The sequence below is a fragment of the Pantoea sp. Taur genome (assembly GCF_009830025.1).
In the GTDB taxonomy this organism is placed as follows: domain Bacteria; phylum Pseudomonadota; class Gammaproteobacteria; order Enterobacterales; family Enterobacteriaceae; genus Pantoea; species Pantoea communis.
In genome coordinates this window covers 1-54062 of record NZ_SZZZ01000025.1, presented here as the reverse complement: position 1 = coordinate 54062, position 54062 = coordinate 1, and the positions used below count along the sequence as shown (strand labels likewise).

Here is a 54062-nt window from a genome sequence, read left to right as displayed (position 1 = left end):
TGCCGCGCGCCTACGAGCTCGCCCGCTCGATGGGCATGGCCCCGGTGGAGAGCCTGCTGAAGGACGTGGCCACGCTCCTGCCGCTGCGCCTGCGCCCGTCGCCCGGCGAGCTGCTCTACACCGTTGCCACCGGGCGATTCGCCGTCCTGACGCGCGACGACAGCCACATGAGTGCGGACTGGGTCGCGGGGCGCCTGGAGGGGATCAGCGCCGACCTGGGCGACGGCATCGCCGTGGCGCTCAGCACCCACGCCGGGGAGGTCACCTTTACCACCGGCGACGTGACGGCGCAGGAGGCGCTGCGCCGCGCGGTCAGCGCGCTGCACGAAGCCATCGGCCGGGGCGTGCCCGCCATGCGCTTCAGCGAGGCCAGCGACGCGCGCCACACCCGGGACTTTACGCTGATGAACGACCTGGCCGCCGCGCTGCGGGAAAATAAAGGGCTCTGGCTCGCCTTCCAGCCCAAGATCTGCCTGCACAGCGGCCTGCCGGTGGGGCTGGAGGCGCTGGTCCGCTGGCGCCATCCGGTCCGGGGCGAGCTCTCACCCGCGCTGTTCCTGCCGCTGGCCGAGCAGACGTCACTGCTGAGCGAACTGACGGCCTGGGTCACGGACCGCGCCATCGGCCGCCTGACGCGTCTGCGCAACAGCTGCATTCAGCTTCCCGTCACCATAAACGCCAGCAGCCGGGACTTTGCGCGCGAGGGCTTTGCCGACGCGCTGGAGGGGAAGATGATAAAAGCGAAATTATCCCCTTCCCTGCTGGGCATTGAGTGCCTGGAGACGGAGCGGATTATTGAAAACCCGGCGGCGATGCGCGGGCTGGAGATGCTGAAGCTGCGCGGGTTCGGGATTTCGCTGGACGACTTCGGCACCGGCTACAGCAACATCAGCTACCTGCGGCGCATGCCGCTGGACGTCATCAAGCTGGACCGCACGCTCATCAGCGAAATCTCCTCCGATACCGCCTCGCGCATCATTGCCCGCAGCATTATCGCCATGCTGAAGGACCTGGACTACACGGTGCTGGCCGAAGGCGTTGAGGATGCCGATACGGTTACCGCGCTCACGGAGTACGGCTGCGACCAGGCGCAGGGCTTCTTCTATTCCCGGCCGCTGCCGGAGCCGGAGCTTGACGAGTGGCTGTCGTGGAAGCTGCGCGGCCAGTGCTGACCCGCCGCCCCCCGGTTGACAGCCCTCAGGCGGGCGTCCTGTAGCGTCTGAATCCCTCCGGCCCGGCGACGATGACCGCGTCACGGCCGGCGCCTTTGGCTTCATAAAGGGCCTCGTCGGCGCGACGCAGAAGCGCTTCCCGGCTGCCACAGTCGGCCAGGGACGCCACGCCGGCCGACACCGTCATGGCCCCGACGAACGGGAACATCGTGGTGCTCACCACTTCGCGGATGCGCTCCGCCGTCCGGGCCGCATCCTCCAGCGCCGTCTGCGGCAGCAGGAGAATAAACTCCTCGCCGCCGAAGCGGCTGACCACGTCTCCCGTGCGGCAGGCCTGCCGCAGCAGGCCCGCCAGGCTGACCAGCACCGCATCGCCCGCATCGTGGCCGTACCAGTCGTTAATTTTCTTAAAGTGGTCGATATCAAGTGCAATCACGCACTGCGAGGCATCTTCGCGGCTCCTGTCCGCCAGCAGGGTAAAGCCACGCCGGTTGCAGAGCCCGGTCAGCGGGTCGGTCATGGCCTCGTCGCTGAGCGCGGCCATGTGGCCTGCCACGGCGTGGCGGTACTCCTCCACGGCCTGCTTCAGGCGGTCGGCCTCAAAGTACCAGGCCTTCACCGACGCCAGCGACGCATCATTTCCTCCATCCCGCACCATGCCCGCCAGCGTCTCCAGGGGAGAGGCAATGCGCCCGGCCAGCAGGGTCACCACGGCGACCGTCAGGATAACGATGACCAGCAGGAACCACAGGGCGTTTTCTGCCGTGCGCACCATGATATGCCGGACCGTCTCAGAGGTCCCGGCGATAAAAATGTTCCAGTCCGTTTTATGCAGGCTGGCGTAGCCGGTCAGGAACTGCTGCCCGTCCGCCACCGAGCTGAACCGCCCGCTGTCCGTGGTGGCCAGCCGCTTGCGCAGCGCGGAGTTCAGCGCCATTTTTGTTCCCACGCGGGACGGATCGTGGCTGAAGATGATGAGGCCGTCATTGCTGACGATGCTGACGGTGGAGCCGCGGGCGTAGAAATGCTGGCTCAGGATGTCGCTCAGCATGCTCTGCTTTTTGAGGTAGATGGTGCCGCCAATGTAGCCCAGGTAACTGCCGTCCGGCGTGAAGAGCGGCTGCGACAGGAACACCACGTAGTTGCCCGTCGCCGAGGTAAAGGGCGACGAAATAAACGGCTTCTGCGTGGCAATAGCCTGCCGGCTCGCGTCGGAATGCAGCTTTACGCCAATCAGGCTCAGGCTCTCCGGCGAGGTCGCCGCGATGATGGCGTCACGGTTAACCACCACCACGGTATTAAAAAAGCCGGACTGCAGCCGCAGGCGATCGGTCTCGCCCCGCAGCAGCCCCGGATCGGTCAGGCCCTTAATCTGGCCGGCGCTCCAGGCGAGCTCGCGCTGCGCCGTGGCGAGATAACGATCGGTGGTGTCGGCCAGCTTGCGCGCGTAGGCGATGTTGCCCTCAAGCAGGCTGTCCTCAATGTTGCCCTTCTGAAAAATCAGCAGCGAACCGAGCAGCAGGCAGGCGGTCAGGATCACCCCGCCGACGGAGAGTGAGATGAGAAGCGTGCGGAGGCGGAATTTTTTCAGCGGCATGGCGTCAGGGGCCCGGTTAAGGTGTCATCAGAGTGTAACGCCTGCGGCCCCGGTCAAAAGGCAGAACAGCGCACCTTTTCTGTACCGCACGGCGGGATGGCGGGAGCCGGCACGTCCGCGCCAGCTTAGCGCACTTCCTCCTTCCTAATGCAACTTAATCTGATAATTCCCTGTTTAACGTGATATTCATGGATTAATGTCACGGAAAATGATTAATAAAGCGGTGCCGTCTCACCACGGCACAAATCAACGATTAGCCCGTGAAGGCTTGCGGGCATTTTTTTTATCGTGCCGGACGTTTTATTTCATGAAGGCGGGCCGGTGCCACACAGATAAAAGGGATATACTCCCCGCGCTGCACACACAACGCGTCTGCACAGCAAACGAAGAAAGCTGACGTCTCCGCCTTCCGGACCTGACTCAGGTCCGGACGGCCGGAGGCGTATTGTCCGGTATTTACGGAACGTCCTGACCGCGCACCCGCGCGGTTTTTTTTCGCCGGCGGCGCACAGGCGAACTTATGCACCCGTGCGGTGGATAACCCTGTGGGCAGGGTGCATACACCATCGGCCAGGGAGCGCACCATGCCCGACGGCGGGTGGCGTACAAATTTCATACAGGTGGGCCGTTCATGAACAAGATGCTGCTGCTGTTAGTGCTCATGGCGCCCCCCTTATGGGCGCAGCCGGCAGCCTGCACTCCCGGCTCCGGCACCTGCATCACGGCTTCGGAGGATAAAAACGTGTTTCTGCACGCTACCTGCGATGACGACGGAGCGCTTCTGATTTCGCTGGAGGCGCCGCACGGCAGCCTTTCGGATGCTGACATACATAACCGCGCAGGGCAGGACGGCGGCGGATGGACGTGTGCCAGCGGGGCCCTGCGGGGCCACTGCAACATTCTCTACGCCCGGGTGCCCGGCGCCATGCTGGACATGCTGTCCGGGAGTGCGGGCCGCGAAGTCCGGCTGTCCGGCGCCCTGCCGGAAGGACGCCCCCTGCATTTTTCTGCCGCCAGCCTGCGCCTCTGGGCTGGCGCCCTGCCCGCGCGCTGCCACTGAGCCCTGCCCCCCGGTGATCGCGGCCCGCACTGCCAGGAATCCTCTTATTCACGCGCGCCCGGTTGCCTTAACGGCAGCGGCGGTCTTTGCTTAAACCACTGCGGGTATACAGCAGGTTAAGCGGAGAAGAAACGCCATGGGTCCCGTACGCTGCCGGCGCTGCTGTGCACCTCTGACCACGGAGGATCGTTATTATTTTATCAGCCACTGTGAGACCTGCGACACGGACATCCGGCATCAGGCGGGTGAGGCACACACACCCGTAAAGTCCCCGATGTACGTGATGAGGGGCGTCTTTTTCTTATTGCGCCGTTACCGCCATATCCGGACGGCCGGGCGCTGACCTCTCGGCGGAGAAGTGACTTCTGCCAGGAGGTGGCTTTTCAGAGGAACCGAAACGATTCGGATATTAAGAAAATACGCATCCCTGCGTGATTTTATTTATTTCCGGATTGTTAACAAAAGGTAGGTTACAGGAACCCCCGCATCATTTTAATATAAGACCAGCTTGTCATTCTTTTAATAAACTTTTTCGGGCAGGTGAATTTCCTGCCCTCCCAGTCAAGATTAAACCACTGAAAATCATCATCCTTTATCTTATCTATCATACTTAAAGCCTGCTCTGGCGTCCGGAAAGCATAAGCCTTCATCACGCCTTCACGGGTGCACAAATCAATGTGAACCATATAACCCCCGGGTGAAAAAATATTGTGATTTCATATTATTTTAATAACACGGTCATAATAGACCTGTTTTCTCACGGTGCGTTATTTATTTTCGTTATGATTGCGTAAAAAAGGCGCTCCTGAAAAGTTGCATAAAATACCTGATTATATTTGTGTTAAATAAACAGGAATTCTGATGGCAAAATTCCTGGTCATAAATTAAATGGATCTAATCACGTTAAATCAGATTAACGCATAAGATCATGCTGCATGCTCATCAGACATATGCCTGCACATCCGGATAACCTACCCGCTGCGGCGCATGAGTTCTTTCAGGACTCCGGCCCAGCTCACGTCCTCCGCGTTCTTGCGGTTGTGGTGCAGAAATTCGGCGTGATGAAGCAACTGCTCGCCCATTTCAGCAAGTCACCCCCTTGATTAAGGATAGCGTTGCATCGAGCCATTGAACTCACAGCCAGGAGCGGACGTCAGTATCAGGCGCCGGAAAAAGGGCATACCGGCGCTTTAAGTAAGAGGCCAAAAGTTTGAGTAAGGCACACATGTCTTTAACTCAGACAATGGAAAGCGTCTTTTGAAAAACTTTCCGTTATTGACCCAACCATATAAAGCCATGCCATTTTCACATTCGAGCACAACCATTGTAATTCTTCTTTTTCGACGCCGAACAATTGTGCCCACTTCCATCGTGTTGATGCCTGTCTGGAGAGGCCTTTCCCATCTTCATGTCTGTTTGAGAGTACCGATCTGACAATAAATTCGTTACTCTTTTTTAGTTCGTCAATTTCGGGCTGAATTTTCCCAAAAATCGCATCCCTTCCAGGATCATGAAAATGCTTATTGCCATTGTTCGTGGGCTTTCATCGCACCGAAAAAGCTGCTGCGTCTGACCTCTGCATAATATTCTTTCCAACTGATTGATTATTTTGTTGAATTTATGATGAACCTTACTTTTTACTTCTGCATCACCCGGTAGAAGTTCACTGGCCGCGGCAATGGTAAAACAACCTTTTTCTCCATCAGGAGAAGATGATAAAAGCGCTACAAATTCTAACGTTTCGCGCAATGCCATTTCTGGAGAAAACTCCGCATCGCGTTCTGCTGCTCTGGAAGCACCTTCATCCATGTATTGCTGTAAGGCCGCGAGATAGATTGTGCGTTTATCAGGGTAAAGCTGCTTATAAATACTGGCACTTGCAAGGCCAGAGGCTTTCATTAGGTCTGACATTGATGTTGCCCGATCTCCGCGAACCTGACGCGTAAATGACGCGCGTACCAGCTGCGTCACCACGTCGTCCCAGCTCCATTCCTTATCATCCGGGACTGGCAGCTCGACGCAGCTCGCGTCCGCACCGATGATCCGGTTCCCGTGGTGATAAAACGCTTCGTCGTCGTTATCGAGACGGATAAAAGTGTATTGGCCCAACACGCGGATGATGTCGTTCTGCATCACGGGTGCCAGCGCGAAAGGTAAGTTAAGGGGGTTTGCGATGCTCATGGCTGCACCTCCAGCTGCTGGCATACGGCACGCATAAAATGCGGCCATTTGCTGAACTTCATTTTTGGAACGCGCACGCCACACCCGCTGTTAAAGCCTTTTACAAATGCCTGTGCCTATGCCTGTGCGACGATTTGCGGGTCAAAATTCATAACTTCTCCTTAGTGCAGATTTTGATGAGGCAGCCAGTTGGGCCGGCCGCCGTGAACGAAGCAGGGGCTACCCTGCTTTTTTTACGCCTGAACAGCAGCTGTTGCTGCCGCGCTATCCTTCTTCAGCTCTTCGGCCAGCCACTGGCTGGCGTTCATCTACGCTTTCTCGCCGTGCTTTCCAAAATGGTTCAGTGCCAGATGACCGGCTTTTGTCAAGACCTCCAGAATGGAGGCAGGCAGGTTAGATTCAGGCACATTCATCGCCTGAACCCTTACGGTTTTTGCCATGTCATGCAGCTCAACCCAGAAAAATTCACGGCGCACGCTCAGTGCCAGCGTCTTATCGTTCAGGCCGGTCAGAGGTTCCAGACGGTCATGCAGCGTCTTACTCACACCGCTGCGGTTGATATCAGTACGAAGCCCGCGGGCTGCTTCATCTTCAAAGTTAAAAGCGCGGCAGATAAGGCAGCCTGACGGCTCGCGGCCCGGCTTGCCGGGGAGCCGAAGGGGGCCATGTTTTTGCTGTTGCTGTTAAAGCATATTTTTATGCGGCGGGAAGTCCGAACTGACAGGAGAAAGACTAAAGCTAAACCGGGCCGATAGATTATGGCCATACACATCCGGGCGGAGAGGACCGGTGCGCCAGCACCGGTTTTCCCGGCCCTCAGGGCGGCAGTATTGCCATTCGGGGCTGGCAGAAAGCACAAAGTAAAACCGCGCCAGGCGGCGCGGTGTAGGGTGATCTTTCGCAGGGTTACTTGCCGGGCCGATCTTGTGCGGAAGCGGCCAGCACGCCCGGATGCAGGTGCACGCCGGAAACGTCTGTGGTGGCACGCGCTTTGTGCAGATCGCAGGCGGCCTGCATGGATAACCAGAGGCGAGCCGCAATACCCAGCCCCGCCTCCAGTCGCACCGCCATTTCCGGGCTGACTGATGCCTTACCGCTGGCGACCTTACTCAGCGCCGCTGCTGATACGCCCAGCTCTTTCGCCAGCACGCGCAGGCCGATGTTATTATCTTCAATGTACTCGGTGATCAGGCCGCCCGGATGCGGGGGATTGAACATGGCCATCAGTGGTAGTCCTCCAGGTTGAGAATATAGGCATCACCGTCCGTGAATTCGAAGGTGATGCGCCAGTTAGCCCTGACCGTGATGGAAAACAGGTTTTTCCTGTCGCCCTTCAGGGGGTGAAAACGAAAGCCCGGATAGTTTCTGAATTCATCCGTGGAAAGCGCCTCATCGATGACCAGCAGGCGAAGCCGGATGCGTTCCGCGTCCTTTGCCTGTACGCCGCTGATATCACCTTTCTCAAACAGCTTCTGTAATCCTTTGTGCTTCCAGCTTTTAATCACTTTTCGGCTCCGCGTTTCCTGTTAAGAAACAGTATATCATATGTTTCGTCACGAGAAACACTCTGTGTTTTTATTTTTCATCGCCCTGAGAAAGGATGCTCCTGGGCGTCAGCTTGTTTGGCACCAGCCAACGGTTCATGCCCTTCTGCGCGCTGTCCATGTGCAGCGATCGCAGGTGAATTTCTCCTGCCACTTCGCAGACAACGTCTCCTGCATACGGCTGCAGGGTTTCCAGACCGTTCAGCGACGGAAAGCGCTGCGCCCACGCGGCGATCATGTTCTTCATATCGTTTTCCGGCACGCTGTCACACCAGGCGGCTATCCACAGGTGCACCACGCAGGGCGTGCCGGGGTAAAAGCGCAGCAGCTGTTCGGCCCAGCTGGCAAGCGGTGAGAGGTTGATTCACGATTACTCCGGTCTACAGGTTGCACGGCATCAGCGCCGTGACGTCACGGCAGCCGGGCTATGGCGCAGGACGCAGGGTCGAAGGACGAAACCGCACGCGCCGCCTGAGCGGACTGAATGTCCCGCGAATGGCGGGGAACGGGTGAGTCATGAGGCGAAGCCTGCCTTGCGGACGAAGCGGCCCGGCTAAGGTGAAGTCACGGCGCAGCCCGACAGGCGGAGGGAGGTTGCATGTATTTTTTGTATGTTTTAATACGAATATGACTGCGCTCATGAAAATCGGCCGGCAGCCGAAGATAAGATGTACACAACAGACAACTGCGAGTCACTACTCATGGCCAGAGCCCTGCCCCCGACCTATCTTCCTGTTTCCCCTTCCTGCCTGGCAGAAAAGCTCCGCGAAATTGCGGACATGCTGGAAGTCCGCAGCCCGTTTATCCGCGCGGCAGAACGGCACTGCGCCACGGGAAGCCGCGGCGAGCCTTTAACGATTATCCGCATCGAGATTCAGGAGCAACCTGAATAAGTCAGATATTTACGGTTAAACTAAGGCGGATGACTGGCTCACGCAACTCTGTGCGCAGGGCCATATCAGTGCGGCCCCTTCCCGGGGCTTAAATTATTTTATGCACCGGGCACTTAAATATAAACTCGTACGACTCGCCTCTACCGATTAACTGAATGTCAGGTGACATCGTATATACAGGACGCCAGGTCCGGGAAGCGCCGCTTCGAACAAAAAGATTTATATTTAAGCACAGCGTCAGTGTGAAAGTGGCAGCATATTTTCGCTTCGGCAATCAGTCAGTCATTGGAGACGGAAAAAATAAATGAGAGAGTTAATGAACATATTCTCTGCAGGAAGCTCGTTATTGAGAAAAACCATTGCGTAGATCCTCTGGCTTTACTGCACCTGAACAGGATTTAGCAGTCTGCCTGCGGGTGCGCCCTTTCGGAATCGGATGCGCATTACATGCACCGTGCTTCTGACAGTACGAGTTACCTGCTCTGACCCGGGTGCAGGCCAGAGTGAGAGATATTTTCTCAGGATAGAATTCACAACATCAATATATCAGAAAAATATCAGCCACTTATAATAAAATGAAAAGATTCAATTTATTTACCCTTATTAATCCATAGCCGATAACTATGCATCTTATTTAAATTCCGCTACGCCATTTGCTATAATAAAGAGGTAGTTAAAATTGTTCTCATCCTTTTTTAAGCGAGGTATAACCGTGTTGTACAGCAAAGACATGACCGGTCACGCAGTTATTGGTGAAGCAGCAGTCAATCTTGCCGTGCGTGAAGAGGAAATATCCGTTGATGCTCTCCTGACTGAGCTGAACATTATGCTTAAAGCAGAGAAAATCAGCACCCGCAGCCGGCGCATCAGCGATGCCATCAGCTGGCTGCGCGACTTCCGGACCGTCGGTGCGCGCGGGAGTGCCGATAAGGAGTGGATGCTCTCTGATGCAGACAGCCACAGTGCCGGCGGCGAGGCCACCATTCGCCTGCAGGCTGATGATGAAGATGAAATGAGATAACCACAAGCTTCAGGAGCGGGCGCTTAGCGTCCGCCTTCACCTGACTTTGTAAGATGACCGCCTGCGCGCGCCATCATTAACGAAGCGCACCCCAGCCGCCTTTTAACCTATAATTTCTCTGTCATCGGGTACGTTCTGCAGATGCAGGGCTCCCGGCCACACAATAACAATCCGCCACACCACTTTTACCGCCGTCATCCGCTCAGGATGCTCCGGCAGGGACCTTCACAGCATGAAAAATACCAACTCAGTGACCACAATCCGCGCCCGCCTGCAGAACAGCGGCGACGCGCTGGCGGCTGAAAGTCAGGAGCTTGAAGAGGCAATACAGTCGATTCTGGCCTCAGGCGGACAGCTGACCAATAAAACGCTCATCATCCACGTCATTCGCGACCTTGAGCAGGAGCGTGACGCGCAGAGACAGGCGGTGCTGCGCAGCGTGCTGGAGCTTATCGTCAGTCACACGCCGGACGACGCCGGCGGGCAGGCCTTATAACGCCTGCGCGACAGGGCTAATTCAGTTAAGTTTGGCGGCAAAAATCCGGATGGCCCGGCTGCAGGCCTCGCGCATGGCCATATCGGTACCGGACTCCTTCAGGCGCCACAGCGTGCCGATAAGTTCGTGCGGGCTGACTGTCCCGCCCCTGTGCAGTACCTGCCTGATGGCCAGCCCGATGGCTTCGTGCATCAGTTCCTGTATTTCATTTTCGGTTTTCAGATGCGCTCCGCTTATTGGGGATATACACAGTGTATCGCGATAAGCGGCGCGCAGATATAAGCACCAGAAAAAACCGCCCGGAGGCGGTTAAATCAGCGGGGTGGCGCCCCGGTCGGGCGGAATGTCCCTGTCGCCGCCCGGCACCTCGTCTTCATGACCGGGCGCCGGCCCGTGGTCCGGCAGCGGGGTCGCATCGTCAGGCATCGGCTGGTCAGACATGCTATTTTCCACCCTTCTGCTTCATGGTATCGCTGTCCCTGGTGTCTTTTTTGTTGCCCGCGGGCAGCTTGCTGTGGTCGGCGTCTTTGCCTTCCTTCACATTTTTATCGTTACGGTCAGCCATGGTTACCTCCGTCACCCGGTATCGGGTAACGTTAAGTTTAGTCGCGTGACGGTACCGGAAGGTGAACAAATATCCGGTCTGTGACTTAAGCGTAAAAACCGCTCATTACGCGGGCGGTGAAAGCGAGGCGTCCCGCGCTTCAGTCATGCTGTCGTCCACGCACAGGCGGCAGATGCAGGCCCGCATCTTCAGCTGCTGTGACGCAATCTGATACGCGTGCCGGTAGCTCACGGCCGAGCCCAGGAACTGACGCTCCGGGTGGCCCTCCAGGCACACGCAGCCCTTCACGTGCAGCTGGTCCTGCTGCTCCATTCTGAGCAGATAATAAAACTGCCACATAAGCGGCCTCCTTCCATGATAAAAGGAGCAATGTATGCCTGAATATATAACGGTGGAATTAATTTCTGATGCGATTTAAGCGCGGGATATGCGGAGAGCGTCGTCCCTGACAGGTTCTCCGGCCGGTACACGCCTGAGCGCGACCGCTGAGGTCATCTTCATCGTCGTCTTCCGGCCAGAGCCGGACTACGTCCTCTGGCGTCAGTTCTTCTCGTCGTTCAGGCCGGCAAGGGTCTGCAGGTACGGCACCAGCCGGACGGCCTGCTCCGGCTCGTGGAAGCTCTTCAGCCAGCTTCTGGCTTCGGATATTTCAGTGAGCCGGTTATCGCTGCCGCCGGCCTCCGCCATGTGTCCGAGCTCGGCAATAAGCGATTGCACGCTTATTTCCTTTTCGCCCAGCGCCAGGCTCAGTGCCGCCTCGCCAATAATGACGTGCCCTTTCCCGTCGTGTTGAATAGACAAATTTACTACCTCCATTTCACGTTGATGACAGCCTCACGTCACACTGTAGTCGCGGAGGGTGAAAGCGCCCGGAGGATGTTCTGAAAACCCCTGTTCCGTAATAATTTATTTCATCAAATGTGATTACAGGGTTCCGCGCGCGGCGAAGATTCTTGTTGCAGGCAAGCCCTGCTATTCATTCCGCATCACACTGTGCCCGTTACCGGTCCGGTTTGAGAAAGTGCGGCCGGCTGCTATGGTGCCCGTGACAATCTGCGGCAATACGGAGCCTGTAATGCTTACAACCATAATTTACCGGAGCCACCTCGCCGATGACGTGCCCGTCAGCATTCTGCCGGGTATGGTGGAGAAGGCAACGCTGCTCAACGCCCGCCATCAGGTGACGGGCATCCTGCTGTTTAACGGCACGCACTTCTTCCAGATCCTGGAGGGCCCGGAACAGGGCGTGCTGGACATCTACGGCCGCATCTGCGCCGACCGGCGTCACCACAACGTGGTTGAGCTGATGCGCGACTACTCGCCGTCGCGGCGCTTCGGCAACCACGGCATGGAGCTGTTCGATCTGCGCCATCACCCCCGCGGCAGCGTGCTGCAGGCGGTGCTTGACCGCGGCACCTCTAAGTACCGCCTGACCTATGACGATCGCGGCCTGCAGTTTCTGCGAACCTTCGTGGAGGCCCGGGAGAAAGAAAACTACTTTGAGGTTCTGCCCGCCGACTACTGGGACTTTGTGCCGGATGAGAACGGGTCACCGGCCCCCGCCGCGGGCGTGACCTTCCGCCCGGTGGTCGACCCGCTCGGCCGCGAGGTCACGGCCCTTGAGGCCATACCCGATGATGCGCCGGAGGGGCTCTCCGGCGATGCGATGTACGTATATAATCTCGCTGCGGTCACCGGGGCGCTGCACAGAGCCGGCAGGTCATGCCCTGACGACATGATGCTCTACCTCAGCATTCTGCCCGGGACGCTGGTATCCGTTCCGGATGCCGTTGGCCGGATTGTCCGCGCCATCGACAGCGCTGAACTGGTGCCGCAGCAAATCATACTGGGCGTCAGCGAGACGGAGGTGATTTCTCAGCTGGAAGCATTTTCCGCAGCGGTGCGGCAGCTGAAGCAGGCCGGCATCAGCCTCTCTGTCGATAACTTCGGTGACGGCTCCGCCGGGCTGTCTCTGCTGGCGCACGTCCAGCCGGACCGCGTACGCATCGGGGCCGCGATCGTGCGCAATATTCACCGCAGCGGACCCCGCCAGGCGGTGGTGCACGCGGTGCTGCGCTGCTGTTCTGCGCTGGAGATTAACGTCATCGCGGCGGGCATCGAGCAGCCGGAAGAGTGGATGTGGCTGGAGGCGGCAGGGGTCACTGATTTCCAGGGCGCGCTGTTCACCGCAGAGGGGGCGGCCGTGGCCTGGCCGGAAACCCGCGAGGCCGTCTGAGGCGCAGGAACAGAACAGGGGCCCCCGGGCCCCGTATGATTAACAGGACGCGGCACGGTGAGGCGGAAGCTGCGTGGCCATAACGGCCGCGGGCACATCAGCCTTTTCCTGCCGCAGGGTTCTGCCGCGGTTGGCCTTTTCAAGCCAGGTGCGGAAATGCGTCATCATGGCCGCCGCATGCTGCGCGTCCGGCGTGCGGTAAATCAGCAGCCGGCTTTTGGTCTGGTTTGAGAAGTCGAGGGCATAAATCTCGATGACGGCCTCGCGCTGCTCGCTTTCAATTGCTGTGAAATGCATGTCGGGCCAGCGGTTCACCTTCAGCATAAACTCACTTAAAATCATTTTTTTTCCTCTTATTGTTTTTAAAATCGGTACTCTTTTCACTGGTCCGCCCAGTGTAGAATGGGTTGCGGACTCTGCAAGCCGTCAGCGAGTTATTAAGCGTAAAGGTTTCGTAATCTCCCTGTTTTCAGCACCGGAGATAACTGCAGCATGCGCCAGCAGGAGATATCCGGCAATCTGCCGGTGGGCTATCAGTGCAACAGGCAATAACACACAGGAGAGGCAACCATGCTCAGCGAAAACAGGCTCCGTCACATCGCCGGCGATCCGGACAGCCATGACGCGGAGGCCGTCGCGATGGCGCAGGAGATCCTGCAGCTGCGCCGCACGCTGGGCGCGCCCTGGGCCGTGGTACAGCCGCTGGGCGAGCTGTATGTGGAGGACGGGAACGCGGCCATGATCTGGCCGGCGAGTCTGGCGGAGCGCGGCGACGTCTGCCTGTACCGCCTGGAGAAGCCTTCTCCGGTGGCGGAAACCGCCCCGCCCGCAGCAAAGCAGCGCGGCCGCAGAAAGAAATTACCGGCGCCGGAGTAAGGTATTTTCAGGACAGCATGCCTCTGCCGGACAGCGCTGACGCTGCAGCGCAAAAGTTTTCTACAGGTTCTTCTCCCCCGTTAATGTCCGGACCCGCTGCGCTGTGGTAAGCTCTGCGCCCGAAACCTGCTGCCGGAAAACCCCATGAAAAATGACTTTGAAGAAAAAATGGCCGACATCATGATTGGCGAGGCCGTCACCGCGCTGCTGGAAGAGGACATCGCCATCAGCTGGGCCGTCCTGACGGACCGCCTGCGGGCGGTTATTGAGCATGAAACGGATGAAGACCGCGTTCGCGCAGGGCTGCGCGCCATTGAAGAGGTGCGGCGGGAAATGCAGATTCGCGCCTCTGAAAAGACCGGGGTGCACGGCACTGACGGTATGTCAGCGCAGAAGCTTCACTGAAGTCACCCGGGGCGCTGCCGTATCCCCGGGGTCGCCTTTCTGATATACTGTATACTTATCCACCTTACGGACGGAGGTCATATGAACGATGACACCACCGCCGAAGATATCTACGCCGTTATCGGAACGGTCGTGGCGCGCCTTCTTAAGCCGGACCAGCACCTCACCCTTCACGAAATCACCAGCGCCCTGCACAGCATGGGCGAAGCGGCAGGCGCTGCCGGGATGCGCGAAAGCTGCGAACGCGCCGTCAGGCTGCTGGCTCAGCAGATGCACTGACCTTCAGATTCCTCCCGTTCTGACGATCACTCCTCGCGCAATGACGGTGACGTGCCACACTGATAAATGTGAAATCGTTTAAACCGGGAGATGCCTGTGAAAGTCTGGATTGCCGTAACCCTCGCCGCCGCCGTCAGCTGCTCCGTGTGGGCTTCACAGGGAGGGTTTGACTCACCGGCTGCGCTGTCTGCCGCGCACGTCACACAGCAGAAGTAGCCTCAGAAGCCTTCGTCGTCGGGCGTTTTGCCCACTACGATTTCCAGCGCGCTGCGCAGCACGTCAAGCTGGACCACGTCTGAGGTGCTCTCGAGTTCGGCGATCAGATAAAGAATGATCGCTTTGCTGGTGACCTTTTTGCCGTGAATAACGATGTCGCGGATGACGGCGTCCAGCACGGCGGTCTCGGCGGCCAGCGCGTCGCCGCCGCTGCGGAAGTGCTGGATGATGTCGGCTTCGGTGGTGGTGTGATGTTCGTTAAGCTGCATGATGTTATCCGTCAGGCCCTGCGGGCAAAAGTGGCCAGGCTCAGTGCCTTAAATAAAAACGGCCACCCTCCGGTAGCCGCGTCCTGCGGGCGTCCTGCCACTCTCCGCACTGGTCGGAGATACGTTCTTCAGTTTAATTATTATTACCGCCATCAGGGCCGGTCAGGGCACCGAATGCCAGCACGTCAGCGTCGCGGCTCTCACGCGACTGTACAAACTCACTCTGCACCTCGCCCAGCGCCAGGGCAATGGCTGCACGCCTTTCCGGATTCGTCTCGCCGCCGTTCATAGCGCGAAGCTGGCGTGCCACGCCGTCTGCGCTGATATCATCTTCGCTGCTCATCAGCGCGACCACCGCCTCGCCCAGCACAACGTCGGCCAGACGAGTTAAATCTTTATTATTCATACCCGCATCTTCCGGTTCGTGCCTTCCGGGCAGGATGGCAGGACGGCCATTCCGGGCGGTCCTGAATGCATGCTGCGGGTCCCGCCTCATAACACCGGGGTAACTCAGCGTTCAAACAGCATGCCGATTAGCGTCTGGTAATGACGCTCTTCTTCCTGATTCGCTGCCACTTCAAGGCGGCGCAGCAGTTTGGTGCAGATGGCCATACGGTTAAGGTTCTTGCCTGCGCGCAGGATTTCAACGACAATCTGCCCCAGCGTTTCCTGCTGGGTCGGCGCCGATGCCTTGCTGAAGTAATGCGCAATGTCGCTGGCGGAATCCGGGAATCTCGTATTGCTCTGACGCATGGTGAACCTCTCAATGGTTAAAATGTAGTCGGCTCTGTCTGACCGTAAAGTTATACAACTAAATCAAACTTGTACAGCAATTGTGTTGTTGTACAGCTTATCTTTTTGTGCAAAAAGTGCTAGATGTTACTAAACAGTAACTTATGTGAGTATCAGCGCGCGAATGATGAGCGGGTTAACGAAGGGGTTGTACAACAGTCAGAACAGCATGCTCAGCTCAGGGGCCGGGGTACAGGGAAGAAGCCTGCCCGGTATCATCCGAACAGGCGGGGGATGCCTTCAGTGCGCTGAGCCGCGGCCTGATGCGGTAATCCATCTCAGCTCGTCCCGGTTGCCCGGTAATGACTCAAACCTGCGGAGCCAGCGTTTCGCCCCTCTTATCTGCACGCAGCGCGCAGGATTTTCCTCTGCAGCGGCCATCTCAGCCAGCTCGCGGATAAGCGAGCCAACGGTAATGTCCGCATTATTCATCGCCAGATGAACTGCCGCTTCGCCAATAATCATCTGGTTCTGGTCATGGTCATTATCAGGCATGCTTTACTCTCCCTCCGCTTTATTACGGTATCTCAGTGTAGTCACTTAACGGACTGAAAACCGGTTCCGTTTAAATACTTTCCGCGCATTATCCCGTCAGTCAGAATTACGCTCAGCCGCACAGCAATAAAAAACACCCTGAATTCAGATGCATGACAGATTATCAGAGGTAAATATCGGAAAATACTGAATAAAACTTATGTGTAGTCTGAAATCGTTTTCATCCGGAGATGCAGCCTGAGCATGTGAATGTTTCGGGATTTAATCTCAGAAGAGGATTTAACATGGCCTGAAAAATATGGATGATAAGCATGCAGGTTACTGGCTATTAATATGCGCCACATATCAGAAAAATCAGGGGGTAAGCCCTGTTGATTATTCTCCTTTAACCTCAGAGATAATTAGGAAATAAAGATTCCCTAATTAAGCGCGCCGGGATAAAATTTACTTCCGGCGCGCGTCCGTGTGGTTTTATTTAAACTTCAGGTTTTGGGCTCCGCCGGCTGATAAGTCCGCCTTTACGACCGGCCTCGCGCGCGCGATCGGGACAGTTTTTGAAGTTACCGCCGCTGACGGCGCCGCCTTTGCTGCCCGCTTCAGAGGCGCGTGCCGGGTCGGCCGCGAAGTTTCCGGCTCCCCCGCGTCTTGCTGTTGTCATGATGTCTTCCTCAGTTAAAAGATGTCCTGTATTTCAGACGGTTATATTGTGGCACGTCGGTACAGGACTGCCCGCGTTCGGCACACTTTTTTTCAGGGGTATGACGGCGGACACGCATTACTGGGTGGCTGAACCTGAAATGCGGGCCCGCTGGCCCCTCACGCTTGCGACTTGAGCAATATGCGCCAGGCTGTGTGTGCGGAACGGCGCGTGACACCCCTCCGGTGGAGAGTTGTTCTGCAGGCGCGCCGTGCCGCATTCGTATTACTTCTGCGCAGCGTTCAGGGGGTGCGTGCTGATGACAACCCGTCGCCGCAGATGGCTTTCAGGCTCCGCGCCCCAGCAGAAGGCGGCCCAGTGGCCGCAGAACGCCAGCCAGCTGCGCACCGGGTGCAGACAGCCCGATTCACCTGTGCCGTCCCACACGTACACGTAGTGCTCCGGGTCGCGCAGCGCCCAGGCCACCATTCCCTCCCACATCACTTTTGCCGCGTTGGTCTGCGCGCTGTCGGTAATGATGATCGACCAGCGATGCAGAAAATGGCAGAAAAAACGCCGCGCCAGGCCGTGCACCGCCCCCTCATGCTGAGGCTGGCGGGTGCGCCATACCATAACCTGTATGCAGGCGCGCTCCGGCGAGGTGAAGTCTTCGGTTTCCTCCAGCCGCACCGCATAAACGGTCTCCGGATCACGCTCCTGCGTGATCAGCCTGAACTGTCGCTCTGCTCTGTTCTCCCAGAGGGTGTAGCCGAACGGCGTCACAAACCCGGGCAACGTAAAAGGCTCTGCGTCGCGGGCAAGAAAGGCGCGGGTATCGGCCCGGTTGGTGTCTTCCGGATTCAGCACCTGGCTGAAGCTGGTATCGGGCAGGGTAATGGGCATGCTGTCGTCCGCCGTTACTTTTCTGTTCACTTAGCCTCCCTGATAACCGGAGCGTTAATTTATACCGCTGAATTGTCTGCAATAACGGGTGGTGCTGTTTAAAAGATAGAGCACCGCAGGATTACTGCTGTACACGCGCCTGTGCATCGGTTACTTTGCGCCCGACCTCATTCACTACGCACGGGTATTTGATGCGACAGGACGGACTACCGCCGGAAAAAGAAGCCGGATTGACCGGCTATTTCAGCCAGGTCACTCACCCCTGCCAGATTGAGCTGCTGGGCCGCATCACCGTTGAAATCCTGCGTCAGGAGCGGCGGCTGACGCGCACCGCCTTGTGCCTGAAACTGATAGGGCGCCTCGACGGTGCCGACGATGAGGCCGAGAGAGAACACCTGAAGGTTCTTCTCAGAATGCTGTTTAATCGCTGAGCCTGAGGGGTAACACCGGGAGTTCACCGGTCACGAAACGTTCGTCCAGGGAAGAGAGCGTCAAACGGAATGCCGTGCAGTCATGGCGCATAACAACGGTTCGCAGATGCCGGTTACAGATCAACCAGACCTCGTCGCGGTCGTTGGAAAGAATGAAATACGCGTCAGACGTTTCCGAAGGATTAAAGCATCCCAGCGCCCTGTAGGCCGTCGTGAGGCTGAACCCGCTCAGCAGCGGCAGCGGCCGCGGGCCGCCCGGCAGTTCTTCCACCCTGAGATACAGCCCCTGTTCCATCCAGAGCATTGCCACCTTCGTAGCGCTTCTTCATTCTTCAGTAAAAGTTACGGTGCCGGGTGCCTCCCGGTGATTCAGAAAGGCTACCACCTGAATCGCGCTTTTGTTCCTGCTGTACCTGTGTAGCCTGGCCCCGTCGCATAGAGGGATTCACCGTGTTCAGAGCATAGCAGCCAGTCAGCTTTGTTTTCTGACATCACAAAAAATAGTGAAGCAGGACGTTATCTACTGCTGCACCCATTGAATCAAAAAACATGAATTTATTTTTCATAAAACTACCGGATACATTTGGGAGAATGTGATTCTGGTTAACAATGCTCGCCAATTGACTGACAAAGAGAAGGAATTAACTGAAATGATTATGCTGAGAAAAAGCCCGATGGCGGCCAGGTTGTTCTGATTAGTCAGGTCAATGGGGGGAAGCGGAAAACCAGCCCATTTTGGACCAGTAAGCACTTGTTCTGAAGCCAGATAATATCACCTCGACACTACCAGTGTTCCGCACTGGCCCCTGCTTCCGGACAGCTGCGAAGCGAAAAAATCAGGACAAATCGCCAGGTCTGGAAAAAAATCCCGGGACGGTACCCGGGAAAAAGATTCAGTTTCCATTACACCCAAATCCGGAGGAGTTCCGGACCGGAAATAACTATAGACAGAATAGAAGGCGTGTCAAAATTTTTCGATAAATCATGTTTTTGGCAAATGCGCATGGGATATTTTCTTTCAACATGCAGCAGGCTTACCCGGCCTTATGTATCTAAGCAATACATTCTTTTTTAAAACTTCGAACCCTGTACGCAATATCCTGAACGAATAGCACCGAGAGCCAACCACAATAAGCAGTCCCGCCCGGCAGACTTTGTGCGCAGACTACATGACTCACCGTCGCAATGAGCTGTTTTATTCACATCCATACAATCAGGCAGTACGTTACTCGTGGTCGGACCTTAGCTGTGAATACCTGACCCTGCCAGAATTTTTTTCACCGGGCTGTCATGATCCCCTCAGGCGACTACACTCAGATGCGCCTCACCGCCCTTACTCACCTGCAGGCACTTACCGGAGGCATCACCCTGCCCCGCCGCCGGTATGGAAGGTATATCCTGTGCATTGCATTAAGGTGTGAATGTGAATTCTCAGCCTGAAACCCTTCTGTCGCAGAAAAGACTGGCAGCGATAAGCTCCGGATTGTCAGTCTCAGTCCACGCCGGATTAATTAAATGTGTACTTCACGCTACCGCTATACCGGACGTGCTGACGCTCTGGAAAAATTATGCAAAGAGTTACCGCCCTGACGTTACTGAGATATAAGCACTGGATGGATGCCGGGATGCTCAGCGCCATTGCCGAAACGGACGCGCGCCGTTTCCGCGCTGAACACCGGGAAATGCTCAGGCTCATGTACCACATGCACGCCACTGACATGCTCATTCGTGCCAACCTGAAGGGGGAAGCGCCATCCCGGCCGAATATCAGACCGCGCAGGCCGCCTGAGCAGGCAGTCCTGGTGCCGTGCATGCTGGCCTGCTCCGGCTGGTTCATTGAATATGCGGCCGGCATGACGGCGGAAGCCTGGGATCGCCCCATCATTTATCAGCGCAGAGACGAAAAGATGGCGCAGACAAGCCCCCTCAGCCTTATCGAGCAGGTGATACTGCATGGTACGCGACACCGCGGCGCGGTGAGCTGGCTTATCAAAGCGTGTGGCATTCAGCCCCCTCAGGACGTGGTGTCACATTTTCTGCGTAAACAGCTGACGTCTTTCGACACAAGGGGCTGAAGGAATGGCGATAATCCCAAAGTTTTGCCGCAAATCCGGCCGTATCGGCAAAATCGGGCGAAATAAGGCATGAGGCCTGCTAATCAATTGCTGATGAAATTTCAGCAGAAAAGTTATCGGACTTACATCCGGGGGTTTCCGGATGAGAACATTCCGAAAAAAAGCGGCCTAATCTTAAATAACAATCTATGTAAATTATAGGGTTACGGATTAGGCAATGCGATGTTAGATTGGTGTGCGACATTAGCAGTGCTTAACCCCACCTCTGCGAGAGAGCGTTGTTCCGGCGTGAACAAACAGGCCCACTGATACTCATTAAGTGGGCTTTTTTTTGATAAAAATTTTTGCTCATTACGGTCAGTCATTTCAATTTTAATCCCCTCAGTTTCAGTGCCATTCTTCGTCTGCGTCACACAGCAAATAAGCCGTTTTGTCCTTAATCCGGGGTTTGGATGAGTTACATTTTTCACCGCCGCGAGCCGGAAGATAAAAAGATCATTGTGATAAATGAACAATGGCAGATTACATACTGGATGCTCACTTTACAGACTACGCAGGATAAGCTGGTGAAAGCTCTTAAAACGGTGGGCACAGACCCGGAAACCGTTAAGCGCTATCTCCTACACTGAGCTTTCTGACTTACCCACCTCCCGGTGGGTTTTTTATTTATATCGGGCCGCCCGGGAGTGCAGCGTGACTGAACCCGGACAGTTCCGGTGACACGCTCTTCGTAGTAAGTCAGGCTCGCTGGCTGGCTGTAAGGGCATTAGCCGGAAGTTGGATCAGAAACAGAGAACTCTGAGAAAACAGTTTAACCACAACGCTACTTCCTCTTTGTGCTCAACCCTGCAGGCCAGAATGGTGGGCACCCTCAACTCAGGTTTCAGTCGACTCTGTAATTTCTTGCGGCCATCCTGCCGCTTTTTCACTCACGGCGTTATGTTCACAACGAAAGCCTTTTTATTCCCGCCTGGCATGTCATACGTCGAAATCAGCATTCTTCCGAAAGCAAATGCATTTCTAAGGATTCAGAGTACACCGCCAGGACAACCATACCTGCAGACATGGCAGCTAACTGTAATTGATTACGTTTCGATAAAAGCAATCTCAATCGTCAGCCTGATTCAGGTCTTTTCGGGCAGGCTGACAGCCGTCGTATCAATGGCTGGAACCGGGACACAATATCAGCTGTTTTTTGCGGAAAAAATAACCCTACCGACTATGTTGATGAGAGAAGCCACAGGTGCAGCGCTGAGGGGATACGACCGCGTCGCATATCATGCGTGAACATACCCCCTGTCTCTGAGTTCGGGTAACGCGGTTATTTTATTCGGGCTAAGAAGAATCCCCCCTGCTGCTGAAAGCGCTCTGCCTGAGTGCCGTCATAGCGGGAATGTCCGGCACGCTTCTCCCACGCATACTTCGCACATGACAGTTCATACAGGGTTTTCCGGACGGTCATCGGGACAGTGAAACACCATAGTTGGGGGATAATAGAAAAGTGCAGTAATTGCACTTTTTCAGGTTTTTTCAAGAGGAGAGCACATGACAGGATGGCATCTGAGGCTGTGGCGCAGGAGTATGCTCTGGAGCCGGGAGCGCGCGGCGGCAGAGCTCGGCGTGAGCCTGCGTACGTACAAAAGCTATGAAAATGCAGAAGAGATTAAACGCTCGGTGGCACTGGCAACGGTGACGCTTTCGCTTACCGGTATGATGCCCGCACTCAGAACTCAGCAGCTGAGCGCAGAACGTCTGCTACAGCTCCTCGGCGAGATGACGGAAAGCGTCAGTACGGAAATCTGACCGGGCCAGCGTGAACTGACCGTGAACGAAGAACAGGAAACAGCGAATAAAAAAATCCCGGGCGGCTGGCCCGGGAGCAACAGGAGTAAGCACTTCCGGTCTGAGGCCGGTGATGTTGGATCCTGAGAGCATGTCAGATATTGCAATACGTCACACTGGTGTTGGCACGAGGAATAACACACGCGATAAGAATAGCGCCCGACGCGTTTTTATTTGCCAGGAAGCGTCTGATTTAACAGGGCGAGGTGCCGGTACGGTTACAGTTTATTAATCGCCCTGGTGAAATCGGGGTGAGAAATTCCGTACCGGCACTGGAAAATTTAGCATACTCACCGCGTTCAGGTATCGCGGTCTCCGGGTAGCGAAACGCCTTCCCGCCACAGCTGCCACATGGCCTGCCTGATGCTCCAGAATCCGGGCGAGTAAAACACGCGCCCAAGTTTCTCTGCGATGGCCGGCGTCACCGGCTTACTATCGCACAGCAGTGACCAGACATCCCGCTGTGCCAGACCGGATTTCAGACAAAGTGATTTTACCGTCATGTCATGTTCAGCGAGCAGGTAGGCCAGAAAGCGGCCGGGCGAGGTGCGGCCATCCATAGAGCCCAGGGGTCCGTGAGGGTGATAGCCCGAGCATAAGAGGACATCGGCAGCTGCACAAGATCTGTACCACAGATTGTGAGAAATCCGCTGCAAAACTCACACCGGGGGACAGAGGTGAGATTAAGGTGTGGCGAAGGTGGGATAGCAGGCTGCAGAAACAGAAAGGCCCGGAATAAATCCGGGCCATCTGGAACCAGTGTGGTGTCATCCTGACACCGAGCTTGCCGTGTCATTATAGCGGGCTTTAACAGAGTAATATGTCAGGACATAGAAAAGTTTGTCTTCCGGTAAGGTTTTAGAATGTCTTATACGCTTACCAGGGCAGATTTGGACCGCGTTATTCAGGCAGGGCCTGCCGTTTTAATGGTTCTTCCTGACCTAGAAGACGCCGGTTGGAACTCTGTTACTGGCATGAAGGTAAAGGGGATGAGTACGGGATATGTTTTTGAAAAAGCCCGGGGCGGACCCGGGAATAATTCAACGATTCACCTAACCATTACTGGATCTAAAGACACAGTGCAATAATCATGGCCTGTACGTACCGGCTGTCAAATAAATCCGCAAAATAAATCCGACATTTCATCCCTTAATGACCGTTACTCTGCGCTTTTACACCCCGCGTTTTCCATGCAAAAAAGTCCCTTCAGATACCCGGCCGGATGTTTCAATTTGTTAGTTTTAAAAATAATGCAGATAAATAACCTACAGTTTGTAGTGTGTATCCGTCAGGTTGGCGGGTAAAACTCACTAAGAGCAGACGAAACTAAGGATTAACTATGGTTGATAAATCAGAAGTTCTGGACCATGCCCAGGTAGTGGACGTTAACGGTGAGCACGTGGGTATCGTTGACCATTTTGAAGGCGATGACAAAATCAAACTGGCAAAAAGTGACCCGGAAGCCGGTGGCCAGCACCACATCATTCCTTTCAGCTGGGTGAAGGAAGTGGATGACAATAAAGTGATTCTTTCCAAATCCAAGGATGAAGTCGAGAGCGAGTGGCAGGCCGTCTAAGCAAACCGCCGCGGCAGAACGCCGCGGCAAACTTTAACGCTTTATAGTTATTACTGCAAAATCCCCTGGTACTGAACACATCATTTTTTCTCACGCATTTATATTCTGATGTACTCCCGTAAAATCCGCCATCTGAAACCAATATTTTATTTTTTGTCCATATGACAGATTTTTCTTCTGGTGAATGCACCAGTTGCGTCTACAGTGAATCCTGAGGTTGTTATTTTCCCGAAAAGGAGGATTTGCTGTGTTTTATCACGACGATGAGAAAGGCCATATCATTATCGGAGAGGCAGCGGTCAGCCTGGCGGTCGCCGGCCAGGACATTTCGGTGGAGTCCCTTATAAAGGAGCTCTCCGTAATGGCTGAAGGTGACGTCAGCGACGCGAAGCTTGCGGAAATCTTTGACGCCAGACGCTGGCTCCAGGGTTTTCGAAAGTACAGCAGTCGTGAGCAGGCCGAGCTGCACTGGATGACGATGACGGGCCAGGAAAACGACGGATAACACAACCAGGAACGTAGACCGGCTCCGGCCGTGACACGACGATGAAAGACCAGCCTCGTATCGGGCGCGCTCTGCGCGTGCCGGCCGGAGAAACTGTCAGGGACGACACCTCCGCACCACTTCAGCTACGCATCCCGTCCTATACCCCTCTGTTTTATAAGCATAAGCATTTTTTGCAAAAAAAAAGCATCACATCCTGCAACATATATCTGTACAGCTTTTATTTTTTTGTATAACTTTCCGCGCATCAGCACCCGAACACATTTTAACCGTCCCTTTTACGAGAGAATAATCATGCGCCAGAACAGCCTTAAACCTGAAACTGCGGGAGACATTGCCCGTTACTTTACCGAAGCAAAGCTTCCCTCGCAGCAGGAAACGCTGGGGCAGATTGTGGTTGAAATTCTTCGCAGCGGCGCCGCCCTGAACCGGCCGGCCATCTGCGCGAAACTGGTTCGCCGGCTGGAGCTGGCGGGCGGAGCGGAAGAAGAGCAGCACTACCGTACGCTAATCGGCCTGCTTTTTGGCCGCGAGCAGGCGGTCTGAAGCCCATCTGCTGCAGTGACCGCAGGTTTCATTTCATTGTGGATATCAAATCCGGTGCGGCCTGACCGGATTGAACATCAGCCAGCCGCGTAAGCGGCGGCCGGTACAGGAAGGTGCCCCTCTACTGACACCCGGAAAGCGGTATGTACAGAAATAAAAGCGAAAAAATAATGGATATTGCTATTGGTGAGGCTGTGGCCGGATTGCTCAGCGAGAACGCGCCGGTGTCCGGTACAACGCTGGCGGTCAGGCTGATGGAGATGGCGGCCGGCGAGACGCGCCCGGAAAGGGCTGAAGCACTCCGGATGGCGCTGGATGAAGTTATTGCCGCATTGCCGGCGACGCGCCTGCTGCTGAATCCCGAACTGCTGTTCCTGACCGAAGACAGGCCGCCTCCGGGCACCCGTCAGCACTGAATACCAGCATTCTCCGTCAGGCCGCGGAGGCAGGATGGAGCCTGCAGAAACGGGTCGTCACTGGCGACCTCAACCTTGTTTATCCCGGACGATGGGTTATGCAACAGAACACAACAGAACAAGACATCCTGCGGGCGCTCAGTGAACGTGGCGACCAGCTGGCCCCTGAAACAGAAGTTATCTGCGCCGTACTCGAAGGCCTCAGAGCCCGGGGTGGACGCGTGCTGCGAAAAGACATCATCCTAGCCCTTATAGCGGAGCTGGAGATTACTTCAGACGTAGTCAGGCTTGACGTCCTGCGCGGTGCGCTTGAGATCGTGGTGGGCTATCCGCACGACATTGATGATGAATAGTTAACCCTGCCGCATTTAACGCCCGAAACGCTTCAACCGTCTGACAACAGCCTGCTCTGCAGGCTTTTTTTCGTCTGGTGCCAGAGTGCTCAGGCGAACGTGAGCAGAATGAACGGGGTGAATGCGAAGCGCACTGCTTCGTACCAGGCCGGGCCCGAACGATCCCCCTTCATCACCGAGGCTTAAATCAGTGGATTCAGCCGCTGTGGGAGGCTGGCGATGAACTTAAACCGGCAGTGCGGCAGAATGAAGCCCGGCGGCGGAACGCCGGGCTGTCTGTGTACAGTCAGGAGGCGCCTCCCCGCGGCACCTGACCCGATATCATCATAAGCCCTGTGAAGGGATCCTGCCTGAAATAATATTTTTGCTGCCGCCTCAGCCAGATAAACGCTTTTCCTGACAGCGCGTCAGGCTTTCTCTTGCCAGATAAATGCCGCCCAATAATACTGTACACATAACCAGCATTATAGAGAGGAGGATTTATGCGCAATTTACATAGAGCATTCACACATTGCTACAGCCTTGCTAAGAGAGCACGGTTGTGAAACCTGCGGAATATGCACCCGGCCTGACGCTACTCTGGCTCCCCGTGTTCACACCGCGCATACGCGTACCACTCTATGCCGAGCCGTGTGCGGCGGGATTTCCCTCCCCCGCCGCCGATTATGTCGAAAAAGAGCTGGATCTGAACGAGCTCTGCATCCGCCGGCGCGCCTACACGTTCTTCGTGCGCGCAAGCGGCAGCAGCATGGAAGGCCTTGGGCTTTATGACGGCGACGTCATGGTGGTTGACCGGGCGGAGGAGGCGGCGCACGGTGATATTGTGATGGCTGAGGTGGAAGGTGATTTTACGGTTAAACGCCTGCATCTGCTCGGCGTGGCCACCTGGGGCGTTAACAGCACGCGCGCGGCGGAGGTAACGATGCCTATGTTTGGCCTAGTGAACTCGTTTTACGCCAGCTGTGAGGTACTGTTTCGTCTGGGCCTGCGCGATAAACCGGTTGTGGTGATGCCGAATAACGACGGCTGCGTGATCGTACGCAGCGCCGGTTATGTGGAATCGAAAATCAAATGACTCAGGCGATCAATTATTAATAACACATGAGTGAAAACTCAGATAAGCATTGTTTCCTGCATATCTGTGACATTTGTCTTAGCTGAAGCTTAATTGTTGTAGGGAACTGGGAATCCAATACGAACAACGTTCTTCCCGAACGGCCCCATTTGAATTATCCCGCATGCGGCGCTGAGGCTATAAGGGGGCTACAGGTGGTAGCCATTATATGTATAGTCCCTTTAGGGAAGCTCACAAATACTATGGGTATTTAAACAGGAGGCGCTAGTGATTCAATTGCCATTCTCATAGCAAGATGTTCCTCTCCGGTAAGTTCCCTGAATCTGTCCGCTAGTTTGTTAATCTCCGCAACAAGAAGAGGGCGGCTTGTTTCTTCTCCCCTGGCTGCTTTCTGAATAGCCACCTGTCCAATTATCTGGCACGCATCATCGAAGTTTTGTTCCAGTTGTTGGCTCAATACTGACACATTCACCTCTCTTAGTAGGGCGGCACAAGGTCATAACATATTAGAGATTGAATTATAATGTGTAGAAATCCAATTAGAAAAAAATGAAAAGATTATGAAAAATTGTGGCATTGTAAAAATTAGGGGGCTAAGCTGGAAGTGTTAAGAAATCCATCGCTTTTCTTATATTTTCCCTCGCCATCCTCCGACGAGGGATTTTTTTATAGATTAATTTTTCACAGCATCACTGAAAGCGGCTAACAAAACTTTCACAAGGGCATCTTCTTTCCTCTTTTTCCTGCATTAGTATCACATGTATCCAGGCACTTTAAATGGTGCCATATAAAATGATTTAAGCAGGAAGCCGTCGGTAGACGTTGCCCTGAAGGATAAGTCGCTGCAGTACGCACAGTGCGTTGAGTTCAGAGGCAGGTCAGGGCGTAAACTGCTGCAAACCATCAGATGGGTTAAAAATCTAAGTCGCCGGAATCAATAACCGGAATTATTAGAAAACAAACGAGGCATACCCTCTTCAGAATCGCCAGTATGTATCGCGGTCAATTCCAAATAACATAGACGCTATAAAGCTCGGCATTAAAATGGGCGCACCGTTGTTTCAGATAAAGATGCAGGATTTTGCAGAATGCGCTCACATCTTTAGCAGTAATTATGCGCTAAAGTGATATGAGTATCCATGTGATGTCATATATGAAAAAATGGTGCCGCGACTAAGGTATATTTAGTAAATGAAGTTTTTTTGATTTTCCTCTTTGGAATTAGAAAACGTCCCAATAAGAATTTTTGAATAGGATCCGCGCGCATGTAAAGGCCTGCACCAGCGCCAGGTTTGGGCTAGGTTCTACACGACTGTACCGTTAACTATGTTAGCGCTGTGGGCTAAAAGAATATTACAAGTTCAGAGCATAACGGGCACTGACAAAGGGCAGTTATGAACGCATTTAAATATTGTTAACCCACCAGCCCGAGGACGAACTTTGTGGGTAGTTTTTCAAAATGAAAAAAGGCTGCAGCTTCACGGTGTGTTAACCGCGTTAAGGCACGCAGGACTAACGTAACATAATTGAAGATGGAACCAAGTTGCTGAAATTAATATGGCTCTTGAGATGCTAATACGCTAAAGCAGGCATCGTGCTGAGCGAGCTGTGCCTTGGTAAGGCTTGTAGTTGAAAATGTGGTCTATTTGTACAGAGACCGGCATTATCAATGCCGGTGTCCAAAGTAAAAGCGGTTCGCTAAACTAACAGGCGTATTAAATACCCCGGGTGGAATTCCACCCGGAAATTGAACGATAGCGCACTCACCTTATAGGATTTCTCTTCACGCCTTACTTTTCCTGGTGCTCACCAGACTGGACTCATTTTTCCGATGAAATATCGGATACGCGATACTCGTCACCACGAAACTGATAATCCATGAAATATCGACACCCGGAATTAAATTCGCATAGGGACCGGAAAAGAATGCATTTTCAACAAAGGGCACTTGCACTAAGATTCCAGCGAAATAGACCAGCAATGCCTGGGTATTGAGCAATCCATAACGTCCGCCGTCTGCACGAAATATCGCTTCAACGTCATACTTCTGCTTATTGACATAATAAAAATCCAGTAGATTAATCACAATCCATGGAATCAATACCGCAATCAACGCCAGAATCAAATTGATAAAGAAGGAAACAAAGTTCTGTGATGCTGCCAGCGCGACTAACACGCTTCCCACTAATACCAGTGATGAGACCACTAAACGCACTGCGGCACCCGGCGTCCAGTGTGGACGGAACGTCTGCACAGCGGTGATCAGTGATAATACCGCGCCATACAGATTCATTGAGTTGTGGCAGATAATATTGACCAGGAACAGCACCATCAGAATAGGGCCGAGCCAGCCAGTGGCGTGGCGCACTGACATCATCGCATCGCTTGTCGGTGCGATATTGACGGCCATCATACCGAAGATAAAGGCCAGAATGGTACCGCCGCAGGCGCCTAAGTAAGTGGCTATAAACGGGCGTGCAATACCGACATTGGCGGGCAGATAGCGCGAGTAGTCAGAGGTATAGGGAGAGAAACTGATTTGCCATACCGCACCTATGCAGAAAGTGCCAAACCACCCTGCTGCACTCATGCTGCCGCGAGACCAAAAGTCTGCGGGTAAGGGTTGTGACACCATCAGCGCCAGGCCCAAAATCAGCGCCGCACCCATGATCCATGCACCAACTTTATTGATGCGATGGATAAAATGATAACCGACGATACCAATGGCGGTGGCAAGAATAGCGCCAATGACCGTGGCACTGCTTACCGGCATCGACGGAAAGACGTTGTTGATGACTTTACCGGATAGCGAAATATTCGAGATAAAGAACCCGAGATAAATCACCGTCGTAAAGCTAATCACCAGCAGCGAACCGTAGCGACCAAATTGCGTGCGGCTCTGCACCATTTGGGGAATGCCGACTTTGGGCCCTTGCGCAGAAGTTAACGCAAGGAAGATCCCGCCAAACAGATGACCGGCAATAATCGCGGTTAATGCGGAAATAACATTCAGATGAAACGTTTCGGTGGCAATCGCACCGCTGACTACCGCCAACGGTGCAATGTTGGTACAGAACCACAAGGTAAATAAACTGTGCGATTTACCGTGGCGTTCCGATTCCGGGACATAATCCACTGACTTATTTTCTATAATTTGACTCTGACGTGGTTGTGTATTCACCATACCCTCCAATTCTCAAAATGGGATTGTTTTTTAATGTGGGTAAGACCTTCCTCGCGAAAAAAAGCCACAGCCATCCCGACGAATGGTTTTTCGTCTTCTTATTAAAGAATTGGCGATAAGACTCCCGGTGCTATTTAATGCTTAACAACTGTACCTGTGACGCTCGTCATAAATAACGACGCTGAAAATTCCAACGTTATTTCTGGCAGAGCGCGCATTGATATATGCAAACCAGATTCCCGCAAGGTGCGCATGTCAGCGCACCTTAGCCCCTCAGCGCATAATAAAGGGATCGCTAATCGGCTCATCGCTGGTGCGCAGCCAGATTGTTTTCGTGGTGGTGTATTCCAACGCCGCTTCAATGCCGCCTTCTCGACCAAAGCCAGACTTACCGTAGCCGCCAAATGGCGCCAGCGGTGAAACCACGCGATAAGTATTTAGCCAGACCACGCCGCTGCGCAACTTACGCGTGACGCGATGGGCGCGAGTCAGGTTCTGGGTGAATACGCCTGCCGCCAGACCATACTCTGTGCCGTTGGCTAAACGAATCGCGTCGGCTTCATCTTTAAACGTCAGCACCGACAACACCGGACCAAACAACTCCTGCACCACGCTTTCTGCATTCGGTACGGCGCTGCAATCGAGAATGGTGGGCGGATAATAGAAACCAGGGCGATCAACCGGCTGATTGCCGATCACCAGACGCGCGCCCTGCTCGATGCTGCGACTCACTACCTGCTCGATATTGCTTTTCTGCCGCTCGGTACAAAGTGGACCAAACTGCGTCTCCTGCTGTTGCGGGCAGCCAATCACAATCCCGCGCACTTTGCTGGTGAGCTTTTCAATAAAGGCATCTTTTATCTGCTCATCCAGCAACAGACGCGATCCCGCCACACAGCTCTGTCCTGAGGCAGAGAAGATGGCCGCCACCTGCGCATTGGCTGCACTGTCTAAATCGGCATCGGCAAACACGATAAACGGGGATTTCCCGCCTAATTCCAGGGAGGTACTCGCCAGGTTTTCCGCGCTGTTGCGAATGATGTGACGTGCCGTATCTGCGCCACCAGTAAAGGCAATGTGATCAACCAGCGGATGCTGTGTCAGCACCGTGCCACATCCTTCAGCAAATCCGGTGATCACGTTGATCACGCCAGCCGGAAAACCAGCCTCATGCACCAACTCAGCAAAAGCCAGCAGTGGCGTCGGGGCAACTTCTGCCGCTTTCACCACCACCGTACAGCCGGCCGCGATGGCAGGCCCGATTTTCACCGCGGAGAGAAACAGCTGACTGTTCCAGGGAATAATGGCCGCAACCACCCCCACCGGTTCGCGTTTGATCCAGGTTTCCATATCGGCTTTGTCGATGCTGAGCGTGGCGCCGTCCATCTTGTCGGCCAGTCCGGCATAGAAGCGATAGTATTCCGCCACGTAGGCTATCTGCGCCTGAGTTTCACGGATGATTTTGCCGGTATCGATCGTTTCCAGGCGTGCCAGTTTTGGCGCGTCACGTTCAATCAAATCCGCCAGCTTCAACAGCAATTTGCCGCGCGCACCGGCGGTTAATCCACGCCACGCGTCAGATTCAAACGCACGCGCCGCCGCCTGCACTGCGCGGTCGGTTTGCTCGCCGCGCGCTTCGGCTATATTGGCCCACGGCTCGGCGGTGGCCGGGTTCAGCGAGGTGAACGTCGCTGTACCCGCGTCAAATTGGCCATCGATATAGAGTTTGAAGGATTCCATGACGTCTCCGCTTAGTGAAATGCAGGTGCAACGTATTGAATAAAGCGTTCCAGCGAGGCTTTTTTGCGCTCGAAGGTCATACCGCTGTCCAGCCACAAGGCGTACTCATCGTAGCCCATCGCCTCATAGTTTTTCAGGCGCGCGATCACCTGGTCAGGATTACCGATCGCCAGGTTTTTCCGCATGCCTTCCACGCTGTAATAGGTGTTCGCCGCGATCTCTTCTTCCGTCAGCGGCTTAATCAGGCCTTGCTCCACCGGGCGCTCGTTCTTAAACCAGGCGCCGAAGTAGTTATAAAAACGATTGAGCTCAACAGCGGCTTGCTGCGCATCTGCCTCATCCTCCGCGATGAATCCATGCTGCAGCAGCATGATTTTCAGCGGCTGATCGGGTGCGTATTCACGGCAGGCATCTTTAAAGGTGGTGATCAGGCGCGTGATCTCCTCTTCCCCCTGATGCAACGGCGTACACTGCACGTTGCAACCGTTCTTCACCGCAAACTCATGACTGTTCGGATCGCGGGCGGCGACCCAGATCGGCGGATGCGGCTGCTGTTTAGGCTGTGGCGATGAAGTCGTAGACGGGAAATTCCAGAACTCACCCTTGTGTTCGTAATCCCCTTTCCACAACGCTTTCACTGCCGGAACCAGCTCTCGCATACGCTGGCCCGCTTCCCAGGCATCCATTCCCGGCATCAGACGCTCGTATTCATAGGAGTACGCACCGCGTGCAATCCCGAGGTCCAGACGCCCTTTGGTGATCAAGTCCGTCATTGCCGCTTCGCCCGCCAGGCGGATCGGATGGGTGAATGGCGCAATGATGGTGCCAGTGCCCAGACGCACGTTTTGCGTGCGGCTGGCGATATCCACCAGATTGATAAATGGGTTCGGCGCAATGGTGAAGTTCATACCATGGTGTTCGCCGGTCCAGATAGCGTGCAAACCGCCTTTATCCGCGATTTCACACAGTTCCATCATTTCATCGTACAGCTGGTCCTGTGCGTCATCCGCTGACACGCGTTCCATGTGCAGGAACAGGGAAAGTTTCATACCACCTCCTGATGAGACGGAGTAAAGAAGTGGCGCACTGAGCCTTCAACTTCATCGCCGTAATAAAGGCCGTAATTACCGACGGCATTTTCGCGGATAAACCGATCGACCAGCGATTTCCACGCGCTGTCCGGTACCGGCAGTTGCGCCAGCGCGTGGACATCCACCCATTCGCCCTGCTGTACCGCTGGCAAGGTGCTGCCGGTCGGTTGCGCGCAGAGGAACACGATATGCTGCTGTTTCTTCTGGCGGTCTTCCCAGATGGAGTAGACAAAACCCGGGCTGGCTTCGATGTTGAGTCCATCGAACACCTGTTTCAGGGTTTCACTGACGCTGCGGTTATTCACCGTTTGCGACGGCAGGCCATAACCACTCTCTTTTTTCACCACCAGCGCCTGGCCCGCCGATTCAATCAACGCACTGACCACCACATTAGGCCCGGCAATCAGAGACTCGGCATTCTGATAAGGCGTGAAGTAGGCGCCGCGATAGTAGCCCAGCCCCGGGGTGCCACAGGACTCGAACTGCTCAACTTTGCCGATCAGGATCGCGTGATCACCAGCATCCACCACCTGATGCATCGCGCATTCAAACCAGGCGGAGCTGTCATCCAGCAGCGGTGTGCTGAACTCCCCTTTGCGCCACTTTACCAATGAGAAGCGATCGGCAATCTTCTGCGCGAAGATGTTCGACGTCTCTTTCTGCTGCTCAGCCAGGATGTTGATGGCGAAGTGCGGGCACTGAGTGAAATTGTCGAAATTCGCGGAGCGCTTATCGATGCTCACCAGCAGCAGCGCGGGATCGAGCGATACCGAAGAAAACGAATTGGCGGTAAAACCAATCGGCTGCCCCTGCGCATCGTTGGTGGTGACCACAGTGACACCGGTCATGAAGGCGCCAAAGGCGTCGCGTAACTGTCTGCGTTTATCTGCGTCCATAAGTTAATCCTTTACAGGCTCTTTTTGCGTGACGGCGGCCGCAACCGTATTGAGGAACGATAAAATCTCTTCGTTCACACGGTCGGCATCCGTCAGATTCAACATGTGTTTAGCGTTAGCGACCACCACCGCCTGCCCCTGGCGCGCGGCCTGGGCCATCTGGCGCGTCATGTCTGGATTCGAATTGGCATCCAGTTCACCGGTCATCACCAACACCGGACATTGCATTTCGTTCCAGCGTTCTGAATAAAAGCGATCTCCGGCCGCAAACGCCTGATAGGCGCGGGCATAGCCGTCGAGATTCACCTGCTGCAACCACGCGCCCACTTTTTTACGCAGGGGCTGTTCGTGGTGATCGTCACTGAACCAGCGATCCAGCGGGGCATCGAGCCGCACATTGCCGCTGGCCAGCTCTTGTGCCCGCTGCAACACGGCGTTGCGTGCCGTGTCGTTACGTTTGAACACGCCGCTCATCACAATCGCGTGATTCACCAACTGGGGATAATCGATGGCAATCCCTGCAGTAATCAACGCCCCCATTGAGTGTCCGGCCACGGCAAAGCTGGATTCCGGTTGTGTCTTCAGGAACAGGGCCAGCCACTGCACGTAATCTTTCAGGGTGGCGGGATGGCGAAAGCCGCTGCTTTCGCCATGGCCCGGCATATCCACTGCGATCACGCGGAAATAGCGACTCAGCACGTCCATTTGCGGGAACCAGGCGTCAGCGTTCATGCCGACGCCGTGGATCAACACCAGCGGCGTGCCCTGTCCAGCCTCCAGGTAACTCACCTGGAGACCTAACTCAGATAGCTGCTGGGTTTTTCTGGTCATGGCCTAACTCTTTCAGGTCAAGATAACGGTTGCCGATACGATGATGCGGACGGCCGCCCAGTGCCGCGCCCAACGCGATCACAATCTCATCGCTGAATGGCGCATCATTGATGTTGAACTGCATGGTGAGGTAGTGCTCGCGAGTCCCTTCATCATCGGTGCCCATCATCGGCACCAGAATGGGCGTATTGGCTGGACCGCGGGTGTTGTTAAAGGCCAGATAGGTTTTACCCTTTACCGCTGAGCGGTAATGGTTGCCGAAATGCAGGGTGTGAATCAGCGCTGACGCGTGCTCCAGTTCGCCGTTCAGACCGACGACGGCGCTTTTGCCATAAGCCACAACCTTGTCGCCGCCGCCCGCTTCTTTCACGATTAACCCGGTCAGTAACTCGCCCAACACGGGCGCCATTTCACGAATCTTAGGCGCGAGATCTTCCACGAAACCCTCACCTGCCCACGGATTTTTCACCACGGCAGCCGCCGCAATCATCACCAGCGGTGTCGTCGCCGCTTTGCCGCCGTCGGAGTAAATGGTCTCGGTGGTAACGAACGTCTTGCGTATATCTGGATGCATGGTCAGAACCTCATTCAAGTTAACGGTTTGTTAATCTGGTGTGTCGGGAAGTGATATAACACTGAGATTTCTGGCATGTCAAAAGTTGGTATACCATCATACGGTATTAAATTTTTCCGGCGTTTTTGCTATGCTTAAGCGATGCAAAACCCCGCCATGACTGGGGAGATGAGGATCAAAAAGGCAATGTGTCACCGGCGGTTTGAGCAGCGAGATGAGTGTGATTGAGGTCATAAAAATCACACGAATTATCCGGGCAGTCGTTTCATAACGGCATGAATTCACGAGATTTTGATTATTCCTCAAGGATATTTTTATTTCGTGCTCAGACCGCATGATGAAACTGTGAGCTAACGCTGATTTCAACGGGCGGGCCGGTGAGAAGTCGATAGGCGGTGGTAGCAAAGAGAGTAAAGGCGGCGTTGCTTTCAGAACGGAAACAGTGCTAATAGTTAAAACGCTTGCAGGACATGACATTGACTTCAGGCTGAATTTTTAAATTTCAACGAAGAGACGATTATGGATGCGAGTCATTCCCTAAAAATTGAAAATACGCCGGTGACGTTACGTGAACTGGCGTTGGCTAAAGTTCGTCAGGCCATTATCTCGGGATACTTTAAAGCTGGCGACCGTTTGGTTGAGCGCTCACTGTGTGATGAATTAGGTGTAAGCCGTACCGTGGTGCGCGAAGTGATTCGCTATCTGGAAGCGGAAGGTTTAATTGAAAACCTGCCGAAAAAAGGCCCGATTGTGGCGATATTAACCTGGGAAGTGGCCGAGCAGATTTACGATATTCGTATCCTGCTGGAATCCGAAGCGGCGAAGGATTGCGCAAAATTAGCCACCAGCAGTGATAAAAAGAATCTGCACAAGAAACTCCTGCGCATTGCTAAAGCCTCGCACGATCATGATGATATTGAACGCGTTGAAGCGTCTCAGGCCTTTTATGAAGCACTCTTTTCCATTGCAAAACATCATATTGCGTGGGAAATCGTCCAGCGTCTTAATAGCCGTATCAGTCGACTGCGCGCACTGACCCTGCGCAGTCCGGAGCGCCAGGTGGCGGGTTTTGAACGTATGTCGCGAATTTATGAAGCGATTGAAGAGAACAATGCCGAACACGCGAAAGAGGCCGTCAAACAGCATCTTTCAGAAGCGGCCACGCTGGCTAAATCTATTCTGACTGCCGAGGAAAAATAATGTCTGCTTATTGGATCGCCCACGTCAATATTGAGGATGCACAGCAGTACCAGAATTATATTGAGCTGGCACCGCTTGCGTTTAAAAAATATCAGGCGAAATTTATCGCTCGCGGTGAAAATGCCACCTCACTTGAGGGCGATGAATTTAAGAAACATGTGATCATTGAATTCCCCGATTATCAAACGGCGCTGGACTGCTATCATTCTGACGAGTATCAGTTAGCCAAAAAGCAGCGTGAGAACGTGGCAACGGCCATGATTACCATTGTGGATGGGCTGGCGTAGGTTTTTGGGTAGCAATATTACTCAAGTAGCAGCAATGATGAGAAGCATAGAGGACGGGTATGAGGGTATCTCGACTACTTGCTCACCATCCTTGTGAAAGAATTGGATGGCTGCATTTAGGTGGGTGGCCTGATTCAGGCCATTATCCTTGCGCGCACCCTCACCTTTTACAGCCCAAAATCGCTTTAACTCTCCAGATTGCCAATCACCCCATAATCTGAACACATATCACAAAATCGGCACGCATAATTTTGTAATCGATTACTTTAAACTAATTTGTAATCGATTACTTTCTATAAGGAGCTGAATAAAAATGAAAAAACTGATGGTTTTGGCTGGGATGTTGTCCATGTTAAGTGCTGTGCCCTCACAGGCGTCAGCAGCAGGCGTTGAAGATGAAATTGGACTGCAGATGTACACCTTACGTAACGTTGGCACCCCGGCAGAACAGTTTGCCATGGCCCATAAAGCGGGCTTCGAGCACGTTGAGCTGGTAGGCACCCATGGTTTGGAAGCCAAAGAGCTAAAATCCTTATTGGATAAAAATCAACTGACCGTCACCTCATCCCATTTGCAATTAACGGCACTGGAGAGCGACTACGCGCAGACCGTGGCGTTCAACAAAGCGGTGGGTAATCACACCATCGTGGTTCCGTGGATCAAACCGGAAGATCGCCCGGACAGCACCAAAGCATGGATCAACTACGCACAACGCCTGGATAAACTCGGCGCGAAACTGCGTAAAGACGGCATGCAGCTCGCCTATCACAACCATAATTTCGAGATGAAAAAGTACGATGGCGTGACCGCACTGGAGATCATCTTCAATCATTCACGGGCAGAAAATCTAAAACTGGAGATGGACGCGGCGTGGGTTTCACGCGGCGGTCAGGATCCGGCGCGCCTTTTGAAAGAGTATCCGGGACGAATCTATGCGATTCACGCCAAGGATAATGCGTCGATTGGTATCCGCGACGATGAGATGAATTTTGCGCCGCTGGGCGAAGGCTTGCTGGACTGGAAAACCATTCTGCCTGCCGCCAAAGCCAGCGGCGTGAAGTGGTTTATCATTGAGCACGACAAGCCGAAGGATGCCTGGAGCATCATCACCACTTCACATCAGAATCTGCGTGCGGCGCTGGAAAAACTGCCGCATTAAGCGATCAGGCACTGGCGCGCACGATCAGGCGCCAGTCCATCATGACGCGCTCAGTTGGCGATTGCGGGTCGTCAATCTTCTGCAGCAGTAGGCTGAACGCGGTCCGCCCGATATCGCGTGATGGCTGCGCGATGGTGGTCAGAGGCGGAGAGATCATTTCAGCCAGTTCCGACCCGTCAAAGCCTGCAACGGCGATATCTTGTGGCACCTGATGTCCCGCGGCTTGGATAGCGGCCATCGCCCCGGCAGCCAGTGTGTCGGAGACGGCAAATACCGCATCAGGCTGTGTATCTGCGCTGAGTAACGCTTCCATCGCGCGCTTGCCAGCGTTAAAACTCAGCTCACTCGCGTAACTCACCGCCTGCCAGGACAGACCGCGCTGTTCCAGTTCCTGCTGATAACCCTGCTGACGCAGTTGGGCGTACTTATAGCTCAAATCATGATTGATCAGGGCAATGCGTTTGCGTCCGCTGGCCACCAGATGCGCCACCAGCTGGCGCGAAGCATGGACATCATCAATGCCCACACAGGAGATGTCACCGGCATCGGCGTATTCGGCACACTGCACCCAGGGCATGTTGCCGATCAGCTGTGTTAGTTCAGTCAGGGTGGTGAAAGCATCCATGGTGATCACCCCATCAACCATTTTGCCTGCCAGCAGCTGCAGGCTTGAGCGGGAGCGATTGATGTCCGATCCGGAGTTACACAACAGAATGCGATAACCATTTTTCTCGGCCTGCTCTTCGATACCTTTCACAATTTCAGCGCAAAACGGGTTGGAGATATCAGAAACCAGCACCAGCACCATGGAGCTCCGCGCCGTGCGCAGCTGACGGGCTAACAGATTTGGCTGGTAGTTGCTGGCTTTAATGGCTTCCAGCACCTTATCCCGGTTTTTATCCTTTACGGTGTCACTGTTATTAAGCACGCGTGACACCGTGGCCACGGAAACACCGGCCAGCTTCGCGATTTTCTGAATGGACATGATGACTCAACTTCCTGCGTCAATTTCTGAATTGCAGGCTAGCATAAATCAACGCGTGACAATAAGTTAGGCGGGGTGGCTTATGCGGAAGATCAGGCGCGTCGGAACGCGCCTGTGTATCAAATGCTGACGTCGACCCAGCGTTGATCGCGATGGCTTTTTACGATCGCCTCAACGATGGCCATCACCTGCGCGCCGTCGCTGAAGTCAGCAAAGTGTCGTTCATCTTGCGCCGGCATCTCTCCCTTCTCCACCGCCTGATAAAACTGCTGCATCATGGCGCGAAATGCATCTGGCCAGCCTTCGATGTGCCCGCCAGGAAAACGGGCACGGGCGGCAACATCGCGGTTCAACAATGACGCATCGTCCGTCAGGGTTTGATTGGCCTGATGACGATGACCGACCCACAACTGTTGTGGCACTTCCTGATCCCACGCCAGCGAGGCCTGGCTGCCGCTCACCTCCAGATAGAGGCGATTTTTGCGCCCCGCCGCCACTTGTGACACGCTCAGACAGCCTTTACTGCCATCATCGAAACGCAGCAGCACAAAGCCCAGATCTTCCGTATTCACCGGACAATCCTGATACTCAGCCTGCTGTGTCTGCGCGCTGAAGGTGGCCTGACCCGCCAGATTGGCTTTGCGTTTGGGCCAGACGATGGCGAGGTTAGCCATCACCGCCACTATCTTGCGGCCAGTGACAAACTGTACAGTGTCGCACCAGTGAGAACCGATATCCGCTACTGCACGCGATGCACCGCCCTTGTCGGCCTCCACACGCCAGTTGTAATCCGTCTCTTCCAGCATCCAGTCTTGTAAGTAGCTGCCCTGAACGGCAAAGGTGCGGCCCGTTTCACCACTGCGCACCATGCTCGCGGCTTGCTGGACCATGGCAAACTGTCGGTACACGAAGCTGATCCCGTTGACCACGCCTGCCTGTTCTGCCAGTGCCACTAATTCACGCGCTTCGCCCATCGTCATGCAAAGTGGTTTTTCCGAGAACAGGTGCTTGCCGGCGAGTAAAACCTGCTTATTGATGGCGGCATGGAGGTGATTGGGCGTGCAATTGTGCACAGCATGCAGCTCTGGATGCTGTAAAAAGGTGACAATGTCACCATAGGCGTGCGGCACGTGCAATTGCGCCGCCTGTGCTTGTGCTTTCTCCAGCGATGAATCACATAGCGCTACAACATTGATGTTGCCCAGACGCCGCATTGCCTCAATGTGCGCGGGACCGATAAATCCGCTGCCGATAATCCCGACATTAATCATTTACGGCTCCTCCTTAAGTCCGAGTTGCGCACGGATACTGCCGTTGTCATCTTGCGCGGCAAAATCATCGAAGGCGCGGCTGGCGACCGGAATGATATGGCGCTGGATGAATTCAGCTCCTTCCCGTGCGCCGGTTTCCGCATCTTTCAGGCAGCATTCCCACTCCAGCACCGCCCAGCCATTGAAATCGTACTGCGCCAGTTTGCTGAAGATGCTTTTGAAATCAATCTGCCCGTCGCCTGGCGAACGGAAACGCCCGGCGCGATCGATCCAGTTTTGATAGCCGCCATACACCCCGCTGCGGCCATTGCACTGATACTCCGCATCTTTGACGTGGAAGGCTTTGATACGCGAATGGAAGATATCGATGAACTGCAGGTAATCAATGTGCTGAAGATGCAGATGGCTGGGATCAAACAGAATATTGCAACGAGGATGGTGGTTCACCTGTTCAAGGAAACGCTCAAAGGTTGCGCCATCGTGCAGGTCCTCGCCTGGGTGTAATTCGTAACACACATCCACGCCATGCTGATCATAAACATCCAGCACTGGCTGCCAGCGACGGGCGAGTTCCTTAAAGGCCTCATCCAGCAACTGCGGGTTGTGCGGCGGCCACGGGTAGACATAGGGCCAGGCGAGCGATCCAGAGAAAGTGGCATGGGCAGTCAGTCCCAGCTTGCTGGAGGCGGCAGCGGCATGTTTAACCTGCTCGATCGCCCAGGCCGTGCGCGCTTCCCGCTTGCCGCGCAGGTGTTCCGGTGCAAAATTATCAAAGGCAGCGTCATGCGCAGGATGCACGGCAACCAACTGCCCTTCCAGATGCGTCGACAACTCGCTGATGCTGAGGCCATACTGCTTCAGTAATCCCAGCACTTCATCGCAGTAAGTCTGGCTGGTGGCTGCGCGTTGCAGATCAAATATCGCCGGGTGATTGCACGGGATCTGCAATGCCTGAAATCCCAAAGCGGATGCCCATTTCGCCAGTCCGTCCAGTGAATTGAACGGGGCATCAGCGCCGATAAACTGTGAAAGGAAAATGCCCGGACCTTTTAACGTTTTCAAAAAACCACCTCCAGTAACAACAAAAACTCAATCGCGATACTTAAATGTGAACATAAACAACAGGGCAATCACGGCAGCCGCGATCGCCGGAATCCACCAGAACATGCCCCAACTGGCGGCCGATACCTGACCCGCGACCAGATGGTTATACAGTGCGCCAGAAATCTGCGATCCCAGCAGCATGCCGATGCCGTAGGTGAACATCACAATCATGCTCTGCGCTTGTCCTTTGACTTTGTCTCCCGCAATGCGATCGGTGTAGATGAAGCCGACGACAAAGAAGAAGTCGTAACAGACGCCGTGCAGCAGAATCCCCAGCCAAATCAGCGCGCGTCCCTCTTCGCCCATGCCCATGGCAAACAGCGCATAACGCACAAACCAGGCGCACATGCCGACCAGCAGCATGTATTTCACGCCCAGTCGGCGAAACAGCAGCGGAATCACCAGCATGAAGAAGATTTCAGACATCTGGCCGAAGGACATCAGTGAGCTGACGTTTTCAACACCGGCGTCGGCCAGCCAGGAAGCGGTGTAGGCGTAGTAAGTGCCCAGCGGAATGGAAATCAGCGTGGCGCAGAGCGAAAAAATGAAGAAGTGACGGATTTTCAGCAGGGCAAACGCATCAGCACAGAACAGATCGCGCGGTCTGAATGGCATACCTTTAGCAGGTGCGGGCGTATGCGGCAGCGTGAGGCTATAGAGCGCCAGCACCATGGAACAAATCGCCGCCACCGTGAAGACGCTGACACTGGAGGCGATCCCCGTGAACCCGATGAACAGGCCAGCGACAATCCAGCCAATGGTGCCGAACACGCGCACTACCGGGAAACTCTTCTCGCTGCTGGCAAGGCTGTGGAAGGCAATATTATTGGTCAGTGCCAGCGTGGGCATGTAGCACAGCGTGTAGCCGAACAGTAAGCCGATTAGCAGCGCACCGTTCTCGGCAATCATCGCCTGGGGTACGAACCACAAAATCACTGCACCGGCCAGATGCATCACTGCCAGGACTTTTTGCGAGGGGAAAAATCTGTCCACCAGCATGCCGAGAACAAACGGCGAAAGAATGGAGGCAATCGGGCCCGCCGAGAAAGCATCGCCAATCAGCAAGGACATGTTGTGCTGCGTCATCACCAATCCCAGCGTGACCGACCAACTGCCCCAGATAAAGAACTGAAGAAACATCATCAGTGACAGCCGTGGGACCAGCATGCGCTGTATTGCCTGGTCTTGCGCGGTGCCTTGTGTTGCAGCAACCATTTCCAACCCCCAAAAAGTAATCGATTACAAAATGCGAGAAAACAAAAGTAATCGATTACAAAATAGAAATCATCGTGGTTGATCACAAATTTTTACTTATGAGGAAAGAGAGGATTGATGGCTGATGAGTGGGAGATGGCGTAGACCCTATTAGGACTGAGCCGCTTAACGATGAGTTTTTTGGTTTTTTAAAACAATCGAGCAACTCCAGGCGCAAAACAGGTCAGGGTTTGATCTGAGCAGTTTATGCCTTAACTCGTTTTTTTGTGTAGCTGAAGAGTAGCGGGCTACTTTAATAGTGACTTTAAACACCCTTAAACAAGGTTTTAGCCATTAAAAGACTTTATAAACACCTTTAACCAACTCGCGCTACAATTTTTACTTTAAAAGCATTATAATGAGCTCATAATCTTATTTTATGACGCCAGGAGGTTTTAAAATGTCTCTTAACCTCTTCTCTGAATCTGAGATGATTGCTGAACTTGGGCTGCGTCTCAAAGCATATCGCCTTAAGCGCAATATGCTGCAGAAAGAATTGGCTGATAACGCCGGGATTTCAGTTTCCGCACTGAAAAAGCTGGAAAATAACGGTAAAGTGACGCTTGAAAACTTTATGAAGGTCGTGTTTGCACTTCGTCTTGAAAGAGAAATGATGAATTTGTTTACGCCACCCGCATTAAGCATTGCGCAGGTTGAAGCGCTCAACGCCCCAGGCCGGCAAAGAGCAACGAAGCGTAGTTCAAAAAAATCAACCCTTTCATCTTCCAAACAAGGACCCCTTAACCATGAATCCTAGTTTTTCGGCTCTTCAGCGCCTGGAAGTCATGTATGAAGGCTGGGGAGAACAATGGAGCATGGGCGTGCTGGCGGCAGGCAGGCAGCGTGGCGAGTGGCTGTTCGAATATTCCGAGCAAAGTCTTCAGCATGGCATTGAGTTTTCGCCGCTGCTACATCCACTTGCTAACACAACATACGCAAATTTTGAACGTCATCAGGAAGGCATACCGGGCTTTATCGCGGATTCGCTCCCCGACGGTTGGGGACGTTTATTGATGGATCGCCTGTTACGCCGTAACAGTATCGAACCCGCACGTTTGTCCATACTTGATCGGCTGGCAATGCTGGGCAGCAACATCATGGGTGGATTGACCTACCGTCCGGTATTAGATATGCCAGGCCAGCAAGGAAATGCGCAAAATATTGATGATTTGATTGTTCTTGCGCGGGAAATTCAGGTGGAAGTGGCTGGTCTGGATTCCGATATATTACCCGAACTGGTACGTCTGGGCGGTTCACCACATGGAGCACGTCCTAAAGCGTTGCTGGAGTTTAATCCTGCCAGCGGTAGGATGAGCTCTTACCCTGCAGAAGGCTGCGAGCCCTGGTTAATTAAATTCCCTGCCGCACAGGAAGAATCCTGGGTGTGTGCGCTGGAGGAAGTCTATGCACGTATGGCACGGATGTCAGGTATTGATTTTCCGGAAAGCCACTGGTTTGCCTTGGGGAATGGCTTGTCCGCTTTTGGCGTCAAACGCTTTGATCGTATCAATGGCATGCGGATCCCTACTCTGAGCATGGCTGGAGTGCTACAAGCTGATTTTCGGCTGCCGTGCCTTGATTACAGCGATATTCTGCGTGCAACTGCGATGGTGACACGTTCAGTAAAACAGCGTGAGGTTCAGGCCCGTCGTATGGTATTTAACGTCATCATGAACAACCAGGATGATCACGCGAAGAATTTCGCTTTCACACTCAATGAAAATAAAGAGTGGCAAGTCTCACCGGCGTACGACCTGACCTTTCAGAGCGGTCCGGGTGGCCAGCACCAGTCATCTGTAGTGGGTTATGGCAGCAGTATCTCTCGCAATTCATTGCTTAAGGCTGCCAAGTCTGTGGATATTAGCGAGAAAAACCTGAATCTTATTATTGAGGAAGTCAGTGATGTTGCCCGGACATTTGTTCACACCGCCAACGCATTGGGAGATATGATTCCGGCTACGGTCATCAAAGCAATCGATGCGCAAATACAAGCCAATCTTAGAGCGCTTTAACAGCGTAGGATGCGGAATGACATCAATCTGACCGCTCCATGGATTCATGATTGCGCTTTTACACGCATATAAACATCTAGCTTGCTTGATATTCACTGCCAGAAATTTACACGAGTAACCTCTCACCACGCAAAATTGAGCCCCTATCCATCATAGCTATCTTGTAAACCGTTAAGATGATTATCAGTGACGCATCGTGAGGTTATCTGCACGAGTGAACGCTTTATCCGGTTATTAATTAAGTAGCCATTAACGTTAGCTTCCTCCGCACCGAGGGTCGTGACAATCATTGTGACCGGGTAACATAAGTTTTTCTGCGTCCACATACTTAAAAATATAACCAAACGCTAAAATCACTGATGGTTAAAATAGAGTTCATAGCGCAATTATCGACTTCTCAACGCCTGGCACACCCCGAATTTTTGAGAAATATCTAAAAATTGACACTTTGCGGGCTTTATTCTTGATATCTGATGTGTTGTACTTCTGCCAAGAGAGTAACATCGATATACTCTTCCCTAATTTGTTATCTACTGCACCACTTAATTTATTTCGTTCAGCGACAAAATATTCAGGAGAAGTTCATGAGTGATTCACTTAAAGCGTTAAACAATATCCGTACGCTTCGCGCGCAGGCACGTGAAGTGCAGCTTGCCGATCTGGAAGAAATGCTGGAAAAATTCACTGTTGTCGTGTCAGAGCGCCGTGAAGAAAACAACGCCAGTGAAGCCGCCGTGCGTGAAAAAGAAGAGAAACTGGCTAAATATCGTGAACTGCTGCTGCAGGACGGTATTGACCCGAACGAACTGCTGGGCGCCTTAACGCCGACCGGTAAGACTCGCGCTAAACGTGCACCACGTCCGGCTAAATATAAATACACAGAAGAAGGCGTTGAGAAGCACTGGACCGGTCAGGGTCGCACACCCGCTGTGATTAAAGCCGCTGTTGATGCCGGCAAATCTCTCGATGATTTTCTTATCTAATCGGGCTTTCCCCGTTTAATTTGAGTTATCGAACATTTCTGGTGGGTGTTCCGCCCACCAGAATGTAAATACTGATTGATATCTTCGCTCTCTCCCGCTTATAAAGATAATGACGAGGTTAACTATCAACTATTGTCATAGTCATGTTCAAATCGCCCATCCCTGACTTTAACAACGCATAATAATGAGTGCGCCGCCATGACATTGTTCTGCCTTACTCAGGTTTAGCTCGCCTTAAAATCAGGTTAAATTCCCGATCCGATTCCAGACTGGTATTATTAAAACCCTCACACTGATGGCGATGCGGGCAGATAGATTCAATACCCTATTATGACGTGACAGGCGTTGTTTTGTGCATTCGGTCACATCGCGTTCTTCGCCACCTATTTAGCCACGTCGTTATTTCAATCATGCCTATTCTTACAGAAATTTTCTGGGTGCCTGGTGGGGATGCGCTTTTGCGCCTATATCTCGCTCAGATAACCTTATAAAGGGCGATATGTGACTCAATGCGCGGCAGGAGTGTGGTTGATTGCAGCACGAACATACTAACCATTCATTCAACCGGCTTCTGCACTATAAACACTTGATGACCAGCAAACGAAAGTGACGTACCCGGCTGAGGCCAATCACCCATCAGACAAAAGCCGTGGTGCACAAATGCCTGCAGCCAGGCTTCACGCGAAAGAGATAACGTGAACGGCAAATTATGCCCTTCTGTTGCCTGCTGCAGCACCGCAGCGGCAGTTATCCACCTCAGCGAGGAATCTTGTGTGGGTTCCACCACAATCAGTACACCTTCAGGTTTTAATGCATGCCAGATGCCCTGGAGCATGGCTTCGAGGCCTTGAGTTGTGTGCAATACGTTGGTTGCCAGTACGGCATCGAGTTGTGACGATGGACAACCTGGCCACTCCCGCAATGATTGAAGGTCACCATGGTCAGTGTTTGCGTTAATTTCCAGCACCTTAGGACAATCACTCCCCTGCATTGCCGTTTGTAGCAGTGAGGCGGTAATCTGGCCGAGGTAATCCGCCAGTATGCTCTTTTGATGCATCGCTGGATAAAGGGGGCAGCTCTCGTGCGGTGATAATTGGCTGGATGCCAACTCGGGATAGCGCATCACCGCGCACAGTGAGTGCTGGTCTGCGAATAATGTGTTGAGGAAAGCCTCTCCCTCAACGTGCCAATCGAGACAACGGCGCAGACGAATTTTTGCATCGTCGATACGCTGTTCAATGGAAGGCAGACTCGGGGCACAATCGCCAGCAAACCAGCGCTGATCGCGCTGCTCCACTATCCCTTCCTCTTCCAGAATGTCGTGCCATTTTTCCAGCATAAACTGAAAACAGTCGGCAATCCCTGCTCGCTGGCGCGCATCAGCAATCAGCCAACCTTCAACGGAGATAAAAGAGAGTTCATGTAGGAGTTGCCAGATCATTAACGGCGCCATTGACTCGCTCTCCGTCTGGAAAGCAGCCAGTGAAGCAATCATTTCAGGCATCGGTAATCGATGCGCAGCCTGATGCCCTGCCCGTTGCCAATCTTCATATTTTGATGAGGCAGCAGTAGCGGGCGAAAAATGGCTGTCCGTCTGTGAGTTCGCTACGCCCTGATGCGCGCTTTTATCTCCATTCATAACCACTCCAACGATCAAATGGGGTGTGAATTCATCACATTCTTTGTAGGGGTAAAATTGGCTTTGCTAATGATGCGTGCAATTTTAAGCCTTAACCCTGTAAATGATAATCATTATTATTCATCGTACAAATAAAATTTATAACACTTCACCCGATCTGTTTGTTGAAAACAGAGTCATGAAGCAAAGGAGAAAAGGTGAGTTCAGAGGGGAAGGAGGTTTAGATTGGTCAAATGATGGCATCCAAAAATCTTTAAGAGAGTGACGATTTTTGCCAGAAATGCATGAATGAGAGTCGTTGAGAATAAACTTTATAAGCGCAGCGTAAATAACCAGTAAACTCTTTATTTACAATAGCGTGTGGTGCCAAATTTCAATTTGAAAATAAGAAATGCTGGAAACACAATTATTTAAGGGTATCGGTAGGGGTTCAGATATGCCACACTGTATTTTTATACAGAATGTGGAGTCACGGTGAAGCATGATGGCCAGATCACACACGAGATATTGGCGCTGTTAGGGAGCACTGTGTCAGCATTTATTCGGGAAGGTTTAGCTTTAGAGGCGCACGAGATTTCACAAGCCCTGCAAAAACTCAAAGATAATGAAGCGGATTCAGTTTTAAAGGAGAAATACGAAACGCTTATCCGCTTACTTTCTAAAACGATGCACTGATTCATGCTCGCTATAAAAATCAGGCATCAATCATCCGGAGTGACACCCACCACAATTTCAAGGGTCTGGCGCAAGATGTGGGCTTCCGAATCATCCTGAGCGGATTCAAGTGCTCGAATTAAACTGATGATAATGGCTTTGTTCGTTATCTGTCCTTCAGATGCCAGCACATTACGGATGATGACACCTAAAACTGTCGCCTCATCTTTCAAACCCGGGCCCGCATTGCGGAAACGTTCAGCCAGTTCCTGATCGGCAAGCGCAGAAAAAATGTCTTCTGAAATATGCATGATTTGATTCCGAGCTTTGATTTGTCATGGATTAAACACGATTAGAATCAACGTGAAAATCAGTGCTTTCTGTTATTACCTGAGTGATGCGAGTCCGTATACAAGTGCTGGACTGAGTTGATTCCCTCAGCTCGTTGTTGTTTGGCCCGCTCTCCCTCGGCAATGTTCTTTCTCACCTCGACAATGGTCTGGGCGATCAATTGCCGCCTGTCAGCATCATCTGACTGGTCTTCCATAACCTGAAGTTGTTCGATGAGTGCACGGAAAGAAACAGGCCCCGCTCGCTGGAGCAGAATCAGTGTGGCTTCACCGAGAATTTCATCGACTAACTGCTGATGTTCACTTCTATTCATATACTTCTCTGATAACGGCATCTGCATGGCAATTCTGCTGTAAACAGACTGCAAATTGCAATTTCTGTCACGGAGCCAGGAATCATTCTCATACCATGCAAATTCAGAACGGTAATGTTGTACAACTTAGGCCTGAATACTGAATCACTCATCCCGATCGAAAAGCAGTCCGATAAGCTGATGATAGTGGTGTTCCTCTTCAGCGTTGGAGGAAATTTCCAGACGACGAAGTAACTTGGTGCAGAGTGATTTACGGTTCAGATTCTTTCCCTCTCGCAGGATTTCTACCACGATCTGACCCAATGTTTCTTGCTGAGAAGGCAAAGAGGCTTTATTAAAATATTGTGCAATAGCTTCTGAAGAGTTCGGAGTGTATCCATTCTGACGCATGTGTTAACCCTCTCATGTTGGGTCAGGCTAATGGCCTGATAAAGTTGTACAGTTATTGCAAAATCTGTACAAAAATATAGTAAAAGTCAGGTGCCCATTTTTTTGCAAAAAGTGCTATGGGCTAAGAGGAAATTCGCCAAACAGAAAAATCTTAATCATCTGTAACGACAAGTATTTTGAGCGGATCTTAATATTTGAGTTAAGTACTCTCGCTACTTTTTAATATTTTCAACTGACAATAATGTGATGCTGTCAGAGCTTTCACTCAGACGCCGTAACGGTGAGCTGCTGCGCTTATCTTCTGACGAGGGTTGCCGATAATCGTTCAACCAGTCAATCGCAGCCAAAACGGCTTGTTTACGCTCTGGCGTATTCGCCTCGTCGGCCATGCGATGCAGTTCCTGATTTAATTGAATAACACTGATTTTTTCACGGCGGGCAAGAATCTGATAAGCAGCCTCGCCTAAAATTTTGTCTGAATTGTCCATTGTTTTACCTCCTGAGAATCGGGCTTACGCTGAGTCCTCAGGATCTATTTTAGCTGATGAGAAATTTGGGTTAAACCTGGCGCAGAATTTATGCGCCATTCAGGGTTTATCCAGAGGCAATATATTCTTGCCATTATCAGGCGTTAACGCCATTGCTGTCAGTGATGAGCACAATGACAAACCCATGAAGAATTTATGTGGATGAACCCTGCAATAACAAGGAAAGCACGATGACAAAAACACAATGGATCCTGAGCCAGCTTACGCGGAAACTGTGGTTCAGAAGTTCCCTCTTTGCTGTTCTGGCGGTGATGACAGCCCTACTCGCCATCGTGATTAAATCCTTTATTCCTTCAGGAATTACCGGGTTAATCGGCACGGATGCCGTGGATAAAATCCTGGGTATTCTGGCTTCCAGCATGCTTGCGGTCACCACCTTCTCACTCAATATTATGGTGTCAGCCTATAACACGGCGAGCAGCAGTGTCACGCCGCGCGCCACGCGTTTACTTGTAGAGGATCGGACCACGCAGAATGTGATGGCAACGTTCATCGGGTCTTTTCTTTATAGTCTGGTGGGCATTGTTGCACTGAGTATGGGGGCTTACGGATCTCAAGGACGTGTCATCCTGTTCTTTGTCACGCTGGTTGTAATTGTGATGATTGTGATTACGTTGTTGCGATGGATCCAGCATCTGGCGCAGTTTGGTCGTATGGCTGAGACTTCCCAACGTGTCGAAGAGGTCACTCAGGCTGCGCTGGTTAGTCGGTTACAAGACCCTTATATGGGCTGCTCTCCCTGGCATGTCTCCGATGAACTGCCGGACTCATTGATACCGATTTATGCTGAAGAAGTGGGTTATCTGCAACATATTGATTTCAGTATGTTGTCTGATTTTGCTGAAGCTCAAGGGATCTACCTGTATGTTGCGGTTCAACCAGGCGCCTTCATACATTGCTCGACTCCCCTGGCCTGGCTTAAGACATCAAAAAGTCTTGCTGCTGAAACGGTAAAAGATGCGTTCACAGTTGATCAGCAGCGTTCTTTTGATCAGGACCCGCGCTTCGGGTTGTGCGTTTTGTCTGAGATTGCGTCACGAGCACTCTCTCCGGCAGTCAACGATCCCGGGACTGCCATTGATATTATTGGCAGACTGGTCAGGCTCTTTTGCTTGCGCGTGCAACCTGACATTGGCGATACCCGCTTTCCTCGTCTCTTTCTGCAAAAACCGTCCATTCAGGATATGTTCGATGACGCGTTTGCCGCTATTGCACGTGACGGTGCAGGCATGATTGAAGTACAAATTCGCCTGCAGAAAGCGTTTATCGCATTGGCACAATTTAATGCTGCCAGGTATGGGTCTGACGCCAGGCGTCACGCGGAGCGAGCCATTGCCTTTGCCAGTGCCGCTATACCGATTGAGACGGATATAGAGAGACTCAGAACGTTGGCCAAAGGCCTTCATCAACCTTAATGTCAGGGATGGGCAAGTGACTAATAAAACGTCATGTCCTCATACGGTTGTGCCATGCATGCATTTAATCTGCTTTCCAGATCACCGACATGGAGTTCCAGCTTGTGGCCGTCCGGATCGAGGAAATAGAGTGATTTGCCCTCACTTTTGTTGACCTTCCACTCTTTCACGCCTGAAGCTTTCAGCCTTTCGGCAAAAGCTTCAAACACTTCATCTTCAATGCTGAGAGCATAGTGCGTGTAATCTTTACCGATGGAAACGGCATCCAGTGAGAGGCACAGCCAAAGCTCACCTATCGAGAGATAAGCGCCATTCTTCCATTGTGCGCGGGGAGTGAATCCCAGCGTCTCAACATAAAAGGTGAAACTCGCAGAGACATTGCTTACAGCAAGGGTGATGTGATTCAAACCGGTCAGCATGTTGAACTCAATACAAGAAGTTGAAGCGCTAATTTAGCACAGGCGATGCGATGGAATGCGGTTGTCACGCGAGTCGCTAAGCAAACTTCTGCAGAATTCTTATCGCCATTTCCATGCCCTGCTCACGCTCGGCATCGTAGTGATGACCATCGTTTTGCGCTTCCTGCAAGACATCAATCAGCGACTGAACGGCGAACTCGCTTTTTCTGCCCAGAACTTCCAGCACCGCGCCGCCGATCTCATTGCAAATGGCTTTTCCTTCCGCGTATTTGTTTTGCTCAGACATGACTGTCTCCTTCGTGAACGTTAAGGTATTCAAACTCGCCATTAGTAACATGGACAGTGGCGAACTTCATTTCATTGCAGAAATGAATCCCGTTAAAGCACCATTGCCAAAAGCACAACACTCAATAACAGCACATAAATTCGCGCATGCCAGACATCCGGCACAGCGGGAATGTATCTTTGTGCAACCAAAATGCCGATTAACCCTGTGACCACCAGCAACATAACAATTTTGAGACTAATAAATCCGAGGAAACCACTTGCCGGAATTATTTGCCAGCCGCCGATGGCATAAGTGATGGTGCCACATAGCGCTACCGGCAGCGAAAGCGGATTGGCAACGCTGATGCATTCCCGCATCGGATAGCCATGCCGTCGCAATAGCGGTACCGTCATGACACTTCCACCCACACCCAACATCGCAGCAATTGAACCGATAAGTATGCCGCCGCCTGTCACAGTAGCTCTCGATAGCCGGCGTGACGTGCTACCACTGAAGAAACCTTTACGAAGCAGGCAATCAGCAATCGTGACCAGCATATATAGGGTAAACAGTGAACGAACCCACTCTTCGCTTAACATTCCTGCCAGCCATGATCCGACCACCGCACCTATAGCGATAAACCAAATGAGGGGAAAACAGGCCTGTACTGCGATGACACCCGCTCGCCAGTTTCGATAGCTCACCCACCCAGCGTTAAATATCATCACCGCCGTGGAGGTGGCGACGGCAATATGCATCGCATTGCCTGCCATTTCGGGCTGCCCACGCAACAACTGATAAACAAATGGCACGACGACAAAGCCGCCACCAAAACCAAACAGCACCGTAGTCACGCCAGTGGTAAAACCAGCCAGCACAATCAAGAGAATATCGCTCAAGGGACGTTCCACTTATAAATAAAGCCATAGCCTAACGCTCGCATGACCCACTTCCCATTTGAGCAACGCTCAATTACCCTTGCCAATCGGTCATAAGGAGTGAACGTGCGCAACACAAGCATTGACGATGTCGATTGGATAGAACGTGATGTGGTCGCGATGGGGAATGACTATGCGCAGGGGTTTGTACTGGCCCCCCACCAGCACCGCCGGGCCCAATTGCTTTATGGCGCAACGGGGCAGATGCATGTATCAACTCAGGACGGAGAATGGGTCGTGCCGCCACAGCATGCGGTGTGGATCCCGCCGGAAACCCTTCATGCGGTGAAATTTGTCGGCGTAACGACGCGAAGCCTGTACATCACACCTGCGTGCGCAGCACGGATAAGTGACCGCATTCGCTGCGAGGTTATCAGCGTATCGCCCCTGTTACGTCAGCTGTTGCTGGACGCAGTGGATTTGCCGCTGCTTTATGGCAGTGAACGTGAATGCGCGCTGATCAACTTGCTGTTACTCGAGCTGGGAGCGATGCCTGCGCGAGAATTGAACATTCCCATGTCAGTGCTTTAATTCCGCGTACAGGTACCATACATCGAAGCACACTGGTTAGGTCTGAGAAGCCTAAAGGGTCTCTAAACGAAGATGGTGTTCAAAGCAACGGTGCGGCATGTGTAGATGCATCATCTAAGATTGAACATTTAATTCTTCAAGAAAGGGGGATTAATTTGCGCTGATGCCCTTTTTTCGTTGGCGTAAATAATTGCAATCATTAGTTCATCTGCCAACTAAACCTCTAGTATCTAGTGATTTAACCGTCACTCCCATCCGCTACTGCTACAGTATCTACTTCATAAAATGTGATTCCCACATGTGCTGTAGAATATTGCTTTTAGCTGATATCAAATGCAATAATCTTAAATATTTTGTGAATTTTCGGATGCTACAAATGAAGATCAGTGCGCTTACGGAACGAATTTCATTAAAAATAATTAGTTTGATCGATGCTGGTGAGATACTCGCCGGTGCTCACCTGAGCGTTCCTAAACTTGCTGAAAATCTGGATGTATCACGTACTCCTATACGTGAAGCATTGATGTTTCTCGAACATAAAGGAATTCTGGAGCAAAAGCTCAATCGTGGTTTTTTTGTCAGTAATGACTATGCCCCACAGAAACGCGAAGAAGAGTTAGTCCCTGATGGCCCCGATTTGCCTGAATATTACCAATTAGCTGAAGATTGGCTGCAAGACAAAATCGAAGCCGAAGTGACTGAGCTTTTTTTGATGAAACGCTATGAACTGACTAAAAGCCAGCTATCAACCATTCTCGCGCGTGGGATTAGCGAAGGCTGGGTTGAGCGTAAACAGGGTTATGGCTGGCGCTTTTTACCCGTGGCCAAAACAAAGGCGGCTTTGGAGCAGATTTTCAGCTTCCGCATGGTCATAGAACCGATGGCCATCCTTGAGCCGACTTTCAATGCTCCTCAGGAAAAAATTAACGACATACGGCGTGAGCTTGAAATGTTGTTGGAATCGGGCATTGAACGTTTATCGCCGACTCAGCTTCAGATGGCAGGCTATCGTTTCCACGAAACTATTATCAGCTTCTCAAACAATCCTTTTTTTGAGATTTCCCTGCGTAACGTAAACCGCATGCGTCGATTGATGGACTATCGCATCATGGATGACCGAAGCCGCTACTATGCCGAAGTTAAAGACCATATGCGTATTCTAGGGATGATTGAGGCCGGACAACGTATAGAAGCGTCATACACGATGAAGCAGCATCTTTCAGTCGCGTTAGAGAACAAAAAACGGCGTCGGATAAGCGCAGAAGCAGAATGAAAAAAGGCTCACTTAGTGATAATGCCGATCAGTTAAGACAAAAATGATCGGTTGAACGATCCGGCAGTTCTGCAAGAATCCGTAATCTCTCAGGGATTACGGATTTTTTTATGCTTCTCAGTCAGGCTCTCGATATCGTTCATAAGTTTACGCCTCAGGAATTCTCGGGGCTTTCCGATCTCCTTTCTCCTGAACTCATTGACGAGTGTCTCGCTGATACCGGGACAGTGACGTTACGAAAGCGCCGTTTATCGATGGAAATGATGGTCTGGGCTGTAACCGGCATGGCACTTTTT

68 protein-coding genes and 2 pseudogenes (1 of these 70 running past the window's edge) are annotated in these 54062 nt (G+C 52.9%); 30 read left to right on the top strand and 40 right to left on the bottom strand.

Going from position 1 to position 54062, the window contains the following annotated elements; translation table 11 throughout:
• A protein-coding gene (locus FD744_RS22955) for a sensor domain-containing phosphodiesterase (protein WP_160869597.1) crosses the window boundary here: on the top strand, nt 1–1172 show its 3' portion. Its footprint begins 610 nt before the window's first position; the window shows 1172 of its 1782 coding nt (coding positions 611–1782); its start codon lies off the left edge, out of view; it ends in the stop codon at nt 1170–1172.
• Nucleotides 1173–1197: 25 nt separating this feature from the next.
• Here the strand turns inward: FD744_RS22955 and FD744_RS22950 are convergent, their stop codons facing one another.
• The gene (locus FD744_RS22950) at nt 1198–2769 is read right to left on the bottom strand and encodes a sensor domain-containing diguanylate cyclase (protein ID WP_160869595.1); all 1572 of its coding nucleotides are present in this window, start codon (nt 2767–2769) and stop codon (nt 1198–1200) included.
• Between the two features lie 631 nt (nt 2770–3400).
• Between FD744_RS22950 and FD744_RS22945 the strand changes: the two genes are divergently transcribed.
• Nucleotides 3401–3829 carry a hypothetical protein gene (locus FD744_RS22945; RefSeq protein ID WP_160869593.1) on the top strand — a complete coding sequence of 143 codons (429 nt, stop codon included), beginning with the start codon at nt 3401–3403 and terminating at the stop codon, nt 3827–3829.
• A 470-nt stretch (nt 3830–4299) separates the two neighbouring features.
• Here FD744_RS22945 and FD744_RS22940 read toward each other — a convergent pair whose 3' ends face one another.
• The 6 genes from FD744_RS22940 to FD744_RS22910 form a co-directional block, all read right to left on the bottom strand.
• On the bottom strand, nt 4300–4515 hold the full coding sequence (locus FD744_RS22940) for a hypothetical protein (protein WP_100702970.1): 216 nt from the start codon (nt 4513–4515) through the stop codon (nt 4300–4302).
• A 769-nt stretch (nt 4516–5284) separates the two neighbouring features.
• Nucleotides 5285–6010 carry a TetR/AcrR family transcriptional regulator gene (locus FD744_RS25690; RefSeq protein ID WP_237449449.1) on the bottom strand — a complete coding sequence of 242 codons (726 nt, stop codon included), beginning with the start codon at nt 6008–6010 and terminating at the stop codon, nt 5285–5287.
• Between the two features lie 308 nt (nt 6011–6318).
• The gene (locus tag FD744_RS22925) at nt 6319–6555 is read right to left on the bottom strand and encodes a hypothetical protein (RefSeq protein WP_034830887.1); all 237 of its coding nucleotides are present in this window, start codon (nt 6553–6555) and stop codon (nt 6319–6321) included.
• 361 nt (nt 6556–6916) lie between these two features.
• Nucleotides 6917–7234 carry a HigA family addiction module antitoxin gene (locus FD744_RS22920; protein WP_034830884.1) on the bottom strand — a complete coding sequence of 106 codons (318 nt, stop codon included), beginning with the start codon at nt 7232–7234 and terminating at the stop codon, nt 6917–6919.
• A complete protein-coding gene (locus FD744_RS22915) occupies nt 7234–7515 on the bottom strand; it encodes a type II toxin-antitoxin system RelE/ParE family toxin (RefSeq protein ID WP_034830883.1) in 282 nt (93 codons plus the stop codon). The genes FD744_RS22920 and FD744_RS22915 overlap by 1 nt, the downstream gene beginning before the upstream one ends.
• Nucleotides 7516–7585: 70 nt before the next feature.
• Nucleotides 7586–7801, bottom strand: a complete 216-nt coding sequence (locus FD744_RS22910) for a hypothetical protein (protein ID WP_237449448.1) — start codon at nt 7799–7801, stop codon at nt 7586–7588.
• A gap of 421 nt (nt 7802–8222) precedes the next feature.
• On the opposite strand from FD744_RS22910, the gene FD744_RS22905 reads away from it, so the two are divergent.
• The 3 genes from FD744_RS22905 (at nt 8223) to FD744_RS22895 (ending at nt 9964) form a co-directional block, all read left to right on the top strand.
• Nucleotides 8223–8447, top strand: a complete 225-nt coding sequence (locus tag FD744_RS22905; protein ID WP_237449447.1) for a hypothetical protein — start codon at nt 8223–8225, stop codon at nt 8445–8447.
• A gap of 712 nt (nt 8448–9159) precedes the next feature.
• Nucleotides 9160–9468: a hypothetical protein gene (locus FD744_RS22900; RefSeq protein ID WP_160869589.1), complete on the top strand. Its 309-nt coding sequence runs from the start codon at nt 9160–9162 to the stop codon at nt 9466–9468.
• Nucleotides 9469–9700: 232 nt separating this feature from the next.
• A complete protein-coding gene (locus tag FD744_RS22895; protein WP_160869587.1) occupies nt 9701–9964 on the top strand; it encodes a biofilm development regulator YmgB/AriR family protein in 264 nt (87 codons plus the stop codon).
• A 21-nt stretch (nt 9965–9985) separates the two neighbouring features.
• Here the strand turns inward: FD744_RS22895 and FD744_RS22890 are convergent, their stop codons facing one another.
• The 5 genes from FD744_RS22890 to FD744_RS22880 form a co-directional block, all read right to left on the bottom strand.
• A complete protein-coding gene (locus FD744_RS22890; protein WP_231568837.1) occupies nt 9986–10156 on the bottom strand; it encodes a hypothetical protein in 171 nt (56 codons plus the stop codon).
• A gap of 117 nt (nt 10157–10273) precedes the next feature.
• Nucleotides 10274–10405, bottom strand: coding sequence for a hypothetical protein (locus FD744_RS25860; protein ID WP_255492465.1), 132 nt, complete (start codon nt 10403–10405; stop codon nt 10274–10276).
• Between the two features lies 1 nt (nt 10406).
• Nucleotides 10407–10529, bottom strand: a complete 123-nt coding sequence (locus tag FD744_RS25855; protein ID WP_255492464.1) for a hypothetical protein — start codon at nt 10527–10529, stop codon at nt 10407–10409.
• Between the two features lie 105 nt (nt 10530–10634).
• Nucleotides 10635–10868, bottom strand: a complete 234-nt coding sequence (locus tag FD744_RS22885; RefSeq protein ID WP_160869585.1) for a hypothetical protein — start codon at nt 10866–10868, stop codon at nt 10635–10637.
• A gap of 201 nt (nt 10869–11069) precedes the next feature.
• Nucleotides 11070–11330: a hypothetical protein gene (locus FD744_RS22880; RefSeq protein WP_160869583.1), complete on the bottom strand. Its 261-nt coding sequence runs from the start codon at nt 11328–11330 to the stop codon at nt 11070–11072.
• A 274-nt stretch (nt 11331–11604) separates the two neighbouring features.
• Here FD744_RS22880 and FD744_RS22875 point away from each other — a divergent pair, with 274 nt between their 5' ends.
• Nucleotides 11605–12765 carry a diguanylate phosphodiesterase gene (locus FD744_RS22875; RefSeq protein ID WP_160869581.1) on the top strand — a complete coding sequence of 387 codons (1161 nt, stop codon included), beginning with the start codon at nt 11605–11607 and terminating at the stop codon, nt 12763–12765.
• A 39-nt stretch (nt 12766–12804) separates the two neighbouring features.
• Here the strand turns inward: FD744_RS22875 and FD744_RS22870 are convergent, their stop codons facing one another.
• Nucleotides 12805–13107, bottom strand: coding sequence for a hypothetical protein (locus tag FD744_RS22870; protein WP_052127596.1), 303 nt, complete (start codon nt 13105–13107; stop codon nt 12805–12807).
• Nucleotides 13108–13335: 228 nt separating this feature from the next.
• Between FD744_RS22870 and FD744_RS22865 the strand changes: the two genes are divergently transcribed.
• From FD744_RS22865 to FD744_RS22855, 3 genes are all read left to right on the top strand, one after another.
• Entirely contained in the window at nt 13336–13641 is a 306-nt protein-coding gene (locus FD744_RS22865) for a hypothetical protein (protein ID WP_176505757.1), read from the top strand.
• A gap of 144 nt (nt 13642–13785) precedes the next feature.
• The gene (locus tag FD744_RS22860) at nt 13786–14046 is read left to right on the top strand and encodes a hypothetical protein (RefSeq protein WP_160869579.1); all 261 of its coding nucleotides are present in this window, start codon (nt 13786–13788) and stop codon (nt 14044–14046) included.
• 81 nt (nt 14047–14127) lie between these two features.
• Nucleotides 14128–14325 carry a hypothetical protein gene (locus FD744_RS22855; RefSeq protein WP_160869577.1) on the top strand — a complete coding sequence of 66 codons (198 nt, stop codon included), beginning with the start codon at nt 14128–14130 and terminating at the stop codon, nt 14323–14325.
• Nucleotides 14326–14543: 218 nt separating this feature from the next.
• On the opposite strand, the gene FD744_RS22850 is transcribed toward FD744_RS22855, so the two are convergent.
• From FD744_RS22850 to FD744_RS22830, 6 genes are all read right to left on the bottom strand, one after another.
• A complete protein-coding gene (locus FD744_RS22850) occupies nt 14544–14810 on the bottom strand; it encodes a biofilm/acid-resistance regulator YmgB/AriR (protein WP_160869575.1) in 267 nt (88 codons plus the stop codon).
• A gap of 133 nt (nt 14811–14943) precedes the next feature.
• A complete protein-coding gene (locus tag FD744_RS22845; RefSeq protein ID WP_160869573.1) occupies nt 14944–15216 on the bottom strand; it encodes a hypothetical protein in 273 nt (90 codons plus the stop codon).
• Nucleotides 15217–15320: 104 nt separating this feature from the next.
• A complete protein-coding gene (ycgZ, locus tag FD744_RS22840) occupies nt 15321–15563 on the bottom strand; it encodes a regulatory protein YcgZ (protein ID WP_160869571.1) in 243 nt (80 codons plus the stop codon).
• Between the two features lie 279 nt (nt 15564–15842).
• A complete protein-coding gene (locus FD744_RS25440) occupies nt 15843–16097 on the bottom strand; it encodes a hypothetical protein (protein ID WP_202403685.1) in 255 nt (84 codons plus the stop codon).
• 475 nt (nt 16098–16572) lie between these two features.
• Nucleotides 16573–16755, bottom strand: coding sequence for a general stress protein (locus tag FD744_RS22835; RefSeq protein WP_097118170.1), 183 nt, complete (start codon nt 16753–16755; stop codon nt 16573–16575).
• Between the two features lie 264 nt (nt 16756–17019).
• Nucleotides 17020–17667, bottom strand: a complete 648-nt coding sequence (locus tag FD744_RS22830) for a hypothetical protein (protein WP_160869569.1) — start codon at nt 17665–17667, stop codon at nt 17020–17022.
• Between the two features lie 161 nt (nt 17668–17828).
• On the opposite strand from FD744_RS22830, the gene FD744_RS22825 reads away from it, so the two are divergent.
• Nucleotides 17829–18068 (top strand): biofilm development regulator YmgB/AriR family protein, encoded by a 240-nt coding sequence (locus FD744_RS22825; RefSeq protein ID WP_045816981.1) that lies wholly within the window; start codon nt 17829–17831, stop codon nt 18066–18068.
• Here the strand turns inward: FD744_RS22825 and FD744_RS22820 are convergent.
• The gene (locus tag FD744_RS22820; protein ID WP_160869567.1) at nt 18058–18372 is read right to left on the bottom strand and encodes a hypothetical protein; all 315 of its coding nucleotides are present in this window, start codon (nt 18370–18372) and stop codon (nt 18058–18060) included. The two genes, FD744_RS22825 and FD744_RS22820, sit on opposite strands and share 11 nt — an antisense overlap.
• Before the next feature lie 1264 nt (nt 18373–19636).
• Between FD744_RS22820 and FD744_RS22815 the strand changes: the two genes are divergently transcribed.
• Nucleotides 19637–20143 carry a DinB family protein gene (locus FD744_RS22815; protein ID WP_097118174.1) on the top strand — a complete coding sequence of 169 codons (507 nt, stop codon included), beginning with the start codon at nt 19637–19639 and terminating at the stop codon, nt 20141–20143.
• A 203-nt stretch (nt 20144–20346) separates the two neighbouring features.
• Here FD744_RS22815 and FD744_RS25435 read toward each other — a convergent pair whose 3' ends face one another.
• The gene (locus FD744_RS25435) at nt 20347–20613 is read right to left on the bottom strand and encodes a hypothetical protein (RefSeq protein ID WP_202403693.1); all 267 of its coding nucleotides are present in this window, start codon (nt 20611–20613) and stop codon (nt 20347–20349) included.
• On the opposite strand from FD744_RS25435, the gene FD744_RS22810 reads away from it, so the two are divergent.
• Together FD744_RS22810 and FD744_RS22805 are read left to right on the top strand one after the other, a co-directional pair.
• Nucleotides 20596–20772: a DUF3606 domain-containing protein gene (locus FD744_RS22810; protein ID WP_072050593.1), complete on the top strand. Its 177-nt coding sequence runs from the start codon at nt 20596–20598 to the stop codon at nt 20770–20772. The two genes, FD744_RS25435 and FD744_RS22810, sit on opposite strands and share 18 nt — an antisense overlap.
• Nucleotides 20773–21688: 916 nt before the next feature.
• Nucleotides 21689–21946: an XRE family transcriptional regulator gene (locus FD744_RS22805; RefSeq protein ID WP_160869565.1), complete on the top strand. Its 258-nt coding sequence runs from the start codon at nt 21689–21691 to the stop codon at nt 21944–21946.
• A gap of 338 nt (nt 21947–22284) precedes the next feature.
• Here FD744_RS22805 and FD744_RS22800 read toward each other — a convergent pair whose 3' ends face one another.
• A complete protein-coding gene (locus FD744_RS22800; RefSeq protein ID WP_160869563.1) occupies nt 22285–22545 on the bottom strand; it encodes an XRE family transcriptional regulator in 261 nt (86 codons plus the stop codon).
• A 779-nt stretch (nt 22546–23324) separates the two neighbouring features.
• On the opposite strand from FD744_RS22800, the gene FD744_RS22795 reads away from it, so the two are divergent.
• From FD744_RS22795 to umuD, 6 genes and pseudogenes are all read left to right on the top strand, one after another.
• Complete coding sequence (locus FD744_RS22795) at nt 23325–23561, top strand: DUF2171 domain-containing protein (RefSeq protein WP_045816885.1); 237 nt, start codon at nt 23325–23327, stop codon at nt 23559–23561.
• A 247-nt stretch (nt 23562–23808) separates the two neighbouring features.
• The gene (locus FD744_RS22790; protein ID WP_160833709.1) at nt 23809–24066 is read left to right on the top strand and encodes a hypothetical protein; all 258 of its coding nucleotides are present in this window, start codon (nt 23809–23811) and stop codon (nt 24064–24066) included.
• A gap of 294 nt (nt 24067–24360) precedes the next feature.
• On the top strand, nt 24361–24612 hold the full coding sequence (gene ycgZ, locus FD744_RS22785) for a regulatory protein YcgZ (RefSeq protein ID WP_160833710.1): 252 nt from the start codon (nt 24361–24363) through the stop codon (nt 24610–24612).
• A gap of 143 nt (nt 24613–24755) precedes the next feature.
• Complete coding sequence (locus FD744_RS25430; protein ID WP_097118180.1) at nt 24756–25028, top strand: hypothetical protein; 273 nt, start codon at nt 24756–24758, stop codon at nt 25026–25028.
• A gap of 98 nt (nt 25029–25126) precedes the next feature.
• Nucleotides 25127–25381 (top strand): biofilm development regulator YmgB/AriR family protein, encoded by a 255-nt coding sequence (locus FD744_RS22780; protein ID WP_160833711.1) that lies wholly within the window; start codon nt 25127–25129, stop codon nt 25379–25381.
• 568 nt (nt 25382–25949) lie between these two features.
• Nucleotides 25950–26291 (top strand): annotated as a pseudogene (gene umuD / locus FD744_RS25425) (translesion error-prone DNA polymerase V autoproteolytic subunit); the annotation flags it as partial.
• A gap of 1948 nt (nt 26292–28239) precedes the next feature.
• Here the strand turns inward: umuD and FD744_RS22770 are convergent.
• The 6 genes from FD744_RS22770 to FD744_RS22745 all read right to left on the bottom strand — a co-directional run bounded on the left by FD744_RS22770 (nt 28240) and on the right by FD744_RS22745 (nt 34772).
• Nucleotides 28240–29640, bottom strand: coding sequence for a cytosine permease (locus FD744_RS22770; RefSeq protein WP_160869559.1), 1401 nt, complete (start codon nt 29638–29640; stop codon nt 28240–28242).
• A gap of 273 nt (nt 29641–29913) precedes the next feature.
• Complete coding sequence (locus FD744_RS22765) at nt 29914–31380, bottom strand: aldehyde dehydrogenase (RefSeq protein ID WP_160869557.1); 1467 nt, start codon at nt 31378–31380, stop codon at nt 29914–29916.
• Between the two features lie 11 nt (nt 31381–31391).
• Nucleotides 31392–32429 (bottom strand): LLM class flavin-dependent oxidoreductase, encoded by a 1038-nt coding sequence (locus FD744_RS22760; protein ID WP_160869555.1) that lies wholly within the window; start codon nt 32427–32429, stop codon nt 31392–31394.
• Complete coding sequence (locus FD744_RS22755; protein ID WP_160869553.1) at nt 32426–33367, bottom strand: flavin reductase family protein; 942 nt, start codon at nt 33365–33367, stop codon at nt 32426–32428. Before FD744_RS22755 ends, FD744_RS22760 begins: the two co-directional genes overlap by 4 nt.
• 3 nt (nt 33368–33370) lie before the next feature.
• Nucleotides 33371–34198 (bottom strand): alpha/beta fold hydrolase, encoded by an 828-nt coding sequence (locus FD744_RS22750; RefSeq protein WP_160869551.1) that lies wholly within the window; start codon nt 34196–34198, stop codon nt 33371–33373.
• On the bottom strand, nt 34170–34772 hold the full coding sequence (locus tag FD744_RS22745) for an amino acid synthesis family protein (RefSeq protein ID WP_034827626.1): 603 nt from the start codon (nt 34770–34772) through the stop codon (nt 34170–34172). Before FD744_RS22745 ends, FD744_RS22750 begins: the two co-directional genes overlap by 29 nt.
• Nucleotides 34773–35291: 519 nt before the next feature.
• Between FD744_RS22745 and FD744_RS22740 the strand changes: the two genes are divergently transcribed.
• The 3 genes from FD744_RS22740 to FD744_RS22730 all read left to right on the top strand — a co-directional run bounded on the left by FD744_RS22740 (nt 35292) and on the right by FD744_RS22730 (nt 37418).
• Nucleotides 35292–35972: a GntR family transcriptional regulator gene (locus FD744_RS22740; RefSeq protein WP_097119759.1), complete on the top strand. Its 681-nt coding sequence runs from the start codon at nt 35292–35294 to the stop codon at nt 35970–35972.
• Nucleotides 35972–36259, top strand: a complete 288-nt coding sequence (locus FD744_RS22735) for a DUF1330 domain-containing protein (RefSeq protein WP_034827637.1) — start codon at nt 35972–35974, stop codon at nt 36257–36259. Before FD744_RS22740 ends, FD744_RS22735 begins: the two co-directional genes overlap by 1 nt.
• 313 nt (nt 36260–36572) lie before the next feature.
• On the top strand, nt 36573–37418 hold the full coding sequence (locus tag FD744_RS22730) for a sugar phosphate isomerase/epimerase (RefSeq protein WP_160869549.1): 846 nt from the start codon (nt 36573–36575) through the stop codon (nt 37416–37418).
• Nucleotides 37419–37422: 4 nt separating this feature from the next.
• Here the strand turns inward: FD744_RS22730 and FD744_RS22725 are convergent, their stop codons facing one another.
• From FD744_RS22725 to FD744_RS22710, 4 genes are all read right to left on the bottom strand, one after another.
• On the bottom strand, nt 37423–38403 hold the full coding sequence (locus FD744_RS22725) for a LacI family DNA-binding transcriptional regulator (protein ID WP_160869547.1): 981 nt from the start codon (nt 38401–38403) through the stop codon (nt 37423–37425).
• Between the two features lie 119 nt (nt 38404–38522).
• Nucleotides 38523–39674: a Gfo/Idh/MocA family protein gene (locus FD744_RS22720; protein WP_160869545.1), complete on the bottom strand. Its 1152-nt coding sequence runs from the start codon at nt 39672–39674 to the stop codon at nt 38523–38525.
• A complete protein-coding gene (locus FD744_RS22715) occupies nt 39675–40736 on the bottom strand; it encodes a sugar phosphate isomerase/epimerase (RefSeq protein WP_160869543.1) in 1062 nt (353 codons plus the stop codon). It abuts the gene before it with no gap.
• 27 nt (nt 40737–40763) lie between these two features.
• Nucleotides 40764–41993, bottom strand: a complete 1230-nt coding sequence (locus tag FD744_RS22710; RefSeq protein WP_160869541.1) for an MFS transporter — start codon at nt 41991–41993, stop codon at nt 40764–40766.
• A gap of 439 nt (nt 41994–42432) precedes the next feature.
• On the opposite strand from FD744_RS22710, the gene FD744_RS22705 reads away from it, so the two are divergent.
• The 3 genes from FD744_RS22705 (at nt 42433) to FD744_RS22695 (ending at nt 45027) form a co-directional block, all read left to right on the top strand.
• Complete coding sequence (locus FD744_RS22705) at nt 42433–42789, top strand: helix-turn-helix domain-containing protein (protein WP_058962462.1); 357 nt, start codon at nt 42433–42435, stop codon at nt 42787–42789.
• Nucleotides 42779–44044 carry a type II toxin-antitoxin system HipA family toxin gene (locus FD744_RS22700; protein WP_160869539.1) on the top strand — a complete coding sequence of 422 codons (1266 nt, stop codon included), beginning with the start codon at nt 42779–42781 and terminating at the stop codon, nt 44042–44044. The genes FD744_RS22705 and FD744_RS22700 overlap by 11 nt, the downstream gene beginning before the upstream one ends.
• 584 nt (nt 44045–44628) lie before the next feature.
• On the top strand, nt 44629–45027 hold the full coding sequence (locus FD744_RS22695; protein WP_045816870.1) for an H-NS family nucleoid-associated regulatory protein: 399 nt from the start codon (nt 44629–44631) through the stop codon (nt 45025–45027).
• A gap of 556 nt (nt 45028–45583) precedes the next feature.
• Here FD744_RS22695 and FD744_RS22690 read toward each other — a convergent pair.
• Nucleotides 45584–46666, bottom strand: coding sequence for a hypothetical protein (locus FD744_RS22690; protein WP_160869537.1), 1083 nt, complete (start codon nt 46664–46666; stop codon nt 45584–45586).
• 474 nt (nt 46667–47140) lie between these two features.
• Between FD744_RS22690 and FD744_RS22685 the strand changes: the two genes are divergently transcribed.
• Nucleotides 47141–47341, top strand: a complete 201-nt coding sequence (locus FD744_RS22685) for a hypothetical protein (protein WP_160869535.1) — start codon at nt 47141–47143, stop codon at nt 47339–47341.
• A gap of 26 nt (nt 47342–47367) precedes the next feature.
• Here the strand turns inward: FD744_RS22685 and FD744_RS22680 are convergent, their stop codons facing one another.
• The 4 genes from FD744_RS22680 to FD744_RS22665 form a co-directional block, all read right to left on the bottom strand.
• Entirely contained in the window at nt 47368–47631 is a 264-nt protein-coding gene (locus tag FD744_RS22680; RefSeq protein WP_034827656.1) for a biofilm development regulator YmgB/AriR family protein, read from the bottom strand.
• A gap of 59 nt (nt 47632–47690) precedes the next feature.
• Nucleotides 47691–48011 (bottom strand): hypothetical protein, encoded by a 321-nt coding sequence (locus tag FD744_RS22675; RefSeq protein ID WP_237449445.1) that lies wholly within the window; start codon nt 48009–48011, stop codon nt 47691–47693.
• A gap of 117 nt (nt 48012–48128) precedes the next feature.
• Nucleotides 48129–48374: a regulatory protein YcgZ gene (ycgZ, locus tag FD744_RS22670; protein WP_058962457.1), complete on the bottom strand. Its 246-nt coding sequence runs from the start codon at nt 48372–48374 to the stop codon at nt 48129–48131.
• Nucleotides 48375–48586: 212 nt separating this feature from the next.
• Nucleotides 48587–48862 (bottom strand): hypothetical protein, encoded by a 276-nt coding sequence (locus FD744_RS22665; RefSeq protein ID WP_160869533.1) that lies wholly within the window; start codon nt 48860–48862, stop codon nt 48587–48589.
• Between the two features lie 230 nt (nt 48863–49092).
• Here FD744_RS22665 and FD744_RS22660 point away from each other — a divergent pair, with 230 nt between their 5' ends.
• On the top strand, nt 49093–50337 hold the full coding sequence (locus FD744_RS22660; RefSeq protein WP_160869531.1) for a DUF2254 domain-containing protein: 1245 nt from the start codon (nt 49093–49095) through the stop codon (nt 50335–50337).
• A gap of 20 nt (nt 50338–50357) precedes the next feature.
• On the opposite strand, the gene fos is transcribed toward FD744_RS22660, so the two are convergent.
• From fos to FD744_RS22645, 3 genes are all read right to left on the bottom strand, one after another.
• Complete coding sequence (fos, locus tag FD744_RS22655; protein ID WP_160869529.1) at nt 50358–50756, bottom strand: fosfomycin resistance glutathione transferase; 399 nt, start codon at nt 50754–50756, stop codon at nt 50358–50360.
• A gap of 76 nt (nt 50757–50832) precedes the next feature.
• Nucleotides 50833–51042: a hypothetical protein gene (locus tag FD744_RS22650; protein ID WP_034827661.1), complete on the bottom strand. Its 210-nt coding sequence runs from the start codon at nt 51040–51042 to the stop codon at nt 50833–50835.
• Between the two features lie 92 nt (nt 51043–51134).
• Nucleotides 51135–51923, bottom strand: a complete 789-nt coding sequence (locus FD744_RS22645; protein WP_160869527.1) for a sulfite exporter TauE/SafE family protein — start codon at nt 51921–51923, stop codon at nt 51135–51137.
• 105 nt (nt 51924–52028) lie between these two features.
• Here FD744_RS22645 and FD744_RS22640 point away from each other — a divergent pair.
• From FD744_RS22640 to FD744_RS22630, 3 genes and pseudogenes are all read left to right on the top strand, one after another.
• Nucleotides 52029–52481 (top strand): annotated as a pseudogene (locus FD744_RS22640) (AraC family ligand binding domain-containing protein); the annotation flags it as partial.
• Between the two features lie 388 nt (nt 52482–52869).
• Complete coding sequence (locus FD744_RS22635; RefSeq protein ID WP_160869523.1) at nt 52870–53766, top strand: GntR family transcriptional regulator; 897 nt, start codon at nt 52870–52872, stop codon at nt 53764–53766.
• A gap of 110 nt (nt 53767–53876) precedes the next feature.
• Nucleotides 53877–54062, top strand: a 186-nt coding sequence (locus tag FD744_RS22630) for a transposase domain-containing protein (RefSeq protein WP_202403470.1), incomplete at its 3' end; no start/stop codon positions are given.

Excerpts from the sequence above, each read along its gene's own strand:
- FD744_RS22950 (WP_160869595.1), bottom strand. The coding sequence starts at position 2,769 with ATGCCGCTGAAAAAATTCCGCCTCCGCACGCTTCTCATCTCACTCTCC.
- FD744_RS22945 (WP_160869593.1), top strand. The coding sequence starts at position 3,401 with ATGAACAAGATGCTGCTGCTGTTAGTGCTCATGGCGCCCCCCTTATGG.
- FD744_RS22940 (WP_100702970.1), bottom strand. The coding sequence starts at position 4,515 with ATGGTTCACATTGATTTGTGCACCCGTGAAGGCGTGATGAAGGCTTAT.
- FD744_RS25690 (WP_237449449.1), bottom strand. The coding sequence starts at position 6,010 with ATGAGCATCGCAAACCCCCTTAACTTACCTTTCGCGCTGGCACCCGTG.
- FD744_RS22920 (WP_034830884.1), bottom strand. The coding sequence starts at position 7,234 with ATGGCCATGTTCAATCCCCCGCATCCGGGCGGCCTGATCACCGAGTAC.
- FD744_RS22910 (WP_237449448.1), bottom strand. The coding sequence starts at position 7,801 with ATGAAGAACATGATCGCCGCGTGGGCGCAGCGCTTTCCGTCGCTGAAC.
- FD744_RS22905 (WP_237449447.1), top strand. The coding sequence starts at position 8,223 with ATGTACACAACAGACAACTGCGAGTCACTACTCATGGCCAGAGCCCTG.
- FD744_RS22895 (WP_160869587.1), top strand. The coding sequence starts at position 9,701 with ATGAAAAATACCAACTCAGTGACCACAATCCGCGCCCGCCTGCAGAAC.
- FD744_RS22890 (WP_231568837.1), bottom strand. The coding sequence starts at position 10,156 with ATGCACGAAGCCATCGGGCTGGCCATCAGGCAGGTACTGCACAGGGGC.
- FD744_RS25860 (WP_255492465.1), bottom strand. The coding sequence starts at position 10,405 with ATGTCTGACCAGCCGATGCCTGACGATGCGACCCCGCTGCCGGACCAC.
- FD744_RS25855 (WP_255492464.1), bottom strand. The coding sequence starts at position 10,529 with ATGGCTGACCGTAACGATAAAAATGTGAAGGAAGGCAAAGACGCCGAC.
- FD744_RS22885 (WP_160869585.1), bottom strand. The coding sequence starts at position 10,868 with ATGTGGCAGTTTTATTATCTGCTCAGAATGGAGCAGCAGGACCAGCTG.
- FD744_RS22875 (WP_160869581.1), top strand. The coding sequence starts at position 11,605 with ATGCTTACAACCATAATTTACCGGAGCCACCTCGCCGATGACGTGCCC.
- FD744_RS22870 (WP_052127596.1), bottom strand. The coding sequence starts at position 13,107 with ATGATTTTAAGTGAGTTTATGCTGAAGGTGAACCGCTGGCCCGACATG.
- FD744_RS22865 (WP_176505757.1), top strand. The coding sequence starts at position 13,336 with ATGCTCAGCGAAAACAGGCTCCGTCACATCGCCGGCGATCCGGACAGC.
- FD744_RS22860 (WP_160869579.1), top strand. The coding sequence starts at position 13,786 with ATGAAAAATGACTTTGAAGAAAAAATGGCCGACATCATGATTGGCGAG.
- FD744_RS22855 (WP_160869577.1), top strand. The coding sequence starts at position 14,128 with ATGAACGATGACACCACCGCCGAAGATATCTACGCCGTTATCGGAACG.
- FD744_RS22850 (WP_160869575.1), bottom strand. The coding sequence starts at position 14,810 with ATGCAGCTTAACGAACATCACACCACCACCGAAGCCGACATCATCCAG.
- FD744_RS22845 (WP_160869573.1), bottom strand. The coding sequence starts at position 15,216 with ATGAATAATAAAGATTTAACTCGTCTGGCCGACGTTGTGCTGGGCGAG.
- ycgZ (WP_160869571.1), bottom strand. The coding sequence starts at position 15,563 with ATGCGTCAGAGCAATACGAGATTCCCGGATTCCGCCAGCGACATTGCG.
- FD744_RS25440 (WP_202403685.1), bottom strand. The coding sequence starts at position 16,097 with ATGCCTGATAATGACCATGACCAGAACCAGATGATTATTGGCGAAGCG.
- FD744_RS22835 (WP_097118170.1), bottom strand. The coding sequence starts at position 16,755 with ATGACAACAGCAAGACGCGGGGGAGCCGGAAACTTCGCGGCCGACCCG.
- FD744_RS22825 (WP_045816981.1), top strand. The coding sequence starts at position 17,829 with ATGCGACAGGACGGACTACCGCCGGAAAAAGAAGCCGGATTGACCGGC.
- FD744_RS22820 (WP_160869567.1), bottom strand. The coding sequence starts at position 18,372 with ATGCTCTGGATGGAACAGGGGCTGTATCTCAGGGTGGAAGAACTGCCG.
- FD744_RS22815 (WP_097118174.1), top strand. The coding sequence starts at position 19,637 with ATGCAAAGAGTTACCGCCCTGACGTTACTGAGATATAAGCACTGGATG.
- FD744_RS22810 (WP_072050593.1), top strand. The coding sequence starts at position 20,596 with ATGAGTTACATTTTTCACCGCCGCGAGCCGGAAGATAAAAAGATCATT.
- FD744_RS22805 (WP_160869565.1), top strand. The coding sequence starts at position 21,689 with ATGACAGGATGGCATCTGAGGCTGTGGCGCAGGAGTATGCTCTGGAGC.
- FD744_RS22800 (WP_160869563.1), bottom strand. The coding sequence starts at position 22,545 with ATGGATGGCCGCACCTCGCCCGGCCGCTTTCTGGCCTACCTGCTCGCT.
- FD744_RS22795 (WP_045816885.1), top strand. The coding sequence starts at position 23,325 with ATGGTTGATAAATCAGAAGTTCTGGACCATGCCCAGGTAGTGGACGTT.
- ycgZ (WP_160833710.1), top strand. The coding sequence starts at position 24,361 with ATGCGCCAGAACAGCCTTAAACCTGAAACTGCGGGAGACATTGCCCGT.
- FD744_RS25430 (WP_097118180.1), top strand. The coding sequence starts at position 24,756 with ATGTACAGAAATAAAAGCGAAAAAATAATGGATATTGCTATTGGTGAG.
- FD744_RS22780 (WP_160833711.1), top strand. The coding sequence starts at position 25,127 with ATGCAACAGAACACAACAGAACAAGACATCCTGCGGGCGCTCAGTGAA.
- FD744_RS22770 (WP_160869559.1), bottom strand. The coding sequence starts at position 29,640 with ATGGTGAATACACAACCACGTCAGAGTCAAATTATAGAAAATAAGTCA.
- FD744_RS22765 (WP_160869557.1), bottom strand. The coding sequence starts at position 31,380 with ATGGAATCCTTCAAACTCTATATCGATGGCCAATTTGACGCGGGTACA.
- FD744_RS22760 (WP_160869555.1), bottom strand. The coding sequence starts at position 32,429 with ATGAAACTTTCCCTGTTCCTGCACATGGAACGCGTGTCAGCGGATGAC.
- FD744_RS22755 (WP_160869553.1), bottom strand. The coding sequence starts at position 33,367 with ATGGACGCAGATAAACGCAGACAGTTACGCGACGCCTTTGGCGCCTTC.
- FD744_RS22750 (WP_160869551.1), bottom strand. The coding sequence starts at position 34,198 with ATGACCAGAAAAACCCAGCAGCTATCTGAGTTAGGTCTCCAGGTGAGT.
- FD744_RS22745 (WP_034827626.1), bottom strand. The coding sequence starts at position 34,772 with ATGCATCCAGATATACGCAAGACGTTCGTTACCACCGAGACCATTTAC.
- FD744_RS22740 (WP_097119759.1), top strand. The coding sequence starts at position 35,292 with ATGGATGCGAGTCATTCCCTAAAAATTGAAAATACGCCGGTGACGTTA.
- FD744_RS22735 (WP_034827637.1), top strand. The coding sequence starts at position 35,972 with ATGTCTGCTTATTGGATCGCCCACGTCAATATTGAGGATGCACAGCAG.
- FD744_RS22730 (WP_160869549.1), top strand. The coding sequence starts at position 36,573 with ATGAAAAAACTGATGGTTTTGGCTGGGATGTTGTCCATGTTAAGTGCT.
- FD744_RS22725 (WP_160869547.1), bottom strand. The coding sequence starts at position 38,403 with ATGTCCATTCAGAAAATCGCGAAGCTGGCCGGTGTTTCCGTGGCCACG.
- FD744_RS22720 (WP_160869545.1), bottom strand. The coding sequence starts at position 39,674 with ATGATTAATGTCGGGATTATCGGCAGCGGATTTATCGGTCCCGCGCAC.
- FD744_RS22710 (WP_160869541.1), bottom strand. The coding sequence starts at position 41,993 with ATGGTTGCTGCAACACAAGGCACCGCGCAAGACCAGGCAATACAGCGC.
- FD744_RS22705 (WP_058962462.1), top strand. The coding sequence starts at position 42,433 with ATGTCTCTTAACCTCTTCTCTGAATCTGAGATGATTGCTGAACTTGGG.
- FD744_RS22700 (WP_160869539.1), top strand. The coding sequence starts at position 42,779 with ATGAATCCTAGTTTTTCGGCTCTTCAGCGCCTGGAAGTCATGTATGAA.
- FD744_RS22695 (WP_045816870.1), top strand. The coding sequence starts at position 44,629 with ATGAGTGATTCACTTAAAGCGTTAAACAATATCCGTACGCTTCGCGCG.
- FD744_RS22690 (WP_160869537.1), bottom strand. The coding sequence starts at position 46,666 with ATGAATGGAGATAAAAGCGCGCATCAGGGCGTAGCGAACTCACAGACG.
- FD744_RS22680 (WP_034827656.1), bottom strand. The coding sequence starts at position 47,631 with ATGCATATTTCAGAAGACATTTTTTCTGCGCTTGCCGATCAGGAACTG.
- FD744_RS22675 (WP_237449445.1), bottom strand. The coding sequence starts at position 48,011 with ATGCAGATGCCGTTATCAGAGAAGTATATGAATAGAAGTGAACATCAG.
- ycgZ (WP_058962457.1), bottom strand. The coding sequence starts at position 48,374 with ATGCGTCAGAATGGATACACTCCGAACTCTTCAGAAGCTATTGCACAA.
- FD744_RS22665 (WP_160869533.1), bottom strand. The coding sequence starts at position 48,862 with ATGGACAATTCAGACAAAATTTTAGGCGAGGCTGCTTATCAGATTCTT.
- FD744_RS22660 (WP_160869531.1), top strand. The coding sequence starts at position 49,093 with ATGACAAAAACACAATGGATCCTGAGCCAGCTTACGCGGAAACTGTGG.
- fos (WP_160869529.1), bottom strand. The coding sequence starts at position 50,756 with ATGCTGACCGGTTTGAATCACATCACCCTTGCTGTAAGCAATGTCTCT.
- FD744_RS22650 (WP_034827661.1), bottom strand. The coding sequence starts at position 51,042 with ATGTCTGAGCAAAACAAATACGCGGAAGGAAAAGCCATTTGCAATGAG.
- FD744_RS22635 (WP_160869523.1), top strand. The coding sequence starts at position 52,870 with ATGAAGATCAGTGCGCTTACGGAACGAATTTCATTAAAAATAATTAGT.